The 55,847-nt window shown below is 65.9% G+C and carries 56 protein-coding genes and 2 tRNA genes (1 of these 58 running past the window's edge); 36 read left to right on the plus strand and 22 right to left on the minus strand.

The features are described 5' to 3' along the window. The first annotated feature begins 238 nt into the window (after nt 1–238). The 5 genes from moaA (at nt 239) to HDG32_RS33055 (ending at nt 3,973) form a co-directional block, all read left to right on the plus strand. The gene (gene moaA / locus HDG32_RS33035) at nt 239–1,348 is read left to right on the plus strand and encodes a GTP 3',8-cyclase MoaA (protein WP_184073756.1); all 1,110 of its coding nucleotides are present in this window, start codon (nt 239–241) and stop codon (nt 1,346–1,348) included. Nucleotides 1,349–1,359: 11 nt separating this feature from the next. Then, the gene (gene mobA, locus HDG32_RS33040; protein WP_184073758.1) at nt 1,360–1,986 is read left to right on the plus strand and encodes a molybdenum cofactor guanylyltransferase MobA; all 627 of its coding nucleotides are present in this window, start codon (nt 1,360–1,362) and stop codon (nt 1,984–1,986) included. 61 nt (nt 1,987–2,047) lie between these two features. Next, on the plus strand, nt 2,048–3,364 hold the full coding sequence (glp, locus tag HDG32_RS33045) for a gephyrin-like molybdotransferase Glp (RefSeq protein WP_184073760.1): 1,317 nt from the start codon (nt 2,048–2,050) through the stop codon (nt 3,362–3,364). A 100-nt stretch (nt 3,365–3,464) separates the two neighbouring features. Continuing rightward, nucleotides 3,465–3,740 (plus strand): hypothetical protein, encoded by a 276-nt coding sequence (locus HDG32_RS33050; RefSeq protein ID WP_008923126.1) that lies wholly within the window; start codon nt 3,465–3,467, stop codon nt 3,738–3,740. Beyond that, the gene (locus HDG32_RS33055) at nt 3,740–3,973 is read left to right on the plus strand and encodes a hypothetical protein (RefSeq protein WP_184073762.1); all 234 of its coding nucleotides are present in this window, start codon (nt 3,740–3,742) and stop codon (nt 3,971–3,973) included. The genes HDG32_RS33050 and HDG32_RS33055 overlap by 1 nt, the downstream gene beginning before the upstream one ends. Nucleotides 3,974–3,991: 18 nt before the next feature. Here the strand turns inward: HDG32_RS33055 and HDG32_RS33060 are convergent, their stop codons facing one another. From HDG32_RS33060 to pncB, 5 genes are all read right to left on the minus strand, one after another. Next, nucleotides 3,992–5,440 carry a DNA recombination protein RmuC gene (locus tag HDG32_RS33060; protein ID WP_184073764.1) on the minus strand — a complete coding sequence of 483 codons (1,449 nt, stop codon included), beginning with the start codon at nt 5,438–5,440 and terminating at the stop codon, nt 3,992–3,994. Then, on the minus strand, nt 5,437–6,426 hold the full coding sequence (locus HDG32_RS33065) for a D-glycerate dehydrogenase (protein ID WP_090801203.1): 990 nt from the start codon (nt 6,424–6,426) through the stop codon (nt 5,437–5,439). The genes HDG32_RS33060 and HDG32_RS33065 overlap by 4 nt, the downstream gene beginning before the upstream one ends. A gap of 48 nt (nt 6,427–6,474) precedes the next feature. Further along, nucleotides 6,475–7,863: a sodium:proton antiporter gene (locus tag HDG32_RS33070; RefSeq protein ID WP_260336685.1), complete on the minus strand. Its 1,389-nt coding sequence runs from the start codon at nt 7,861–7,863 to the stop codon at nt 6,475–6,477. Nucleotides 7,864–8,002: 139 nt separating this feature from the next. Further along, a complete protein-coding gene (locus HDG32_RS33075) occupies nt 8,003–8,665 on the minus strand; it encodes a lactate utilization protein C (protein ID WP_184073768.1) in 663 nt (220 codons plus the stop codon). A gap of 188 nt (nt 8,666–8,853) precedes the next feature. Continuing rightward, nucleotides 8,854–10,050 carry a nicotinate phosphoribosyltransferase gene (gene pncB, locus HDG32_RS33080; protein WP_184073770.1) on the minus strand — a complete coding sequence of 399 codons (1,197 nt, stop codon included), beginning with the start codon at nt 10,048–10,050 and terminating at the stop codon, nt 8,854–8,856. Between the two features lie 291 nt (nt 10,051–10,341). On the opposite strand from pncB, the gene fdxA reads away from it, so the two are divergent. From fdxA to HDG32_RS33120, 8 genes are all read left to right on the plus strand, one after another. After that, nucleotides 10,342–10,665 (plus strand): ferredoxin FdxA, encoded by a 324-nt coding sequence (fdxA, locus tag HDG32_RS33085; RefSeq protein WP_184027901.1) that lies wholly within the window; start codon nt 10,342–10,344, stop codon nt 10,663–10,665. A gap of 118 nt (nt 10,666–10,783) precedes the next feature. Beyond that, a tRNA-Asn gene (locus tag HDG32_RS33090) sits at nt 10,784–10,859 on the plus strand. 62 nt (nt 10,860–10,921) lie between these two features. After that, nucleotides 10,922–10,997: transfer RNA gene (locus HDG32_RS33095), tRNA-Asn, on the plus strand. 159 nt (nt 10,998–11,156) lie between these two features. Then, the gene (locus tag HDG32_RS33100; protein WP_184027898.1) at nt 11,157–11,633 is read left to right on the plus strand and encodes a CreA family protein; all 477 of its coding nucleotides are present in this window, start codon (nt 11,157–11,159) and stop codon (nt 11,631–11,633) included. A gap of 121 nt (nt 11,634–11,754) precedes the next feature. Beyond that, nucleotides 11,755–12,597: an AraC family transcriptional regulator gene (locus HDG32_RS33105; RefSeq protein ID WP_090801211.1), complete on the plus strand. Its 843-nt coding sequence runs from the start codon at nt 11,755–11,757 to the stop codon at nt 12,595–12,597. 177 nt (nt 12,598–12,774) lie between these two features. Next, nucleotides 12,775–13,536, plus strand: a complete 762-nt coding sequence (locus HDG32_RS33110; RefSeq protein WP_184073772.1) for an AzlC family ABC transporter permease — start codon at nt 12,775–12,777, stop codon at nt 13,534–13,536. Next, a complete protein-coding gene (locus tag HDG32_RS33115) occupies nt 13,533–13,856 on the plus strand; it encodes an AzlD domain-containing protein (protein ID WP_184073774.1) in 324 nt (107 codons plus the stop codon). Before HDG32_RS33110 ends, HDG32_RS33115 begins: the two co-directional genes overlap by 4 nt. A gap of 334 nt (nt 13,857–14,190) precedes the next feature. Then, nucleotides 14,191–14,958 carry a DUF4088 family protein gene (locus HDG32_RS33120; RefSeq protein ID WP_090801217.1) on the plus strand — a complete coding sequence of 256 codons (768 nt, stop codon included), beginning with the start codon at nt 14,191–14,193 and terminating at the stop codon, nt 14,956–14,958. 88 nt (nt 14,959–15,046) lie between these two features. Here HDG32_RS33120 and HDG32_RS33125 read toward each other — a convergent pair whose 3' ends face one another. The 3 genes from HDG32_RS33125 to HDG32_RS33135 form a co-directional block, all read right to left on the minus strand. Continuing rightward, nucleotides 15,047–17,242, minus strand: a complete 2,196-nt coding sequence (locus HDG32_RS33125) for an ATP-dependent helicase (RefSeq protein WP_184073776.1) — start codon at nt 17,240–17,242, stop codon at nt 15,047–15,049. Nucleotides 17,243–17,303: 61 nt separating this feature from the next. Continuing rightward, nucleotides 17,304–17,486, minus strand: a complete 183-nt coding sequence (locus HDG32_RS33130; RefSeq protein ID WP_184073778.1) for a hypothetical protein — start codon at nt 17,484–17,486, stop codon at nt 17,304–17,306. Between the two features lie 61 nt (nt 17,487–17,547). After that, nucleotides 17,548–18,066, minus strand: a complete 519-nt coding sequence (locus HDG32_RS33135; protein ID WP_184073780.1) for a hypothetical protein — start codon at nt 18,064–18,066, stop codon at nt 17,548–17,550. 336 nt (nt 18,067–18,402) lie between these two features. Here HDG32_RS33135 and HDG32_RS33140 point away from each other — a divergent pair, with 336 nt between their 5' ends. From HDG32_RS33140 to fumC, 5 genes are all read left to right on the plus strand, one after another. Further along, complete coding sequence (locus tag HDG32_RS33140) at nt 18,403–18,621, plus strand: RNA-binding S4 domain-containing protein (RefSeq protein WP_013090085.1); 219 nt, start codon at nt 18,403–18,405, stop codon at nt 18,619–18,621. A gap of 308 nt (nt 18,622–18,929) precedes the next feature. After that, the gene (locus HDG32_RS33145) at nt 18,930–20,354 is read left to right on the plus strand and encodes an MATE family efflux transporter (RefSeq protein WP_184073782.1); all 1,425 of its coding nucleotides are present in this window, start codon (nt 18,930–18,932) and stop codon (nt 20,352–20,354) included. 328 nt (nt 20,355–20,682) lie between these two features. Further along, complete coding sequence (locus tag HDG32_RS33150) at nt 20,683–21,642, plus strand: bile acid:sodium symporter family protein (RefSeq protein WP_184073784.1); 960 nt, start codon at nt 20,683–20,685, stop codon at nt 21,640–21,642. A gap of 249 nt (nt 21,643–21,891) precedes the next feature. Then, nucleotides 21,892–23,493 (plus strand): phospholipase D family protein, encoded by a 1,602-nt coding sequence (locus tag HDG32_RS33155; RefSeq protein WP_184073837.1) that lies wholly within the window; start codon nt 21,892–21,894, stop codon nt 23,491–23,493. Between the two features lie 15 nt (nt 23,494–23,508). Next, nucleotides 23,509–24,906 carry a class II fumarate hydratase gene (gene fumC / locus HDG32_RS33160; protein WP_184073786.1) on the plus strand — a complete coding sequence of 466 codons (1,398 nt, stop codon included), beginning with the start codon at nt 23,509–23,511 and terminating at the stop codon, nt 24,904–24,906. Nucleotides 24,907–24,919: 13 nt separating this feature from the next. Here fumC and HDG32_RS33165 read toward each other — a convergent pair whose 3' ends face one another. Both HDG32_RS33165 and HDG32_RS33170 read right to left on the minus strand, forming a co-directional pair. Then, entirely contained in the window at nt 24,920–25,426 is a 507-nt protein-coding gene (locus HDG32_RS33165; RefSeq protein ID WP_184073788.1) for an acyl-CoA thioesterase, read from the minus strand. 118 nt (nt 25,427–25,544) lie between these two features. Continuing rightward, entirely contained in the window at nt 25,545–25,685 is a 141-nt protein-coding gene (locus tag HDG32_RS33170) for a hypothetical protein (protein ID WP_167368602.1), read from the minus strand. Nucleotides 25,686–25,895: 210 nt separating this feature from the next. On the opposite strand from HDG32_RS33170, the gene HDG32_RS33175 reads away from it, so the two are divergent. Both HDG32_RS33175 and HDG32_RS33180 read left to right on the plus strand, forming a co-directional pair. Continuing rightward, on the plus strand, nt 25,896–26,609 hold the full coding sequence (locus tag HDG32_RS33175) for a helix-turn-helix transcriptional regulator (protein ID WP_184073790.1): 714 nt from the start codon (nt 25,896–25,898) through the stop codon (nt 26,607–26,609). 149 nt (nt 26,610–26,758) lie between these two features. After that, complete coding sequence (locus HDG32_RS33180; protein WP_184073792.1) at nt 26,759–29,341, plus strand: DUF6600 domain-containing protein; 2,583 nt, start codon at nt 26,759–26,761, stop codon at nt 29,339–29,341. A 122-nt stretch (nt 29,342–29,463) separates the two neighbouring features. Here the strand turns inward: HDG32_RS33180 and HDG32_RS33185 are convergent, their stop codons facing one another. Together HDG32_RS33185 and HDG32_RS33190 are read right to left on the minus strand one after the other, a co-directional pair. Further along, nucleotides 29,464–30,435: a thymidylate synthase gene (locus HDG32_RS33185; RefSeq protein WP_184073794.1), complete on the minus strand. Its 972-nt coding sequence runs from the start codon at nt 30,433–30,435 to the stop codon at nt 29,464–29,466. A gap of 337 nt (nt 30,436–30,772) precedes the next feature. After that, the gene (locus HDG32_RS33190) at nt 30,773–32,167 is read right to left on the minus strand and encodes a sigma-54 dependent transcriptional regulator (RefSeq protein WP_184073796.1); all 1,395 of its coding nucleotides are present in this window, start codon (nt 32,165–32,167) and stop codon (nt 30,773–30,775) included. Nucleotides 32,168–32,705: 538 nt separating this feature from the next. On the opposite strand from HDG32_RS33190, the gene HDG32_RS33195 reads away from it, so the two are divergent. The 9 genes from HDG32_RS33195 to HDG32_RS33235 all read left to right on the plus strand — a co-directional run bounded on the left by HDG32_RS33195 (nt 32,706) and on the right by HDG32_RS33235 (nt 41,272). Further along, entirely contained in the window at nt 32,706–33,182 is a 477-nt protein-coding gene (locus HDG32_RS33195; RefSeq protein ID WP_184073839.1) for a hypothetical protein, read from the plus strand. Between the two features lie 119 nt (nt 33,183–33,301). Beyond that, on the plus strand, nt 33,302–33,853 hold the full coding sequence (locus HDG32_RS33200; RefSeq protein WP_184073798.1) for a hypothetical protein: 552 nt from the start codon (nt 33,302–33,304) through the stop codon (nt 33,851–33,853). Next, a complete protein-coding gene (locus HDG32_RS33205; protein ID WP_184073800.1) occupies nt 33,850–34,518 on the plus strand; it encodes a hypothetical protein in 669 nt (222 codons plus the stop codon). Before HDG32_RS33200 ends, HDG32_RS33205 begins: the two co-directional genes overlap by 4 nt. A 25-nt stretch (nt 34,519–34,543) precedes the next feature. Then, the gene (locus HDG32_RS33210) at nt 34,544–35,935 is read left to right on the plus strand and encodes a hypothetical protein (protein ID WP_184073802.1); all 1,392 of its coding nucleotides are present in this window, start codon (nt 34,544–34,546) and stop codon (nt 35,933–35,935) included. Nucleotides 35,936–36,040: 105 nt separating this feature from the next. Beyond that, a complete protein-coding gene (locus HDG32_RS33215) occupies nt 36,041–36,754 on the plus strand; it encodes a C39 family peptidase (protein WP_184073804.1) in 714 nt (237 codons plus the stop codon). A gap of 7 nt (nt 36,755–36,761) precedes the next feature. Further along, complete coding sequence (locus tag HDG32_RS33220) at nt 36,762–37,571, plus strand: peptidase C39 (RefSeq protein WP_184073806.1); 810 nt, start codon at nt 36,762–36,764, stop codon at nt 37,569–37,571. Between the two features lie 126 nt (nt 37,572–37,697). Next, on the plus strand, nt 37,698–39,116 hold the full coding sequence (locus HDG32_RS33225) for a hypothetical protein (RefSeq protein ID WP_260336684.1): 1,419 nt from the start codon (nt 37,698–37,700) through the stop codon (nt 39,114–39,116). 24 nt (nt 39,117–39,140) lie between these two features. After that, nucleotides 39,141–40,700: a sigma-54 dependent transcriptional regulator gene (locus HDG32_RS33230; protein WP_184073810.1), complete on the plus strand. Its 1,560-nt coding sequence runs from the start codon at nt 39,141–39,143 to the stop codon at nt 40,698–40,700. Between the two features lie 71 nt (nt 40,701–40,771). Further along, entirely contained in the window at nt 40,772–41,272 is a 501-nt protein-coding gene (locus tag HDG32_RS33235) for a dihydrofolate reductase (RefSeq protein WP_018421333.1), read from the plus strand. Nucleotides 41,273–41,369: 97 nt separating this feature from the next. Here HDG32_RS33235 and pmbA read toward each other — a convergent pair whose 3' ends face one another. After that, nucleotides 41,370–42,740, minus strand: coding sequence for a metalloprotease PmbA (gene pmbA, locus HDG32_RS33240; protein ID WP_184073812.1), 1,371 nt, complete (start codon nt 42,738–42,740; stop codon nt 41,370–41,372). 149 nt (nt 42,741–42,889) lie between these two features. Between pmbA and yjgA the strand changes: the two genes are divergently transcribed. Next, nucleotides 42,890–43,507: a ribosome biogenesis factor YjgA gene (gene yjgA / locus HDG32_RS33245; RefSeq protein WP_184073814.1), complete on the plus strand. Its 618-nt coding sequence runs from the start codon at nt 42,890–42,892 to the stop codon at nt 43,505–43,507. After that, the gene (gene mog / locus HDG32_RS33250) at nt 43,488–44,129 is read left to right on the plus strand and encodes a molybdopterin adenylyltransferase (protein WP_184073816.1); all 642 of its coding nucleotides are present in this window, start codon (nt 43,488–43,490) and stop codon (nt 44,127–44,129) included. Before yjgA ends, mog begins: the two co-directional genes overlap by 20 nt. 38 nt (nt 44,130–44,167) lie before the next feature. Here the strand turns inward: mog and orn are convergent, their stop codons facing one another. Continuing rightward, nucleotides 44,168–44,779, minus strand: a complete 612-nt coding sequence (gene orn / locus HDG32_RS33255; protein ID WP_184073818.1) for an oligoribonuclease — start codon at nt 44,777–44,779, stop codon at nt 44,168–44,170. A gap of 227 nt (nt 44,780–45,006) precedes the next feature. Here orn and HDG32_RS33260 point away from each other — a divergent pair, with 227 nt between their 5' ends. From HDG32_RS33260 to HDG32_RS33270, 3 genes are read left to right on the plus strand one after another with little or no spacing between them, the layout of a single operon-like run. Then, complete coding sequence (locus HDG32_RS33260; RefSeq protein ID WP_090801268.1) at nt 45,007–46,266, plus strand: M48 family metallopeptidase; 1,260 nt, start codon at nt 45,007–45,009, stop codon at nt 46,264–46,266. Continuing rightward, nucleotides 46,263–47,261, plus strand: a complete 999-nt coding sequence (gene rsgA / locus HDG32_RS33265; protein ID WP_184073820.1) for a ribosome small subunit-dependent GTPase A — start codon at nt 46,263–46,265, stop codon at nt 47,259–47,261. The genes HDG32_RS33260 and rsgA overlap by 4 nt, the downstream gene beginning before the upstream one ends. Before the next feature lies 1 nt (nt 47,262). After that, nucleotides 47,263–47,583, plus strand: coding sequence for a DUF2007 domain-containing protein (locus HDG32_RS33270; protein ID WP_184073841.1), 321 nt, complete (start codon nt 47,263–47,265; stop codon nt 47,581–47,583). 72 nt (nt 47,584–47,655) lie between these two features. Here HDG32_RS33270 and HDG32_RS33275 read toward each other — a convergent pair whose 3' ends face one another. The 6 genes from HDG32_RS33275 to rpsP all read right to left on the minus strand — a co-directional run bounded on the left by HDG32_RS33275 (nt 47,656) and on the right by rpsP (nt 52,042). Continuing rightward, complete coding sequence (locus HDG32_RS33275; RefSeq protein WP_184073822.1) at nt 47,656–48,594, minus strand: CobD/CbiB family protein; 939 nt, start codon at nt 48,592–48,594, stop codon at nt 47,656–47,658. A 150-nt stretch (nt 48,595–48,744) separates the two neighbouring features. Continuing rightward, complete coding sequence (locus HDG32_RS33280; RefSeq protein ID WP_184073824.1) at nt 48,745–49,503, minus strand: CoA pyrophosphatase; 759 nt, start codon at nt 49,501–49,503, stop codon at nt 48,745–48,747. Nucleotides 49,504–49,590: 87 nt separating this feature from the next. Further along, nucleotides 49,591–49,977: a 50S ribosomal protein L19 gene (gene rplS / locus HDG32_RS33285; protein WP_013090115.1), complete on the minus strand. Its 387-nt coding sequence runs from the start codon at nt 49,975–49,977 to the stop codon at nt 49,591–49,593. A 148-nt stretch (nt 49,978–50,125) separates the two neighbouring features. After that, entirely contained in the window at nt 50,126–50,893 is a 768-nt protein-coding gene (gene trmD, locus HDG32_RS33290; RefSeq protein ID WP_184073826.1) for a tRNA (guanosine(37)-N1)-methyltransferase TrmD, read from the minus strand. 25 nt (nt 50,894–50,918) lie between these two features. Further along, entirely contained in the window at nt 50,919–51,653 is a 735-nt protein-coding gene (gene rimM, locus HDG32_RS33295) for a ribosome maturation factor RimM (RefSeq protein WP_184073827.1), read from the minus strand. Nucleotides 51,654–51,787: 134 nt separating this feature from the next. Continuing rightward, nucleotides 51,788–52,042 carry a 30S ribosomal protein S16 gene (gene rpsP, locus HDG32_RS33300; protein ID WP_013090118.1) on the minus strand — a complete coding sequence of 85 codons (255 nt, stop codon included), beginning with the start codon at nt 52,040–52,042 and terminating at the stop codon, nt 51,788–51,790. A gap of 171 nt (nt 52,043–52,213) precedes the next feature. On the opposite strand from rpsP, the gene HDG32_RS33305 reads away from it, so the two are divergent. Both HDG32_RS33305 and HDG32_RS33310 read left to right on the plus strand, forming a co-directional pair. Continuing rightward, the gene (locus tag HDG32_RS33305; RefSeq protein ID WP_184073829.1) at nt 52,214–53,398 is read left to right on the plus strand and encodes a sorbosone dehydrogenase family protein; all 1,185 of its coding nucleotides are present in this window, start codon (nt 52,214–52,216) and stop codon (nt 53,396–53,398) included. 198 nt (nt 53,399–53,596) lie between these two features. Continuing rightward, nucleotides 53,597–54,064 carry an NINE protein gene (locus HDG32_RS33310; protein ID WP_184073831.1) on the plus strand — a complete coding sequence of 156 codons (468 nt, stop codon included), beginning with the start codon at nt 53,597–53,599 and terminating at the stop codon, nt 54,062–54,064. Nucleotides 54,065–54,100: 36 nt separating this feature from the next. Here HDG32_RS33310 and HDG32_RS33315 read toward each other — a convergent pair whose 3' ends face one another. Both HDG32_RS33315 and HDG32_RS33320 read right to left on the minus strand, forming a co-directional pair. After that, nucleotides 54,101–55,252 carry a PA0069 family radical SAM protein gene (locus tag HDG32_RS33315; RefSeq protein WP_184027770.1) on the minus strand — a complete coding sequence of 384 codons (1,152 nt, stop codon included), beginning with the start codon at nt 55,250–55,252 and terminating at the stop codon, nt 54,101–54,103. Nucleotides 55,253–55,397: 145 nt separating this feature from the next. Continuing rightward, nucleotides 55,398–55,847, minus strand: the 3' portion of a protein-coding gene (locus HDG32_RS33320) for an Lrp/AsnC ligand binding domain-containing protein (RefSeq protein ID WP_090801287.1). The gene runs 39 nt beyond the window's last position; the window shows 450 of its 489 coding nt (coding positions 40–489); the start codon falls outside the window, past its right edge; it ends in the stop codon at nt 55,398–55,400.

Here is a 55,847-nt window from a genome sequence, read left to right on the forward strand (position 1 = left end):
GGAACCTGTTCCCACAACGACCCCGGATAGATTTGCGCAAGCCCAATTTACGTCAACACCACCTCGCTTGCAAAAGTCAGGCTGACCATAGATTTCTTTAGGCGGTCATTTGTCGCCGCGAGCCGCGCCGCTCCGCTCCCCGTATACCCCGACAACGTCCGTCGCGCATCTGCCGGCACCGGCATTTCCGATAGAATCAAATCATCCCCGTCCGTTAAAGCACCTGACGAAGCATTTCATGTCACGACGCATCATCCCTGTTGCCGATCTCAGCGCGGCGCCGGTCATCACCGGCCCAGTGCAGACACCTAGCGGCGTGCTGCACGATGCGCTCGCGCGTCCGCTGCACGATCTGCGCATCTCGGTGACGGACCGCTGCAACTTCCGCTGCGTGTATTGCATGCCGCGCGCAGTGTTCGACAAGGACTATGCTTTCCTGCCGCACAGCGCGTTGTTGAGTTTCGAGGAGATCGAGCGGCTCGCGCAGTTGTTCGTCGCGCATGGCGTCGAGAAAATTCGCCTGACCGGCGGCGAGCCGCTACTGCGCAAAAACCTCGAATTCCTGGTCGAACGGCTCGCCCGGTTGACCACGCCTGCGGGCCGTCCGCTCGATCTCACGCTGACCACCAACGGCTCGCTGCTCGCGCGCAAGGCGCGCAGCCTGAAAGACGCCGGCCTCACCCGCGTGACCGTCAGCCTCGATGCGCTCGACGACGCGCTGTTCCGCCGCATGAACGACGCCGACTTCGCGGTCGCCGACGTGCTCGATGGCATCGCCGCCGCGCAAGCGGCCGGGCTCGCGCCGGTCAAAGTCAACATGGTCGTCAAACGCGGTACCAACGACGGCGAAATCGTCCCCATGGCGCGTCATTTCAAAGGCACGGGCGCGGTGCTGCGCTTCATCGAGTACATGGACGTCGGCACCTCGAACGGCTGGAACATGACCGAAGTGCTGCCTTCCGCCGACGTCGTCACGCGCATCGCCGAGCATTTCCCGCTGGTGCCGCTCGAAGCGCACAGCGCCGCCGAAACTGCGCAACGCTGGGGTTATGTCGACGACGGCGGCGAGATCGGCGTCATTTCGAGCGTCACCCGCGCGTTCTGCGGCAATTGCACGCGCGCGCGTTTGTCGACCGAGGGCAAGCTATACCTGTGCCTGTTCGCATCGACCGGACATGACCTGCGCGCGCTGTTGCGCGGCGGTGCGAGCGATGCCGGGATCGCCACCGCCATCGCCGAAATCTGGCAGGGCCGCGGCGACCGCTACTCGCAGCTGCGCGGCAGCCAGCCGGCCGATCAGGGCGAGCCGGCCAAGCGTCGCGTCGAAATGTCCTACATCGGCGGCTGAGCGGCCGACGCATGTCCATCCCCCGCGAACAGATCACTGGGCTCGTGCTCGCGGGCGGGCGCGGCACGCGCATGGGCGGCGTCGACAAGGGCTTGCAGCCGCTGCACGGCGAACCGCTCGCCGCTCACGTGCTGCGGCGCCTCGCGCCGCAGACCGGCCCGCTGATGATCAGCGCGAACCGCCATCCCGACACCTATGCGACGCTCGGCGCGCCATATCGCGCGACGCTCGTCGCCGACACGCTCCCCGACTTTCCCGGCCCGCTCGCCGGCATGCTCGCCGGACTGCGCGCCGCCGGCACGGCGTACCTGCTGAGCGCGCCCTGCGATTCGCCGTGGCTACCGGCCGACCTCGCCGCGCGCCTCGCGGATGCGCTCGACGCGAACCACGCCGACATCGCAACGGTCACCACCGTCGACACCGGTGGAGAAACCTCCCTGCACCCGGTATTCGCGCTGATGCGCACAGTCGTCGCGGACGACCTGGCCGCGTTTCTGGCCTCCGGCGAGCGCAAGGTCCGCGCGTGGTACGCGCGCCACAAGACGGTCGAAGTCGTCTTTGCCGACGAGCGCGCGTTCTACAATGCCAACTCGTTACAAGAACTCGCCGACCTCGAACGCAATCGGGGCCCCGGCTGACATCCGCTCCGGCCGCACGGCAACAGCCGCGCCCGTCACCGGTCGCGACGCCCAGCCATTCATGACCACGCTCAACGACTTTTCCCGCTGCGTCGCGCAGTACGATCCTCATGCGCTACCCGTCCCGGCCGCTCAGGCGATCGTCCGGCAGTGGGCGACGCCGGTCGCGGCCGTCGAACGCCTGGCGTTGCGCGATGCACTCGACCGCGTGCTGGCCGCCGACATCGTGTCGCCGATCGACGTGCCCGCGCACGACAACTCCGCGATGGACGGCTACGCGTTCAATCACGCGGCGCTCGCGGCCGCTATGCGAGGCGGCGCGGACAGCGTCGAGCTGACGGTCGCCGGCAAGGCGCTCGCCGGTCATCCGTTCGCGGGCCGCGTCGCGGCGAACCAGTGCGTGCGCGTGATGACGGGCGCCTGCATGCCTGCCGGTTGCGACACCGTCGTGCCGCAGGAACAGGCGCAGCGCGACGGTGCGGATTCCACGTCGATCCGCGTCGCCGCCAGCGCGGTGGCGGCGGGTGCGAACCGCCGCCGCGCCGGCGAAGATCTCGCGCGCGGCCACGTCGCGCTGCATGCCGGCCGCATCGTGCGCGCCTCGGACCTCGGCCTGCTCGCGTCGCTCGGCATTGGCGAAGTCAGCGTGCGGCGGCGTTTGCGCGTCGCGTTCTTTTCGACCGGCGACGAACTGCGCTCGCTCGGCGAGCCGCTCGACGCGGGCTCGGTCTACGACAGCAACCGCTACACGCTGTTTGCGATGCTGCGGCACCTGAACATCGACGCGCTCGATCTCGGCGTCGTGCGTGACGAGCCGGCGGCGCTCGAAGCCGCGCTGCGCAGTGCCGCGGCCAACGCCGACGTGGTGCTGACTTCGGGCGGCGTGTCGGTGGGCGAAGCGGACTTCACGAAGCAGCTGCTACAGACCTTCGGCGACGTCGCCTTCTGGAGTCTCGCGATGCGTCCCGGCCGGCCGCTCGCGTTCGGCCGCCTGTGGTCTGGCGCACAGCCCGGGCTCGGCAAACCTGCGCTATTCTTCGGCCTGCCCGGCAATCCGGTCGCCGTGATGGTGACGTTCTATCAGATCGTGCGCGAAGCCCTGCTGCTGATGGCCGGCGCGACGCCGCGGCCGCTGCCGGTGATTCACGCGACGAGCCGCGTGGCGGTGGGCAAGCGCGCAGGCCGCACCGAATTCCAGCGCGGCATCGCCGAACAGGACGCGCACGGACACTGGCACGTGAGCCCGACCGGGTCGCAAAGCTCAGGCGTGCTGAGCTCGATGAGCGAAGCGAACTGCTTCATTGTGCTCGGCCACGACGAGGGCGACATCGCCGTCGGCGATCGCGTGTCGATCATGCTGTTCGACGGTCTCATCTGACGTTCCAGGCGGCGCATCGATCGCACGACATCGGCACCACAGCAGCACTTCATCGACACTCCACCCACTATCGCTACTACGACATACGGGTTTGACTTACATGAAAAAACAGATCTCGTTCATCGCACCAGGACAGACGGCCAAAGCGCTGATCCTCGTGTATCTGACGTTCTCGGTGCCGATCGTGCTGCTCGGCGTGGTGGTCGCGTTTGTGCGCTATGGCTCGGTCGAGCTGAGCACGGTGTTCAGCGCGCTGCTGCTGAACGCGATCCTCGGCTTCGTGCTGTTGTGGATCGCGTGCCACGCCTACAACTGGGTCGCGTCGCGCTTCGGTGGTATCGAAATCCATCTGGCCGACGCACCGGAAGAAGCGTAATGCCCGCGACGATCCGCGTCGCCAAGCCCGCGGATACCGGCGCGATCTTCGCGCTCACCTACGAACTCGCGCAGTTCGAGAACCTCACGCACATCTTCGTCGCGACGGAAGATAGCCTGCGCGACGCGCTGTTCGGCAGCTTCTATCAGAAGATGGGGGCGACGGTGTTGCCGGACTGGCGCGTCGTGCGCGTGACGGGCGATGCGCTGGCGCGGCTGGCTGCAAGGGCCTGAATTCCAGCGCCTCGCCCCTCATTGCTCATCAGGCTCCGCATTCGACAGCGCATCGCCGAGCAACCCGCTCGCCTCGTCGCCCGGTAACGCCTCGACGTCGCGCAGCTTGCGGTTCATCATGCGCGTGCGCGTTTCCGCTGCCTCGATCGAACGCGTGACGGTTTCGAGCTGCGCCTTGGTCTTCGCGAGCACGTCGCCGAATTTGCCGAACTCCGTCTTCACCGCGCCGAGTACCTGCCACACCTCGCTCGAACGCTTTTCGATCGCGAGCGTGCGGAAACCCATCTGCAGACTATTGAGCAACGCGGTCAGCGTGGTCGGCCCCGCAATCGTCACGCGATAGTCCCGCTGCAGCAGATCCGTGAGTCCCGGTCGGCGCAGCACTTCCGCGTACAGGCCTTCGGTCGGCAGGAACAGCAGCGCGAAGTCGGTCGTATGCGGCGGCGCCACGTACTTCTCCGCGATCGTGCGCGCCTCCGCGCGAATTCGCACTTCGAGCGCGCGCGATGCTTCCTCGACCGCGACCGGATCGGCGCGCTCCTGCGCTTCGATCAGCCGCTCGTAGTCCTCGCGCGGGAATTTGGCGTCGATCGGCAGCCATACCGGCGTATTCGCGCCGCCGGGCTCCGGCCGCCCCGGCAGACGAATCGCGAACTCCACGCGATCGGCGCTCTTCGGCACCGTCGCGACGTTCTTCGCGTATTGATCGACGGTCAGCAGTTGTTCGAGCAAGGCTTCGAGCTGCACTTCACCCCACGTGCCGCGCGTCTTCACGTTGGTCAGCACGCGCTTCAGATCGCCGACGCCGGCCGCCAGCGTCTGCATTTCACCGAGGCCGCGATGCACCTGTTCGAGCCGGTCAGACACGAGCTTGAACGACTCGCCGAGACGCTGCTCAAGCGTTGCGTGCAGTTTTTCGTCCACGGTGCGGCGCATTTCCTCGAGCCGCGTCGCGTTGTTCGCCTCGATGTCCTTCAGACGCTGCTCGATCGTCGCGCGCACTTCGGCGAAGCGCCGGTCGTTCGCCTCGGTTAGTTGCCCGAGTTGCAGGCTCAGCGTGTCGCCGAACTGCTTCAGCGAGCGGCCCTGCTCGTCGCGCGCCTGCTGCGCCTGCGCCTGCAGGCTGTGACGCACGGCGTCGAGCTGTTGCGCGAAGCCGTCGATCTTGCCGCCCTGCACCGTCGTCATGCTGCTGAACTGCGCGGCGAGCGTCTGCTGAAAATGCGCGAAGCCGCTGCTTTGCTCGGTGCGCGACACGCGCGCGGTCTCGGCGATGTCGTTGCGCAGTTGCCGCTCGAGCCGCTCGGCGGTATGCGCCTGCGCGTCGACGACGGCATCGACGCGTTCGTTCAGCATCTCGAACTGTTCGCGCTGCTCCGTGCGGTCGTGACCGCGTAGCAGCAAGGCGAGTGCGATCACGAGGGCAACCGCCAGCACCGCGACGGCCGCCACCAGAACCATTGTCATGAACGCGCCTTGCCGATCACGTCGGGGTTGATCGGATTCGGCGGCTGACCGGCGCGCGGTCCTGCGCCGAGGCCGGCGATCAGGTTGTCCGCGGCAAGATTCGCCATGGCGCGGCGCGTGGTTTCGGTCGCGCTCGCGATGTGCGGCGTCAGCACGACGTTCGGCACGTTCAGCAGCGCCGGGTGCAGCTGCGGCTCGCCTTCGAACACGTCCAGACCGGCCGCCGCGATGCGCCTGTCACGCAGCGCGTCGGCCAACGCCGCATCGTCGACGATGCCGCCGCGCGCGATGTTGGTGAGCGTCGCGCTCGGCTTCATCAGCGCCAGTTCGGCCGCGCCGATCGTGTGGTGGTTGCCTTTGTTGTACGGCAGCACCAGCACGACGTGGTCGGCGCGCCGCAGCAGATCCTCTTTCGACACGTACTCCGCGTTCAGCTCGGCCTCGATTTGCGGCGCGACGCGCGAGCGATTGTGATAGATGACCCGCATGTTGAAGCCCTGCGCGCGCCGCGCGAGCGCCTGGCCGATGCGGCCCATGCCGATCACGCCGAGCGTCGAACCGTATAGGTCGCTGCCGAGGAAGCCATCGTAGCTCCACTTCTGCCAATGTCCGGCGCGCAGCCAGTGCTCCGATTCGGCGATGCGGCGCGCGGCGGCCATCATCAGCGCCCAGCCGAAATCGGCGGTCGATTCGTTCAGCACGTCCGGCGTGTTGGTGCCGAGTACGTTCGCCGCGTTGAACGCGGCCATGTCGAAGTTGTTGTAGCCGACCGCCATGTTCGACACGACGCGCAGACGCGGCGCCGCGGCGAGCACGCCCGCGTCGATCATCTCGCCGGCCGTCAGCGCGCCGTCCTTGTCCGCGAGACGGCGCTTCAGTTCATCGGCGGGCAACACGTCGCCCTCGTTCCAGTCGACGTCGAAGTACTGCTTGAGCCGGTCGATCACGTCGGGAAAAATCGAACGGGCAACGAGGATTTTCTGCAATGCAAGTCTCCGTATCGCACGTCGAGGGATAGTCTCGGCGTTGCAGAGTCAGCGTTCAAAAAAGAGCCAGCCGGTCAGCGCGAACAACGGCACCAGCACCGCGCCGGACCAGCCCAGATACGCAAAAAAGCTCGGCATGCGCACACCGCGCGATTGCGCGATCGCCTTCACCATGAAGTTCGGCGCGTTGCCGATGTAGGTGTTCGCGCCCATGAACACGGCGCCGGCCGAAATCGCCGCGAGCGTGGTCGCGCCGGCGGTCATCAAGGTCTGCGCATCGCCGCCGGCCAGGTTGAAGAACACGAGGTAGGTCGGCGCGTTGTCGAGAAACGAAGATAGCAGGCCGGTCGCCCAGAAGTACATGATGTCGCGCGGCTCGCCTGACGGATCATTGACCAGATGGACGATGCCCGCGAACGCGCCGGCTTCTCCCGCGCGCAGGATCATGATGACCGGCACGATCGTCACGAAGATGCCGGCGAACAGTTTGGCGACTTCCTCGATCGGCGCCCACTTGAAGTCGTTGCCCGCGCGGGCCGCGCGCGGTGTCCACGCGAGCGATAGCAGCGTGACCACGATCAGCGCGGCGTCGCGCACGATGTTTTGCAACGCGACGTGCGTGCCGAGCACGTCGAATGTGATTTGCGGGCGCCACAGTCCGCTCATCAACACGAGCGCGATCACCGCGGCGAGCAGCACGAAATTGATCTTGCCGTCGATGCCGAGCGGCGCGCCGTCGGGCGTCGGATCGAGGAAAGCCGAACGCACTTCCTCGCGCTGGTGAAAGTAGTACGAGTCGAGTGCATAGAAAACGGCAAGTAGCATGCCGCTCACGAACAGCATCGGGAGCGCGAGATGCGTAGTGGTCCAGAAAAAGCTCACGCCTTCGAGAAAACCGAGGAACAGCGGCGGGTCGCCGAGCGGCGACAGCGAGCCACCGACGTTCGCGACGAGGAAGATGAAGAACACGACCACGTGGGTCACGTGGCGGCGATTGTCGTTTGCGCGCAGCAACGGGCGGATCAGCAGCATCGCCGCGCCGGTCGTACCCATCACGCTCGCGAGCGAGGTGCCGAGCGCGAGGATCGCGGTGTTCAGCCGCGGTGTGCCATGCAGGTTGCCGCGCACGCAGATGCCGCCCGCGACGGTATAGAGCGCGCTCAGCAGGATGATGAACGGGATGTACTCGTCGAGCATGGCATGCGCGAGCGCGCCGAGCGCCGCGCTCGCGCCGAAGCTCACGGCAAACGGCACGATGAACGCGAGCGCCCACGCCGCGGCGATCTTGCCGAAGTGGTGATGCCAGAGGGCTGGCGCGATCAGCGGAACGATCGCGATCGACAGCAGCACACCCGCGAAGGGCAAGCCCCACAACGCCGACAAGCGCGCGCCGTCGAGCGTCTCAGCCTGCACGGACGGCGAGCACAGCGCAAGCATCGACGCAACGGCGAGCCACCGGCCCGCGCCGCCGGCCTGCGAATTCATGCCGATACAGGCCGCGCGACGGCTTGCAACCGCACGCACGACAGATAACGCGTGTGTCGCGTATGCGCTGGCACGCCGCCGCGCGACGCGTTCAAGCATCCTGCACGACGATCGCATGCACCCGGTAGGGGCCGTGCGCGCCCAGCACGATGGTCTGCTCGATGTCGCCGGTGCGCGATGGTCCCGACACGAAATTGACCGCGCGCGGCAGCTCGCCGCGTTCCTTGCGGATCAGGTCGAACGCCTCTTCATGACCCGCGACGATCCGCGAGCCCGGCACGATCGCGATGTGCGTCTCCGGCAGCAGCCCGGCCGACGCATACGTCTCGGGACCGGACAGCAACACGAGCGTGCCGGTCTCCGCGGTCGCGCAGAAACAGCCGGTGAGACCGACCACGTCATTGTCTTGCGGTTTGCGATATTCGACGGCGAGGCCGGCTGCGGCCCACGGCAGATCGCGCAGCGTTTGCCACGCGATGGCCTGCAACGGCAAACCGTGTTGCGTCAGATAGCGATGCGCGGCGGCGGGTACATCGGCGAAGGTTTGAACGGTGTCGACAGTACTCGCCATTTTCTGCGCTTCCTCGATGAAGCGCGCGCGCAGATCGGTGGGCATGTCCGGACGCGGACCGGCCGGATGACGCGCGAGATAGTCCGCCGCGGCTTCGCGCTCGGCGGCGCTCGGTTCGGGCTCGCGCCCTTGCGCGGCGCGGATGCGCGCCAGGATGTTGCGGCGGGCAATCGATGTGTCCATGGGCGAAAATCCTCGTGTCGACGGCCGTGCGATATGGCGAGGATTATACCGGCCGCGCTCCGCGCGAACACCCTGGCCGAACGGCATATTGCCGCCAGTCGATAGCGCGGCGACACGGTTCGCCGTGCCCCCCGAACGCGAGCAGATCATGGTCAGGCGATGAACCGAAAAGCAGTCCGCAAAGCGCGCTACCTGGCCGCCTCTTCTTCCGGCTGCGCGATGCCGAACACCTGGCGCAGATACGCGAGATACGCCTTGTCCTCGCACATGTTCTTGCCCGGCGAGTCCGACAATTTCGCGACCGGCTGACCGTTGCAACGAACCATCTTGATCACGATCTGCAGCGGGTTGTAGCCGAGGTCGTTGGTCAGATTGGTGCCCACGCCGAACGCGAGTTTGCAGCGGCCGCGGAAGCGCTCGTATAGCTGCAGCACCTTCGGGATGTCGAGCGCGTCGGAGAACACGAGCACCTTGGTGCGCGGGTCGCAACGGTTCGCCTCGTAGTGTTTGAGCAGGCGCTCGCCCCAGTCGAATGGGTCGCCGGAATCGTGGCGAGCACCGTCGAACAGCTTGCAGAAGTACATGTCGAAATCGCGCAAGAACGCCTGCATGCCGTACACGTCGGAGAGCGCGATCCCGAGGTCGCCGCGATATTCCTTCGCCCACATCTCGAAGCCGAAGATCTGCGAGTCGCGCAGCCGCGGACCGAGCGCCTGGCAAGCCTGCAGGTACTCGTGCGCCATCGTGCCGAGCGGTGTCAGGCTGTGCTTCATCGCGTAGAAGACGTTGCTCGTGCCGGCGAACTGCTCGCCGAGACCGTCCTTCAGCGTGAGGATCACTTCCTCGTGCCACTGCTTCGAGAAGCGGCGGCGCGTGCCGTAATCGGCGATCTTGCAGTCGGCGAACTCCGGACGAGCGCCGAGCAGTTGAATCTTGTCGAGCAGACGGCCACGGCCTACGTGATAGTCGGGCGTTTGCTGGGTGTTGCGGAAATAGACTTCGTTGACGATCGCGAGCACCGGAATTTCGAAGAGGATCGTATGCAGCCACGGCCCCTTGATGTCGATGTCGATTTCGCCATTGCCCTTCGGCGACGGCGTGATCGAAATGTACTTCTCGTTCAGATGGAACAACGCGAGGAACTCGATGAAGTCGCCCTTGATGAAGCGCATGCGGCGCAGGTAGTCGAGTTCGTCGTCGGTGAAACGCAGTTCGCAGAGCTTGCGCACTTCGTCGCGAATCTCGTCGATGTACGGCACCAGATCGACTTTCGGCGTGCGGCAGCGGAAGCGGTACTCCACGTTGGCGGCGGGGAAGTGATGCAACACCACCTGCATCATCGTGAACTTGTACAGATCGGTATCGAGCAGCGAAGTAATAATCATGATGGTACGAACTGGACCGCTGAAAAAACGAAAAGGGCTCACTGCACCCTTGCAACGGACGCGCTGAGCCGAGCGGCGCGCCAACCTGATGCATGTTACCCGAATGCGTCCGCATCCAGCGTGCCACCGGGCCTTCGCCGCCATTGCGCGGCCGCTCGAGGCACCCCATAAACTAATCACAAAAACATATAAGACGCACGGCCCGATGCTTTATGCGCCTGTTGACGTTACGTTACAATAGTTCTTTTGGCGTCCGCGCCCTCCCCGATTCCGCATGCAGGAGCTGCCTGAATGACTCACGTTGTGACCGAAAGCTGCATCAAGTGCCGCTATACCGACTGCGTCGATGTGTGCCCGGTGGACTGCTTTCGCGAAGGTCCCAACTTCCTCGCGATCGATCCCGATGAATGCATCGACTGCGCCGTGTGCGTGGCCGAGTGCCCGGTGAACGCCATCTATGCCGAAGAAGACGTGCCGGGCGACCAGCAGGACTTCATCGCGCTGAACGCCGACCTGGCGAAAGCGTGGCCGAGCATCACGAAGACCAAGGCACCGCTGCCGGAAGCCGAGGAATTCAAGGATGTGAAGGAAAAGCTCGCGCTGCTCACGCGCTGAGCGCGGCCGCCTGTCACCTGCCTTGGCCGTTCAGATTCAGTATCAGGATGAACGCCGAGGTATTGACAGACGTTTCAGCTGCCTCTACAATTTCGCTTCTCTGCTGTTGTTGTTCTGTTCCTCGATAGCTCAGTCGGTAGAGCGCCGGACTGTTAATCCGTAGGTCCCTGGTTCGAGCCCAGGTCGAGGAGCCAAGAATTGCAAAAGCCCGTTAATCAAGACGGGTTTTTTTATGTAGATCAAGTTGTACTGCTGTTCCTCGATAGCTCAGTCGGTAGAGCGCCGGACTGTTAATCCGTAGGTCCCTGGTTCGAGCCCAGGTCGAGGAGCCAAAAATTTTGAAAGGCCCGCATCCATGCGGGCCTTTTTGTTTTTGTGCCACTATGGACAGCCTCACGCGCGCCGCGCGCCGTTATACGATGGCGACTTCACGGCGCACGTTTCGCCCCGCTCTGGCGCCGGCCCACTCCAGACACTCAACCGGCACGCTCATGAAATCCACCTCGCTACGCATCGCGCTCGCGGCCGCCGGCACCCTGCTGCTTTCTTCGGCGCGGGGCGAAGAAATCGCCAGCGTCAATACGAATTTTCACGTTACCGGCTCCGACCGCGTGGTCGTGGAGGCCTATGACGATCCCATCGTGCAAGGCGTCACCTGCTACGTGTCGCGGGCGCGGACGGGCGGCATCAAAGGCACGCTCGGCATCGCCGAAGATCCGACCGAGGCGTCGATCGCGTGCCGCCAGGTCGGGGAGTTGCATTTCACCGGCCCCGTCAAGCAGAAGGACGACGTGTTCTCGGTCAGCATGTCGCTGATCTTCAAGTCGCTGCACGTGGTGCGCGTGGTCGACACGAAGCGCAACGCCCTGGTCTATCTGACCTACAGCGACCGCGTCGTCAGCGGCAGCGCGAAAAACAGCGTGAGCGCCGTGCCGATGCCCACTGGCACGACGATTCCGGTCAAGTAAGGGCAAGTCAGGACAAGTACCGGCAATTGACGGCACCAGCGGCACGCGGCGCGGCGCTGCACACCCGCCGCCGTCCCCGACAACGACGCGTTAAACTGACCGGTCCAGCCAGACTTTCGTCATGACCGCCACCCCTCGTTTCCGCGATTCCGCCCGCTACTGGCGCACGCCGCTACTGCCCGGCGCGGATCTGCTCACCGCCGAATATCACGATCACGAGTTCGCGCCGCATTGGCACGACGCCTACACGATCCCGGTGATCGTCGCGGGTGCGGAATGCTATCGGTATAGCGGCGAGCACCATGTCGCCGAAGCGGGCAGCGTGCCGGTCATCAACCCGGGCGAGTTGCATACGGGGTCGAAGGCGGTCGAGGCGGGCTGGCGTTATCGCGTGATGTATGCGCCGGTCGGGTTCCTCTGCGCGCTGGCCGACGAAGTCGCCGGCAAGCCGCAGGCCTTACCGTGGTTCGCGCCCGGCGTGATCCGCGATTCCGATCTCGCGACGCGGCTCGCGCACGCCCACCGTCTGCTCGAAGCCGGCGACGACGCGCTCGCCGCCGAAACCGCGATGCTCGACGCGCTGTCCACGTTGCTGGTCCGCTATGCGCGGACGCGCCCCGCCGCCGCTCGCGTCGCCACCGACGACACTCGCGTCGCACTGATGCAGGAGCGTCTGACCGGCGACCTCGTCGAACCGGTGACGCTCGCCGAGGTCGCGAAGGCAGCGGGTCTGTCGCCGTTCCACGCGGCGCGGCTATTCACCCAATCGACCGGCCTGCCGCCCCACGCGTGGCGCAATCAGGTGCGCCTGCAGCGCGCGCTCGCGCCGTTGCGCGCCGGCGTCCCGGTGACCGACGTCGCCGCCGCGAGCGGCTTCACCGATCAGAGCCATTTCACGCGGCATTTCCGACGCATGTTCGGCGTGCCGCCGGGCCAATGGCAAGGAACGCAGCGCGGTTCGTAACGCGATGCGGCACCGCCGGCGCCTGCACCGCGCGCCGTGAGCGTGCCGCCGCAATCCGTCAGCCCGTCATCAGCCATCCCCCGCTACACCGTTGCACCCCATCAGCAATCCGCCGCAAGAACGTACAAGTCCGAACGCCGGTCAGCCGCTATGCTTCCGACATCAAGGAGGCTTAGATTGACCGATTCCACCCAAGGCCAGCCCACCCGGGGCGGCCATCTCAAAGAATTCGCCGCCGGCGCGCGCGACATCATCCCGATGATGGTCGGCGCCGCGCCGTTCGGCGTCATTTTCGGCACGCTCGTGACCTCCAGCCCGCTGCATCTGTGGCACGGCCAGTTGATGTCGCTCGTCGTTTTCGCGGGCTCCGCGCAGTTCATCGCGCTCGGCCTGATCGCCGGGCATGCGAGCTTCGCCGTGATCTGGGCGACCACGCTCGTCGTCAATTTGCGTCACGTGCTGTATAGCGCGACGCTCGCACCGCACGTCGCGCATCTGCCGAAGCGCTGGCGTTGGGCGCTCGGCGCGCTGCTCACCGACGAAGTCTTCGCGGTCGCGTGGGAGCATTACCGGCATCGCGAGCCGGGCACGGTCGGCCCGTACTACTTCTGCGGCGCCGGCGTCGCGATGTATCTGAACTGGCAGCTATGGACCGTCGCCGGCCTGCTGTTCGGCTCGGCCTTCCCCGGCCTGCAGTCGCTCGGTCTCGACTTTGCGATGGTTGCGACGTTCATTGCGATCGTCGTGCCGCAACTGGTCGCGCTGCGCTATATCGCGGCGGCCGTCACCGCCGGCACGCTGGCGTTTTTCTGGCAGGCGTGGCCGTATAAGCTCGGCCTGCTCGGCGCGGTGTTCGCGGGAGTCGCGGTCGGCGTGCTGCTGTCGATGTCGCGTCTGAACCTGCGTGGCGCGCGCCGTCCCGTGGAGGCCACGCGATGAACTACGTCGTTCTGATCGTCGGCATGGCCGCGATTACGTGGTTGATCCGCGCGGCCGTGTTCGTGCTCGGCGACCGGCTCGTGTTCCCGCCGCTTCTGCGCGCCGCGCTTAGCTTCGTGCCGGTCACCGTGCTGACCGCGATCATCGTCCCGATGGCCGTGTCACCGCACGGCAACAACGCCGAGCTGAACTGGCGCAATCCGCAGCTGGTCGGCGCGCTCGCCGCGATCGTCGTTAGCGCGCTGACGCGCCGGCCGCTGCTGACGATCGCAGTCGGTCTAGGCGTGTTCTTCGTCTGGCAGTGCGTGGTGCTGAAGTAAGCGCGCCCTGTCTCTACGCTCATCGACTCATCAGCGGTCCGTCGACACCTCGCCGCGTCGCGGGCCGCGCACTCCCGTTCAAGCGACTCCCAAGCGGGCCATTGCCCGAAGCTTCCCTCCAAAGCGTCCGCGCGTCGCCGGGCCGCCCTCAAGTTTCCCGCTACCCCGCCGATATGCAGTCGAGGTCCGCTCATCGGGAGTCGTCCCGCTGGTTACGCGGCAACAGGCTGGAATCAAGCGCGTCGGCAACCGGCGTCGCGTCGCCTCGGTGCGCAAGCGGCCGGGCGATCTTGCGACGGCGCGCCGCGCGCAGCCGCATTAAACGGGATAACACATGGGTCAAATCACCCTGAAGCTCAAGGACGAGACCGTCGCGTCGCTGCGCAAGGACTTCGAGGCCTTTTTACGGGTCTCGCTGAAGCTCGATCCGCAGTTCGCGACGCCGTCGTTCGAGGATTTCTTACGCGCCAAGCTGCTCGACAACATGGTGCCGCTCACCGAGCACGCGGTACAGCGGATGCTGCAAGGCGGCCAGTACGCGTGGGCCAAACGCACGCTCGACAAGGAATTCCCGGACGTCGTGTCGATCCTGATGCGGCAGGCGGGCGAGTTCGGGTTCGGTTTCGCGGCGCGCTCGGAATGGACGCCCGAGGAGCTCACCAAGCAATGCCGCGACTGGGCCGCCGCAATCGTCAAGGAAGCGGAAGGCGACGCGACGCTGGTCGACCCCCTCGCCTCGCAGATCAAGAGCACCGTGCAGGACATTCAGGCACTCGAGGAAGTGATGCAGACGCCGGCATGGCGGCTCGTCGAATCGCTGCGCCAGCGCGTCTACGAGGCGAAGGTCGCGTGCGAGACGAGCGTGGGCAGCACCGCGCGCGAGAAGCTCGGCGAACTGCGTGGGCTGTTGCGGCTAGGCATTTCGCACGGCACGTTCCAGAAGCAGGAAGCGCAGCAGATCATGGAGTATCTGCGGCTCTTGAAGCCGGAGATTTTCGTCGAGGAGCCGTATGACGTGTTCTCGCGGCTCGCGGCATGGCTGCGCAATTTCTTCGTGCCGCCGCCTCCGGTCGCGCAGCAACAGCAGCGGCAGTCGCGCTGAGCTTCCACTGACCCGCGCGGCGCGCGTCCCTTCGTCGGATAAACGCGCCCCTGCCCGCGCGTCGATCCCAACGCGCGGTGCTAGCCGCTCAATCCCACATCTTCCTGAGCTTCGTCGCGATCTCGATCTTCGCCTGCGCGGCCGCGGCGAGCCCAGCCGCGCTCGGCGCGCTCGCCACCGCAATGCGCGGCCATGCATAGGCGTCGAACAGCGGCAGCATCGGCGTGGCGATGAAGCGCGTGCGCGACGCCCACACATGGCGGTCGCCCAGATGCGTCTGGTTGTGCACGTAAAAGCGCTGCGGCACGACGATGTGCAGGTCTTCCTTCGCGCGCGTCATCGCCACGTAGAGCAGGCGCCGCTCCTCGTCGATTTCCTCGTCGCTGCCGGTGCCGAGATCAGAAGGAATGCAGCCGTCGACGCCGTTCAGCACGAACACGTTGCGCCACTCCTGACCCTTCGCCGAATGGATCGTCGACAGGATCAGGTAGTCCTCGTCGATCAGCGGCACGCCGGATTCGTCGCTGGTCGCGTCGGGCGGATCGAGCGTCAATTCGGTCAGGAAGCGTTCACGCGACGGATACGTACCCGCGATGCTTTCCATCTGCAGCAGGTCCGCGTGACGGATCGCGGCGTCCTCGTGATTGCGCTCCAGATGCGGCTCGTACCAGCGCCGCACCATCTCGAACTCGGCGGGCCACGGCGTTTGCCGGCCGTACACGCCCGACATCAGCTTGACGAACGGATGCCAGTCTTCCTGCGTGCGCGCGGGCGCCGCAAACGCGGCCAGCACACCGCCCGCGCTCGCGACCGGATCGCCGCCGTCCGCGCGCGCGACGATGTCGTCGAGCACCTTCGCCGCGGTGGCCGGGCCGACGCCCGGCAGCAGTTGCACGACGCGAAAGCCGGCGACGCGATCGCGCGGATTCTCGGCCCAGCGCAGCACCGCGAGCACGTCCTTCACATGCACCGAGTCGAGAAATTTGAGCCCGCCGAACTTGACGAATGGAATGTTGCGGCGCGTGAGCTCGATCTCGAGCGCGGCGCTGTGATGCGCGGCGCGAAACAATACCGCCTGCGACTTCAGCTTCACGCCCTGCTCGCGCGCCTCGAGCACCTGCTCGACGACGTAGCGAGCTTGCGCGGCATCGTCGGCGACCGTGACGAGGCGCGGGCGCTGCGCCGACGCCTTGTCGGTCCACAGATTCTTGGTGTAGCGCTCGCTCGCGAGTTCGATCACCGCGTTCGACGCGGCGAGAATCGGCTCGGTCGAGCGATAGTTGCGCTCGAGCGTGACCTGCCTGGCGGGCGGCTCGAACTGGGTGGGAAAGTCGAGGATATTGCGCACCGTCGCGCCGCGAAACGAATAGATCGACTGCGCGTCGTCGCCAACCACGGTCAGGCCGCGGCCGTCCGGCTTCATTGCGAGCAGGATCGACGCCTGCAGGCGGTTGGTGTCCTGGTATTCGTCGACCAGAACATGATCGAAACGCGCCGACAGATCGGCCGCGATGCTCGGCTCGGCGGCCATGTGCGACCAGTAGAGCAGCAGATCGTCGTAGTCGAGCACGCTCTGCTTCTGTTTGGCGTCGACGTATGCGGCGAACAGCCGGCGCAGATCGTCCTCCCACTCGCGACACCACGGAAACGCGCGGTCCAATACCTGGCCGAGCGATGCGCCGGTGTTGACGACACGCGAGTAGATCGCGAAGCAGGTGCCCTTCGCCGGAAAGCGCCGCTCCTTCGCGGACAGTCCAAGCTCGTGGCGCACGAGGTTCATCAGGTCGGCGGAGTCTTCGCGGTCGTTGATCGTGAACGCGGGCGCGAGGCCGATCAGATCCGCGTATTCGCGCAACAGCCGCGCGCCGACACTATGGAAGGTACCTGCCCACGTGAGCCCTTGCGCGAGCGCGGCGCGTGGGCCGACGGTAGCGGCCGCGGCGCCCGCGATGCGGGTCACGCGGCGGGTCATTTCGAGCGCCGCGCGGCGCGAGAAGGTCAACAGCAGGATGCGCTGCGGATCGGCACCCTTCACCACCAGATTGGCGACGCGGTGCGCAAGCGTGTTGGTCTTGCCGGAGCCGGCGCCCGCGATCACGAGCAGCGCGCCGGGCAGCGCATCTGGCGTGTCGGTCCCGTATTCGACGGCTTCGCGTTGGGCGTCGTTGAGCTTCGCTAGCCAGGCGGCGGTATCGAACGACGGAGCGGATTCGGCGACGGTGGACACTGATCGGTTTCGCGGGTTGGATGGATCTTCAGGATGCGACGCACACTGTATATCCATACAACCTCATGCGACAAGCGCCCCTTTTTTCGGGCGCCTATCCGCCGGTCTACGCCGCGCACTACTGTTTCTTCGCGTCCTTCAGGTTGGCAGCAGCGCTGGCCTTGTCGGCGTCGGCCTGCGCGTCGGCTTTGGTCTTGTCCGCTTTCGCCTGGGCGAGCGCGGCTTTCTTGTCGGCCTTCGCCTGTGCTTTCGCGGTCTTTTTGTCCGCATGCGTGGGGGGCGCCGCGGCCGGGTGGGTCAAGCGACCGACGCCCGCGGCGCGCGCGCCTCGCAGACCCACGCGCCGCGGCATCCGGCAGGGCTTAGTGCTTGACGTCCGCGCCGTCGCCCTGCGCGGCAGCCTGCCCTTCCATATTCATCTTCATTTCGTTATTGGCGGTCTGTTTGTCCGCCTTCTGGTTCAGCTTCGCGCCGCGCACCTGCTCCTTGTACTGGTCCTTCGCGGCCTTCTGCTCCGCCTTCAATTCCGCTTTCGAGGACTTCCTGGCCGCGCGATACTCGGCGTTGGCCTTCGCGTCGGCGTCGCGCTTCTGCACGAGCGGGTCGGCGGAGCCCGAAGCCGTCAAACGGGCCGGCGGCGGCGCCTCGACGCCTTGCGCGGCGGGTGCGCCCGGGACTTGCTGCATGCCTTGCGTCGAAGGCGGCACCTGCATGCGCTGGGCGCCAGCCGCGGACGGCGGCGCCATGCCGGCGGCGCCCTGGCTCTGGATCTGCGCCTGAGCGCCGATGCCTGCTGCCGGCTGCGCGGTCTGCGCAACGGCGGCCGTCGCGGCAAAAGCAGTGAGGGCGGTACCGATCAGGAGCGAACGAATCTGGGTCATGGCTATCCTCTCTGGAGTTGTTGTGACACGGGCGGACTCTCTGGCGTCGTGATGACGGAACGTCGCGCGCGCCTCGTCCGGTCTGGGCGTCGCTGGTTGGACGGCCGGGGAGCGATCCCGGAAGCCAGCGGGCTTTGCTGCTGAACTGCACTCTAGGAGTGAAATCCGTCCGGTGCGACCAGCGTTACGGAACGTTTCACTTTCCGACAACTGAATAACATCTACTTTCATTTGCTTGCGCGAAGGGCTCGCTGGATGGCCGCGCCGCCGCTCCGGGTGCGCTTGCTTTATGATGCGAACCCCCAACGCGACCCCGTGCCCAAAGGTGCAAACGCCATGCCCAACCTCAATTTCACGCTGACCGGCGAATACGTCGAACTCCACAATCTGCTGAAGATCACGGGCCTCGCGGATAGTGGCGGCTCCGCGAAAATGATGGTCGCCGACGGCGCCGTGATGGTCGATGGCCGGGTCGAGACGCGTAAGACCTGCAAGATCCGCGCGGGCCAGGTCGTGCTGCTCGGCGATACGCGGATCGCGGTCCACGAAGGCTGACGGCAGTCCGGAAAATCGCAGGACGGCACGCACCAGAATTGTGCGTCGTCCATCGACAGCGGCCGGGGGAGGCAATAAGCTGTCGGTTTCGACAGGTAAACGACGGACCGCGCCACGGGCGAGGAGTCGGCTGACCGGCTCGGCGCCGCGTCGCGGTTTTTCCCGTCCGCTGCCCGGCCGCTCCAACGCCCGTCGGAGCGCGCGGCGAGATGCAATGCGGCGCCGCTTGCGCCCGCCTTTCGCTGTTACCACCGCTATTGCCGCCGCTGTTGCCACCGCTCTTACCACTTTTCGCCGTCAGACATTCGATGACTCAACCCAGCTTCGCCCGCGCGGCCAGCCGGCCGCCGACCCTATCCCGCCACGCGGCCGACACCGCGCGGCTCGCCGCGCCGCTCGCGATCGCGCAACTGTCGCAAATGGCGATGAGCGTCACCGACACGATCCTGCTCGGCTCGCTCGGCCCCGATGCGCTCGCCGCCGGCGGCCTTGGCGCGAACCTCTTTTTCGTCGTCGTCACGCTGCTGCAGGGCGTGCTGACCTCGGTCAGCGTCAGCGTCGCGCACGCGCGCGGCGCGCAGGACGACGGCCGGGTGCCGCATATTTACTGGACCGGTTTCGTGCTGTCGGTGCTGCTGTCGGTGCCGGCGTTCATCCTGCTGTCGTTCGCGTCGAGGATCCTGCTCGCGGTCGGCGAGCCGGGCCTGCTCGCGCACAACGTCGGCCGATACGCGGCGGTGTTGCGCTGGGGCGCACCCGCGAGCCTGATCGGCGTCGGCCTGATGCGCTCGTTTCTGCCGGCGATCGGCGCGGCACGGCGCCTGTTGTGGGTGTCGATCGCGAGCGTCGGCGTGAACGGCTTCCTGAACTACGGGCTCATCCACGGCGCGTACGGGCTGCCGCGGCTGGGTTTTCTCGGCTCGGCGGCCGCGACCACGATCACCGTGTGGCTGACCGCGCTCGTGCTGATGGCGCTGCTGCATCTGCGGCCGCGCTTCCGCCATTTCGTCGTCGCGACGCGGCCGAAGCTGCCGTTGATGGGCGAATTGTTCGGCATCGGCTGGCCGGTCGCGATCACCTACGGCGTCGAGTCGACGCTGTTCCTCGCCACTGGCCTGATGGTCGGCCTGCTCGGCGAATCGCAACTGGCCGCGCATCAGATCGCGCTGAACGTCGCGTCGGTCGCGTTCATGGTGCCGCTGTCGATCGGCCAGGCGGCCAACGTGCGGGTCGGCTACTGGGCCGGCGCCGGTCAGCCGCTCGCCGCGCGCCACGCGGGCTTCGTCGCGCTCGCCCTCGGCGTCGGCTTCATGTCGATGTCGGGCCTCGTGCTGATCACCGCGCCGCACTGGATCGTCGGGCTGTATCTGCATCTGGACGACCCGGCCAACGCGCCGACCATCGCGCTCGCCAGTTCGCTGCTCGGCGTGGCGGCGATTTTCCAGATCGTCGACGGGATGCAGGCGGTGGGCTCCGGTTGTCTGCGCGGCCTGAAGGACACGCGCGTGCCGATGATCGCCGCCGCGTTCGGCTACTGGGTGATCGGTTTTCCGACCGGCTATCTGCTCGCGTTTCACGCCGGCCTCGGCGCGCGCGGCTTGTGGTGGGGGCTCGCCGCAGGTCTCGCGAGCGTCGCGCTGCTGATGACGCTGCGTTTTCACAGGCTGAGCCGGCGGCAGGCGCCGACGGCGGCATCTGCCACGCCGCCCGCGCGCTCGGTTCGAGCAAGGTAGCCGTACGCTCCACTCCTGAAGCACTCCCTGTAAAAGGTAAAATGGCCGCCGCGGCCCGCGAGCGCCAACCCGCGCTCACGCGCCACGAACCGCACGACGGCGCGCCTCACGAAGGCAGGCGCCGGACTGGCGCCGCTCGCGCACTCACCATTGCCCGCTTCGCGTGCGGCTTCAATTGGCCGCCCGTTTTTGCCGCGCTTTCGCCACGGCGCTTGGCCGTAGCCGCCTCACCCGCTTTGGCGCGGCAAACGCCGCAACGCCAGCCGACACCCGGCCGCGCCGCAGCCCCCGCTTTCCCGCGATACAACATAACCAGGGACCACCCGCCATGCTTGCCCGCGTCACCCGCCTATTCCCGCTCTGGGCCGTGCTCGTCTCGGTCGCCGCGTACTTCTCGCCGGCCTCGTTTTCCGGCGTTGCGCCGCACGTCACCACGCTCCTCACGATCATCATGCTGGCGATGGGCGTCACGCTGTCGGCCGGCGATTTCCTGCGCGTGTTTTCGCGGCCCGCGCCGGTGATCGCCGGCATCGTGCTGCACTACCTCGTGATGCCGCTCGCCGCGTGGGTCATCGCCAGGGCGCTGCGCATGCCGCCCGACCTGACCGCCGGCATGGTGCTGGTCGGCAGCGTCGCGAGCGGCACCGCGTCGAACGTGATGATTTATCTCGCGCGCGGCGACGTCGCGCTGTCGGTGACGATCAGCGCGACGTCGACGCTCGTCGGCGTGTTCGCGACCCCGCTGCTCACGCGCCTTTACGTCGACGCGTCGATCGTCGTCGACGTGCACGGCATGCTGATGAGCATCCTGCAGATAGTCGCGCTGCCGATCGTCGTCGGTCTCGTCGTCAATCATCTGTTCGGCAAGCTCGTGCGCAAGATCGAACCGATCCTGCCGCTCGTGTCGATGGTCGCGATCGTGCTGATCATCGGCGCGGTGGTGGGCGGCACGCAGAAGAGCATCGCGTCGGTGGGCCTCGTCGTGATGGTCGGCGTCATCCTGCACAACGGCATCGGCCTGCTCGGCGGCTACTGGGGCGGCCGTCTGCTCGGTTTCGACGAAGCCGTCTGCCGTACGCTCGCGATCGAAGTGGGCATGCAGAACTCCGGTCTCGCCGCGACGCTCGGCAAGCTCTACTTCACGCCGCTCGCCGCGCTGCCGGGTGCGCTGTTCTCGGTCTGGCACAACCTGTCGGGCTCGCTGCTCGCGGGAGTGTGGGCGGGTCGCCCGGCGACAGGCTCGACCCATCCCGACGGCGAGCGCGCGCTGCACGCCGGGCGCGTCTGATAGAGCGGCGGCGCGCCGCGGTTCGCATCAGGTGATGGATCACCGAACCGCGGCGCCCTCCGACCGACGCGCGGCACTCTGCTGCGTTTGCAGACGAACGACGAACACGCGCCCCAATTCCCTTAGAATGGTTTTCTCGACAGCGTGCGCAGGCCTTCGCTGTCGCCACGCGAAAAGCTTGCAAAACAAGGGGAAAACAGCGTGCAGGGCCAATTCGAACAACATCGGCGGGCCGCGCGCCGCCACTCGATAGTCAGCACGACGAGGCAATTTTTCCTGCTCTGTTGCGCGGCGGCATGTGTGACCGCCTGCGCGACGAAGCCGCCCGCCACCGCGTTCGACCGCCAGCTCACGCACGCACTCCCGGCCACCGCGGATACGCCGCTGCGCGAAGCGCTCGCGCCGTTCGAGGCGAAGCATCCGGAGCAGTCGGGCTTTCGCGTGCTGGCGAACGGCACCGACGCGCTGCAGATGCGCATCGCGCTCGCGCGCGCGGCGACCAAAACCCTCGACATGCAGTACTACATTGCCAACGAGGACACCACCGGCAAGCTGCTGCTCGGCGCCGCGCTGTATGCGGCCGATCACGGCGTGCGCGTGCGCATGCTGGTCGACGATCTGAACTTCAAGGACATCGACCGCATCATGGCGGGGCTGAACTCGCACGACAACATCGAGATTCGCGTCTTCAATCCGTTCGGCAGCGCCCAGCAAGGCATGTTCGAGCGCACCACGAACGTATTCACGCAGATCGGCCACTTCACGCGCCGCATGCACAACAAGGCGATGATCGCGGACAACCAGCTCGCGATCGTCGGCGGGCGCAATCTTGGCGACGAGTACTTCAGCGCCAGCGAAACGCTGCAGTTCCGCGACATGGACGTGCTCGCGGCGGGCCCGATCGTCGCCGACGTCTCAGCGAGTTTCGACGACTACTGGAACAGCGACCTCGCCTATCCGCTGCGTGCGCTGAACAGGCAGAAATTCGACCAGAAAGAACTCGACCAGACGCGCGACGACCTGCGCCACCACTGGCGCACCCATGCCGATCCGTACAACGCGAAACCGCTGAACGCGACGCCGCTCGCCGCGCAGATTACGAGCGAGCAGCTCGGCCTCACGTGGGCGGGTGCGGAATTCAGGGCGGACCTGCCGGAGAAGATCGCGCATCCGTCGCCGGACTACGTGAGCCCGCCGCTCGCGCGGCTGCGCGAACTGATGCGCGACGCGCAGCACGACTTCCTGATCGTGTCGCCCTACTTCGTGCCGCACGCGTCGGGCGTGCAGGCGGCCGGCGAGCTCACGCGCCGCGGCATCCGCATCGCAGTGCTGACCAACTCGCTCGCGGCTACCGACGCGGTCGCCGTGCAGGCCGGCTACAGCCCGTTCCGGGTGCCGCTGCTAAAGGCAGGCGTCGAACTGTACGAATTCAGGTCATACCAGGAGACGCCGAACGTGGGGCTGGTCGGCTCGCGTTCGCGCGCGAGTTTGCATGCGAAGACTTATGTGATCGACCACCAGATTCTCGTCATCGGCTCGATGAACCTCGACCCGCGCTCGGCCAATCTGAACACCGAGCTCGCACTCGTGATCCACAGCCCCGAACTCGCCAATCAGGTCGCCGGCATCTTCGAGCGTGCCATCCAGCCCGATCACAGCTACCACGTGACGCTCGCCGACGCGGCCCAGCTCGCCTATCTGCGCTCGATCGGCGCGCCCCTGTCGCCGCTCGTCTGGACCGACGTCGAGAACGGCCAGACACGCACCTACATTTTCGATCCGCAGGCCGGTTTTTACCGGAATGCGCTAACGGGTCTATTCTCGTTATTGCCTGTCAACTCGGAACTTTGAGAAGCGGAGTCAACCATGACTGAAGACGTACGGATGGAGCGCGACACGTTCGGCGAAATCGCAGTGCCGAACGCCCGCCTGTGGGGCGCGCAGACGCAGCGCTCGCTGCAGAACTTCAAGATTTCGACGGAAAAGCAGTCGCCCGAGCTGATCACCGCGCTCGCGGTGATCAAGCGCGCGGCCGCCGAGGTCAACCTCGGCCTCGGTGTGCTCGACGAGCAGAAGGCCCGCGCGATCATGCAGGCGGCCGACGAGATCATCGACGGCAAGCATCCGGACGAATTTCCGCTGGCGGTCTGGCAGACCGGCTCGGGCACGCAGACCAACATGAACCTGAACGAGGTGATCGCGAACCGCGCGAGCGAGCTGCTCGGCGGCGAGCGCGGCGAAGCGCGCAAGGTGCATCCGAACGATGACGTGAATCGCGGGCAGTCGTCGAACGACGTGTTTCCGACCGCGATGCACGTGGCTGCCGCGGATGCCATCGTCAAGCATCTGCTGCCCGCGCTGAAGACGTTGCGCGACACGCTCGACGGCAAGGCGAAAGCGTTCACCGACGTCGTCAAGATCGGCCGCACGCACCTGCAGGACGCGACGCCGCTCACGCTCGGCCAGGAATTCTCGGGCTATGTCGCGCAGCTCGAGCACGGCATCCGGCACGTCGAGTCGGCGTTGCCGCATCTGTACGAGCTTGCGCAGGGCGGCACCGCGGTCGGCACGGGACTGAACGCGCACCCGAAGTTCGCCGACGGCGTCGCCGCCGCGATCGGCAAGCTGACCGGTCTGCCGTTCGTGTCGGCGCCGAACAAGTTCGAGGTGATGGCAGCCGCCGACGCGCTGGTATTCGCGCACGGCGCGCTCAAAACGGTGGCCGCGAGCCTGAACAAGATCGCCAACGACATCCGCTGGCTCGCGAGCGGCCCACGCTGCGGTCTCGGCGAGCTGTCGATCCCCGAAAACGAGCCGGGCAGCTCGATCATGCCGGGCAAGGTCAATCCGACCCAGTCCGAAGCATTGACGATGCTGTGCGCGCAGGTGTTCGGCAACGACGTCGCCGTGAACATCGGCGGCGCGAGCGGCAACTTCGAGCTCAATGTGTTCCGTCCGATGATCGCGCACAACGTGCTGCAGTCGGTGCGCCTGCTCGCCGACGGCGCGCACAGCTTCAACGACAACTGCGCGGCCGGCATCGAGCCGAATCACGAGCGCATCGATACCTTGCTCAACGAATCGCTGATGCTGGTGACGGCGCTCAATCCGCACATCGGCTACGACAAGGCCGCGCAGATCGCGAAAAAGGCGCACAAGGAAGGCACGACGCTGAAGGCGTCGGCGCTGGCGCTCGGCTATGTCACCGAGCAGCAGTTCGACGAGTGGGTGCGACCGAAGGATATGGTCGGACGCACCGCATGATGATGCGCTGCGCTTAGATCTTTCCCTGCGCGACTTCTTCCGGCTTCAGCTCGACGATCGCGTCGAGCGCTTCCTTCACGTCCATCGCGTACCTGGCGAGGCGTTTCTGCTCCTCGGTCTCGGGCAGGAAGGCGGACACCGGCACCGGATGGCCGTTCTCGTTGACGGCGACCATGACGACGAGACAGTCGGTGGTCTGCAGCAGTTCGCCGCCCTTCGGGTCGCCCGCGTGCACCGACACGTGGATGTGCATGCTGGTGCGGCCCGTCGCGACGACGCGCGCGCGCAGCTCGACCAGATTGCCGACGAGGATCGGCCGACGGAAACGGATATTGCCGACGCTGACCGTCACGCAATAGCGCCCAGACCATACCGCCGCGCATGCGTAGGCGGTTTCGTCGATCCACTTCATCAGCGCGCCGCCATGCACCTTGCCGCCGAAGTTGACCGAGGTCGGCTCGGCGAGAAAGCGGAAGGTGGTTTCCGAACGGTCCAGCGGTGCGGTGGGAACAGTGCTCATCTTGACTCCGGTCAATCGGATGCATTGAAAGGAGACGATTATACGAGCGCAATATTGCGCGCGGCGCGGCGTCGATTGGGGACGCAGCGCGAAGCGCGCCGATGGGCCGAGGGTGGGCCTAGTTGTGGACGCTGATCCCTGTGTCGACGGTACCGTACATGTTGATGCTGCCGCTGCCGGCCGACCCCGAGCCGGCTCCGCCCCCCGCGCAGGCGCTGGACAGCAGAACCGCCGCGGCGACGGCGAGAAGAGTTTTCATCACATCGATTTCCTGCAAGGACAGGCTTCGATTCTAGCCTGGTGGCTCGCGACGACGCGCAAACGCGGACCGAGCCGGACACGTCCGTCGCATCGATTGTTCACGCGAAGCTGAAACATCGAATACCCGATGCGCGTAGAGTAGGAATCGTGGCGGCGGGCTTTGCGATTGGACCGCGCTGCCCTGTGCCGCCCATTCAGGAGACGCGCCATGACCGCCCCCCTCTTAGACGACCAGAACCACTTCCCCGGCCTGAGCCGCATCGGCGCGCTACTCGCCGATCCCGGCCGCGCCGCGATGCTGTGGGCGCTAATGGACGGTAGCGCCCGCCCAGCCGGCGAACTGACGATGATCGCGGGGCTGTCGCCATCGGCGGCGAGCGCCCATCTCGGACGGCTCACCGACGGCGGGCTGCTCGCGCTCGAAGTGCGCGGCCGACATCGCTATTTCCGTATCGCGTCGGCGGACATCGCTGCATCGATCGAAGCACTCGCCAACGTCGCGCAGGTCAGCGCGCCACAGCGCTCCGTGCCGCGTCCGGCACGCACCGTGCCGCTAGAAATGCGCTATGCGCGCACCTGTTACGACCACATGGCAGGCGAGCTGTCGGTGCGCATGTTCGAGCGCATGCTCGAGTGCGGACTGCTGACGCAAGACGGCGCATCGCTCGAAGCGACCGAGCAGGGCGTCGCACGCTTCGCCGACTGGGGCATCGACATGGCCGCGCAGAAGACCCGACGGCGGCGCTTCGCTTGCACCTGCCTCGACTGGAGCATGCGCCGACCGCATCTGGGCGGCGCGCTCGGCGCGGCGTTGCTCGATGCGTGGTCGGCGCAGGGCTGGGTCGAGCGGACCGAGCGGCCGCGCGTGCTGCGCGTCACGCCGGCCGGCCATCAACAATTCGATGCGTTTCTGGCCGGATAGACCGTTCACCTGCCGGCGGCCCGACGTGGCGAGACCTTTTGTTACACGCCAGTGAATCCACCTTACAAATGAGCGATTCTTGAAACATAGGCGGCAAGTACAGTGACTGAACGGACCCGGCCCATTGCCACGTCCGTCGGAGATCAGTCATGACACACGCCAAGCAGCCCGTGCAGCATGCCGGGATCCGACGCCGGATGAGCGGCTATACGCTGATCGCGGCCGCCGTCGTCGCGCTTGCGACGCAGAGCGCCCTGGCGCAGCAAGCGACACCCGCGCCACAAGCCGCGGCGGCCGTCGGGCCGGGCGGCGATCCGTCGGGCGGCGATCCGCCGGGCGGCGATCCGTCGGGCGGCGATCCGTCGGGCGGCGATCCGTCGGGCGGCGATCCGCCGGGGCGCATCGCCCGGCTGAACTACACGGCCGGCGCCGTGACCACCGAGCCCGCCGGCGCGACCGACTGGTCGTACGCGCAGATCAACCGGCCGCTGACGACCGGCGACCAGCTATGGAACGACCAGAACGCACGCTCCGAGCTGCACATCGGCTCGACCGCGGTGCGCCTCGGCCAGAACACGAGCCTCGACGTGCTCAATCTCGACGACACGACCGCGCAACTGAAAGTCGCGCAAGGCACGCTATCGACGCGCGTGCGCGAGCTCGCGCCGGGCTCGTCGTATGAAATCGACACGCCGAACCTTGCGCTCGGCGTAAATGGTCCCGGCGACTACCGCGTCGACGTCGCGCCGGACGGCAGCAGCACGACCGTCACCGTGCGCAGCGGCAGCGCGATCGCGTACGGCGACGGCGGCCAGGTGCCGGTCGCGGCGGGTCAGCAGATCCGCTTTGCCGGCACCAGCCTGCAGCAGCTCGCCGACAACCGCGCGCCCGCTGTCGACGAACTCGACCAGTGGGCCGCCAGCCGCGACGCCACCGAAGACCGCTCGCTGTCGGCGCGCTACGTGTCGCGCGACATCCCCGGCTACGAGGACCTCGATGCCAACGGCACATGGCGCGAGACGCCGCAGTACGGCGAAGTGTGGGTGCCGAACGCGACGCCGGCCGGCTGGGCGCCGTATCACGACGGCCACTGGGTCTGGCAGGCGCCGTGGGGCTGGACCTGGGTCGACGACCAACCTTGGGGCTTCGCGCCGTACCACTACGGCCGCTGGGCCGAGGTCGACGGCACGTGGGCCTGGGTGCCAGGTCCGCTCGAAGCGGACGCGGCGCCGGTCTATGCGCCGGCGCTGGTCGCATTCGTCGGCGACGACGACGGCGGTGTCGACTGGGGTGTGAACCTGGCGGTCGGCGGGGTCATCGCGGCGGGCGTCGCGTGGTTTCCGCTCGGGCCGGGCGAGCGGTGGCATCCGCATTGGGGCGCTCACGACCGCTGGAGCGCTGGGTACTACAACCGCGTGAACCGCACGACGATCGTCAACGACTACCGCCGCAACGTGAACATCCACAACACATACGTGAACTATCGCGTGCCGGGCGGTGTGACAGCCGTGCCGGCGACAGCGTTCGTGCACGGTCAGCCAGTCCGACGCTTTTCGCAGAAGGTCGATCCGGCGCAGTGGCGCAACGCGCGGATCAACCCGGGCGCACCGGGGATCGCGCCGGTGCGAGAAAGCTTCGGGTCGGATCTGCGGCGCGCGAACTACCGGCCACCGGCGAGCGTCGTCGGCCGGCCGGTCGTCGCGACTCGCAATCCCGTCATGCCGGCCGCTTATCACGACGAACTCGCGCAGCGCTTCGCGCAAAGCGGCGGTCGGGTGCCCGGCGGCGGCCAGCCGGTCGTGCGCACCGCGGTGCCGGCGCATATGACCGGCGCACCGAGCGCGCTGCCGATGGCGAATGTGCGGGTCGTGCAATCGCATGTGCCGGGACGTCCGCCGGGGATGGCCGCGGGTGCGCCTGGCGCCCCCGGCGCAATGGGCGGTAACGGCCCGCATGGCGTCGAGCAGGCTGGCCAGCGGCCCGGCGAAGCCGGCGTCGTGGGGCCGCATGGCGAAGCGCCGCAAGCGCGTCAGGGCATGCCGCCGCAGATGGTCGGCAAGCCGCGTCCGCCGCAGCCTGGCGAGAGTGGGCTCGCGGGCAATATGGGCCATCCGTCGAATGGTGTGCCGCGGCCGCCGCAAGCAGCCGGTAGGAATTCAGCCAACCCGGCGGCGTACGCACGGCAGCGCGGCGCGCCGCAGGAATGGGGCGCGGTCGGCAGGTCTCAGCCGGCATGGACGCAGCCGCATACCCCGATGGCGCAGCAGGCACCGCGCATGGCGCAACCGGGCGGCCCGCAACAGCCGAGCTTCGCGCAACAGGCCGGTATGTCCCACCCGCCGGACAACCCGGCCGCGCAGCAACAGGCGCGTCTGCCAAACCGGCATCCGCCTGTGACGCAACAGGCGCCGCGCGCCGTCCCGCCGCAGCAACCGCGTCCCGAACCACAAATGCAGCAGGCGCAACAGCCGCGTGTCGAACCGCGTCCGCAGCCGATGCCGCAAGCCTCTCGGCCCGAACCGCAGTTCCAGCAGGCGCAGCAGCCGCATTTCGAACCGCGTTCACAGCCGATGCCGCAAGCCCGGCCCGAGCCGCGTCCGCAGATGCAGCAGCCACGCCCCGAACCGCGGCCCCAGCAGGTGCAGCAGCCACGTCCGCAACCCCAGCCGCAACCGCAACATGCCGAGCAGCACCAGGGCGGCGGCAATCGCGACGAGCATCACAAGAGCTGAGCAGAGCTGAGCAGGACGCCTGCCGTCCCGGCAACAATAAAGCCCCGCGATGCAAACCATCGCGGGGCTTCTGTTATTCGACGACGACGAGAGCGAGCGCTACCGCCCCGCTCCCACCGACATCAGATCGCCATCGGCGCCGTCAGCGGCTCGTGATGCCGATAGCCGACCAGAGAGAAATCCGCAGGCTCGATCGTCTCGAGCCATTCCGGCTCGTACACGCCGGTCTTCGCGTAGTCGGGCACGCGATCGGAAATCGCGAGCCGCGGACTCTCGTACGGCTCGCGCTCGAGCTGCTGGTGCAGCATATCGAGCTGATTCTCGTAAATATGCGCATCGCCGATGAAATAGCTGAACCAGCGCGGCGTATAGCCCGTCAGCCGTCCGACCAGATGCAGCAGCGCCGCGCCCTCGGTCAGATTAAAGGGCGTGCCAAGCCCGACGTCGTTGCTGCGGATATACAGGCACAGCGAAATTTCGCGGCGCGTAACGTTCGGCAGAAACTGGTACAGCAGATGGCAAGCCGGTAGAGCGATCTGGTCGAGCATGGCTGGGTTCCAGGCATGGAACAGAATGCGTCGATCGGCGGGATTCTGCATGATCGTGTCGAGACACTGGCGCAGCTGGTCGATCGCCTTGTAAAGCAGCACCTTCGAGCGGCCTTCTTCGTCGAACTGCGTGATCACGCGAAAACCGCGCGCCTGCGCGTCCGCGAGTTGCGCACTCGCGCTGGCGTCGAGCACCTTGTACGCCGGCCACTTGCGCCATTGCACGCCGTAGACATCACCGAGATCATCCGGGCCCTCGCGATACGGATTGGCGAGCCACTGTGCGTTCTGATTCGCGTTCCCGTCCCACACCTTGCAGCCGAGCTCGCGGAAATCCGCGGCGCTGCGCGAAGCACGCAGAAACCCGACCAGCTCGCCGATCGCCGACTTGAACGCGAGCTTCTTCGTCGTGACCGCTGGAAAGCCTTGTTGCAGATCAAAGCGCAGCATCGCGCCGGGCATGCTGATGGTGCGGATGCCGGTGCGGTTCTCCTGCCACGTGCCGGTGTCGAGAATCGTACGGACGAGGTCCAGGTATTGTTTCATGCAGTTTCCTTCGGCGCGGCGCGAACCCGATCAGGCGCGCACACGGAATTGAGCAAAACCCGATTCTAACAAGCGCGACCGCACGCCGCCGGGGCATGGCGCGCCGCATGGGGAATATCGAGGGAAATATCAGACGGAAAGGAAAACACCGCGGTACGCGATATACGGGCGGCAAACACGCGCATGCAAAAGTGCTTCGACGCGACGCTTGGCCGATGGGCGTCGCTGCGCCCGGAAGGCACAGTCAATCCGTCCGAACCGGCACAGCCCGAGACCCCCGGCGACGCGCCAGACCTTCACATGCCACGTCGCCCGTCTCGCCGCTCGCCCGCGCCGCCTACAGATGCTGCACCGACGCCGGCAAATCGCCGTGCGGCGGCGCCATCGGCTCGGCTTCCATATGACGCATGCCGTGCGAGCACAGCAGCCGGTACAGCGTTACTCGCGAGATGCCAAGTTCCTGCGCCGCGTCTCCGAGCCGCCCGCGATGCCGCAGCAACGCAAGCTCGATCGCCTGACGCTCGGCCGCTTCGCGCGCCTGCGCGAGCGACACCGGCACGATCTCGACGTATTCGGCAAGTTCGAGGTCGCGCGCGGTGATCGCGCGTCCCTCCGACATCACGATCGCGCGCCGCACCCGATTGATCAGTTCGCGCACGTTGCCGGGCCAGCCGTAGTTATGCAGCGCGGCGATCGCGTCGGGCGCGAAGCCACGCAGGCGGCGGCTCGCATCCTTCTTGAAACGTTCGAGCATGTGCCGCGCGAGCAGTTCGATGTCCTTGCCGCGCGCGCGCAGCGGCGGCTCGTCGATCTGCAGCACGCAGAGGCGGTGATAGAGGTCGGAACGGAAGCGCCCTTCGATCATCGCCGCGGTCATGTCCACGTGCGTGGCCGAAATGATGCGCACGTCGACGTCGATCGCGCCATGGCCGCCGAGCCGCTCGACCTTGCGCTCCTGCAGGAAGCGCAACAGGCTCGCCTGGCTTTCGAGCGGCAGATCACCGATTTCGTCGAGAAACAGCGTGCCGCCGTTGGCCGCCTCAACCCGGCCGATCTTGCGCTGGTTCGCGCCGGTGAACGCACCGCGCTCATAGCCGAACAGCTCCGATTGCAGAAGATGCGGCGGGATCGCACCGCAATTGATCGGCACGAACGGCGCGTTGCGCCGCGCCGAGCGTTCATGAATGGCGACTGCCGTCAGCTCCTTGCCGGTACCCGATTCGCCGGAGATAAACACCGGCGCGTCGGTCATCGCGACCTTGCGGATCGAGCGGAACAGCGCGAGCATCGCGTCGCACGAGCCGACCATCTCGCCCTCGGCGCCTTGCGAGCCGTCGTGCGACGCCGTTTCGCTCAGCGAGATCATGCCGTACGCATGACCGACCGAGTCGACAATACGGTCGCCAGAAGACGGCACCGTCACGTAATCAAAACAGTAGTCGCGCACGAGCCGGCGCAACGCGGCGTCCTGGAGTTGGCCAGGCGTAGTGGCAGCGACCCAGCCGACGTTCGGCATGGTCAAACAGGATTCAAAAGCAGCGATTTCGTGCGGCTGGAAATCACTGGACAGATCGAGCAGGCCACCAGCAGCCGAGCCGGTGCGCACTGCCCGGCGCGCATCGCGCGCCGATCCCACGACTTCGACATGCCAGCCACGCTGCATAAAACGCGTATTCAGTTCCGCGCTCGGGTCACGCGAAACGTAAATCAGTTGCCGCGTTGCGGGTTCCATTATTCAGATCCTCTCGCCAACGAACGTTAAGGACGACGCATGCACCTGAAATTGCGGTTCAGACACGCTGACTCGTCCAGGATTCGCGAATCGCAAAACCCGAACGGCCATTCCATTCCGTGCGGACAGCTGATCCCCAAGAAAGCGGCGTGTGTGTTCGAGACGGCCCGATATGGGCCTTTTTTAAATCTGAAGCTGTTTTCGAGAGCTTACTATACGCGCGCCGCTTCGAAAACAATTATGCGAATTTAATCGATTGACCCGTTGCCCATCAAGGCTTAGCGGCCGATCGCGATTTATTCAGCCGACAAATAAAACATTAGTGGAAGCGCTTTTCGTGGCGTTCTCGCGACAGTATTTCGTACGTCGCGGATTAACGAATTACAGGTATTTTCTGCTGATCCGTTTCAGGGCTGCAACGTTTTTTCCCGATTTGGAACGCATTAGTCGTGTTTGCGCTGGTTGGCGCCAGACGTATCAATGGATTGCGAGCGATGGCACACGTTTCGCTAATTGGCGTGCACCAGGGAGACACATCATGCGACTCGCATTCCGCATCGATCTGATAAGCCGCCGCGCACCATACTTCGCGATCTGCGCAGCTCTCGCGTTCAGCGCCCTGCCGGCGAGTGCCGGCACTCCGACAGCGCAAGCCGCCCCGGCGCGATTCGCCACGCTGACGGATTCCAGCGATGCCGCCGACCCCGCCTCCGCCAGCCTGCAAGCCACCGCGCCGGTTGCCGCGGAGGACGACAGCCAGATTGCCGCCAACCCGTCGAGCCCGGCTGCCGATGCTGCATCCATGAACGATATTTCGCTCGACGACCAGATGCTGTCGCGGCAACGCGGCGGCGCGGTCGGCATGTTGATGGTCGCCGCGACGCCCCGTTTGATGCAAAGCGGCGGCAACCAGGTGACCTTGTGGGACGAGATCGCGCCACCCTCGCCGCTGCCGGTGCCCGTCGATGCCGCGCGCGCCGCCCAGGGCAACGTCGCGACGTACCAGCGCAAGTAAGCAGGACGAAGCCACGAACAGACGGCAAATAACCAGGCAATGCAGGACCGGTGGCCGCGCGAGCAGTGACGCGCCCCACGACGGCGGGACACAGGCAACAAGAGAGAAGGGACCGGGACATGAGTACGAACCAACAGACGCCGCACGCCCTCGGGCTGCCGGCAGCGTCGTTCAGCAACGCTCCCGTCTTGCCGCGCGCCGCTTCGGCCGGCACCGCCCTTCTCGCCAGCGTCCTCGTCACCGCCTGCTTCACGAGCCATGCCTATGCCGAGCAGGTTGCCAATCCGGGCGACCTCGTCGTCGAGCGCAGCGTCACGCCGCGCGACGCGTTCGTCCCCGTGCCGCACGACCAGGACCCGGTCGCCGTGCGCGCCACCACGTTCCCCGCCAACTCGTTCGATCCGACGATCGCGACGCTCGTGGGCGACACCGATCTGACGAACGCGCACGGCTCGAACGGCGTCGCCGCCGGCGGCGTACTCGGCGGCACCGGCATGCAGGCCGTCACGCAGATCCTCTCCGGCAAGGCGACCGGCAACACGATCCCGCTGAACTCGGGCGGCATCGGCGGACCGGCGACGGGCGTAGGCGGCACGATCAGCTCGTCGGTGACGGGCGCGCTCGCGCCGCTATCGAACGTCCTCGGCGGCACGCTCGGAGGTCTGAAATGAGCACACGTCTGCGCCCCTCGCTGCGCTCGCGGCAAATCGCTGCGGCACGCCCGGCCCTGCGCGTCTGCGCGTGCCTGTGCATGGGCGTCGCTGCGTTCGTCGCCGGCGCGGCTCACGCGCAGGCGCAAGCGGTGCCCATCGTCGGCGCCATCGCGACGATCGGCACCGGCGCGGGCATGGGCGCGACGGGCGCGCTCACGGTCAACGAAACGGCTGGCCTCGACAACGCGCAGGCCAACCAGATCACGGTGACGAACGGCGCCGCGGTCGGCAACGCGAACGCGAGCGTGCAAAGCGCGTCGGTGGCCGCGAACGTGCCGCGCGCGCAAGCGTCGATCGAAGCCAATGCGTTTTCGAACACATCCGGCGCGGTGCTGGTGAACCAGTCGGCCGGAGCAGGGAATCTGCAGCGCAACAGCACCCAGATCGGGACTGCGGCGCTCGGAGTCGAGACCGTCTCGGATGGGGAGCTATCCGCGACGGCCCCGAAAAACGGCAGTCCGGGGCAGTCGAATGCGATTCACGGCGTGCGCGAGGCAAGCATTTCCAGCGATGCATTGCGCAACGCGAACGGAATCGTGCAAATCAACCAGGCAGCCGGCGCCGGTAATGCCACGGCAAACAGTTTTGTGCTCCGTCCCCCGGCGGGCACTTTTTTTAACTGACCACACTTAAGTATCGGAGCGAATCATGAAGCGCACTTTTATTGCCACGGCCGTTCTCGTTGCCGCGTCCGGCAGCGTGCTTGCCGCGCCGCAGAAGGCCTACCTGTTCAATACGACGGTCGTCGGCGAGATGGTCGGCGTCGAAGGTCTGGTCGGACTGTTTGGCTGCGTGCATGTCTCCAGCACGGCTAACGCGGTGATCAACAACAATCAGACCGTCAACGTGAATGCGACGCTCGATCCACAGGCGCAGACCTACACCAGCGGCAACGTGACCACGACCCTGAACAACAGCAGAACGTCGGTCAGGGGCGGCGGCTCGGCATTCGCGTTCACGACGCAAAACCATACGTCGTCGAGCTCGGGCTCGCAGGGCTTCGAAGCCTCCGGCGGCTATGCGTACGGCAGCCAGAGCGCGAGCGTGACGAGCGGCGGCTATGAAACCAGCCAGCAGGCAGCCGGCATCGCGGGCAGCTTCTCGCACACAAGTCAGAACTCGGGCGGCCATCTGTCGGCCGGCGGCTCGATCGGCGGCAGCTACAGCTATCAGGACCACAACACGTTCTCGCACGGCAGCGGCTCGTTCAGCGCCCGCGGCGGCCTGCAGGCCGGTTATCGCGAATCGAGCTACGCGAACTCGTCGGGCGTCGCCGGCGGCTTCGAAGCGAGCGAAGCGTCCGGGCAAAGCCGTTCATGGGGCTTCAGGACGAGCGAAGGCTCCGGCTATGCGATGGTCGGCGAGCAATCGTCGGGCTACTCGCGCAGCCGCTCGTCGTCGAGCGACTCGTATGGCGCCGCCTGGGGCATCGACGCAGGCATGTCGACGACCGACGTGACGACGCGCGGCTCGATCACGCAGCACATCAACAACGAAGCGGCCGCCACGCTGAATGCAACCACCGGCACCAACGCAGCCAGCAACGTGTCGGGCAACCTCGGCATCAACATCGCGGAAGGCATCGACAACGCGCAGAGCAACGACGTGTCGCTCGCCTCGGTCGACGTCGGCAACGTGTTCGGCAACGCGCAGGCCTTCAACGTGCAGTCCTCGGGCGGCAGCGCAACGATCCACAACTTCAATCTGAACGCGTCGGTCGGCAACGGGTCGCTGTCGGGTGTGACGGGCAACGTCGGTGTGAACATCGCTTCCGGTATCGGCAACGCGCAGGACAACGCGCTTGCCGGCGCCGTGACGACGACCTCGCCGGGCAAGGCGCTGACCACCGCGATGGATGCGACGGACGACAACTCGCAATCCGCGACGATGGCCGTCCACGGGCAATTCCAGGGCACCGCGAGTCTGGGTGCCGATACGCTGAAAGGCGCCTCCGGAAACATCGGCGTGAACATCGCCGGCGGCGCGGGCAACTTGCAGCACAACGGCCTTGCCATCGCGGCGCTGAACAGCGGCAAATAAGCCGACGACGCGGCGAGCGCGGGCAAGCAGAAGAAGCACTAAGCAGTCGGAGGGGCGCGCCGGCAGCCATCGAAGCTGCCGGCGCGGATCGGGCAGGAGACCAGCATGACCGGGTTCAAGGGGTTCCGGGCGCTACCGTTCGCCGTAGCGCTGGCAGGGTGCGTGCTGTGCGCGGATCACGCCGCCGCACAGTCGAGCATCGACACGTCCACGTTCGCCGGCGTGCCGTTGACGAAGACGGTCCGTTCGATGAAGGACCTGCGCTACAACCACATCGTCAATCAGCAATTCGATTACAGCTGCGGCGCGGCGGCGCTCGCCACCCTCCTCAAGTACGGCTACGGCATCGATATTCCGGAAACCGAACTGATTCGCCGGATGATGGTCTTTTCAACCCCCGAAGTCGTCGTCAAGAACGGCTTCTCGATGCTCGACATGAAGCACTTCGTCGAGACCATCGGACTGCGCGGCCGCGGCTTTCGCGTCAACGTCGAAGCGCTCCACCATCTTCAGATCCCCGTGATGGTCCTGATGAACATCGACGGCTACGAGCATTTCGTGATCGTCAAGCATGCGCAGGACGGTCGCGTGTTCATCGCGGACCCGGCGCTCGGCAATCGCATCGTGCTCGAAGAGGACTTCGCGAAGACCTGGAACGGTCTCGTGTTCGCGGTCCTCGGCAAACCCTTCAGGGAGGATTCACCACTGTTGCAGGACAACGAGTCGCTCGCGCTGAAGCTGCGCGCCGCTGCGCTGGCAGCCGGCACCGCCGCGACTCCCTTTTTCGAGTACGGCTTGAACAAGGCAGACATGTTCTGATCCCGCCATGAAGTCACACTTCACACAGCTTGGGTTCGTGCTCTGCGCCGTCGCCTGCGGCGCAGGCGGCCTCGCCCACGCTTCGGAGGGCGCCGCCTCGCCACCGGCTCCCGAACTTTCGATACCGCCCGAGCCAGGCGCCGCGCCCCTGCGGGTGCAACTCGTCGGCGACGACGTGCTCGCGACCCAGACCGGCAAATACGCCGGCGCGACGATGATCTCCGGCTTCGTGCTGAACGTCATTTCGCAATGGCAGTTGCCCAACGGCGCGAGCGCGCTCGCCCAGGGATCGCTGAGCGCGGTGCAGAACGGCGGCGGCCAGCTCACGAGCTCCGTCAGCACGTTCGCCAGCGTGAGCGGCGGCGCGCACGGCCAACCAGGCGATTCGGGCGCCAACCCGAATGCCCAGGCGCGCGGCGGCCAGAGCGTCGGCGTCAACGGTGTGTCGCAGATCACCCAGGTCGCGGGCGATCGAAACAGCGGCACCAACGCCGCGCTAATCGACTTCAACAACAGCGCCGTGACGCTGACGGGCTCCGCCAACGCGCCGTCGGCATCGGCCAGCAATTCGACCGGCTCCGTGAAAGCCGGCATTTCGTTCGGCAGCAACGGCGTGAACGTGGCGCTGCAGACACCCGCTGGGCTCGCCACCCAGACCATCGCGCCGAGCAACGGGCAGATCGCCCAGTTGCTGCAGATTGCAGGCAATAACCAGCAAGTCGCCAACGCCCTGCAACTGCATCTGCAAACCCAGCAGATGTCGGCTTCGATGCTTCGTCAGTTAGGCGTACTGCAGGCACTGCAAAACAGGAGATGACGAAGCGGGCCGCCACCCGCCAGTTGCAGCAAAAGCAGTAAAGAAACGGCCGCGCAGTCAGCACCGCGCGGCCGGACCACCGGGGGAGCAAAAATGAAAAAAGTGTCATCTACCAGGGCACCGCGCATGGCTCTCGCGGCCATTCCGGCCGCCGTCATGCTGTGGGCTCTTTCTCAGTCGGCGAGCGCGCAGGCGCTCGCCGGTCAATCCGTGGAGGACCGTCTGAACACGCTGATGCGCGTCGTCGACGAGCAGCAGCGGCAGATCCATTCGCTCGAACGGCAGGTCACCGAACTCGAGATGGCGCAACGCGGACGCGGCGTGCCGGGCGCCGACGCCCCGGCGGGCAGCGACACGGTGGCCGAGCAGCCCGGCGCCGACGGCTTGCCGGTGCCGCTGCCGCCGCTCGCGCAGATCGCGCCCGGCGCGCCCGCGCCGGCGGGCACCACCGGCACCGCGACCGGCGTGCCGGTCAATCCGCCGACGCCGGACGGCAGCAATGCAGGCAACGCCAGCGCCGGCGGCCTGCCCGCCGCCACGGACGGCAGCGGCGCGGTCGGCCGGACCCAGCGCGCGAACGAACCGGTGCGCACCCAGGCCGAGCAGGCGGTCGTGCAACGCGAGCATGCGCCGCTCTTCGACCACAAGCTGACGATGGACTTCGGCATCAGCGACACCTACTACGACCGTCGCCAGTTGCAGTTGTCGGGCTTCCTCGCGCTCGACGCGATTTTCCTCGGCAACATCAACCTCGGCCAGACCAAGTCGCACCAGGTAATGGCGGACCTCGACACGCGCTACGGCGTGTCCGACCGCATCAATGTCGACGTCGACGTGCCGTACCTGTATCGGCGCAGCACCTTCATCGTCGGCGGCGCGGGCGGCGCGGCGAGCACGCTGTCGGACGCGACGGTGTCGAGTCACGACATCGGCGACGTGAACTTCGGCCTCTACTACCAGTTCGTCAGGGAAACCAATGCCTTGCCGGACGTGGTCGGCAGTCTGCGCGTGAAGGCGCCGACCGGCAGTTCGCCGTTCGGCGAAAAAGTCGTGCAGGTCGACGCGGACAACACCAACCTCGTCGCGCCGACCAGACTGCCGACCGGCACCGGCTTCTGGAACATCACGGCGGGTCTGTCGGTGCTGAAGACCTACGACCCGGTCGTGCTGTTCGGCAGCGTTTCCTATACCTACAACCTCGCGCGTTCGTTCGCGGACATCTCGTCGGTGCAGGGACAAACCGAACCGGCGACGGTCAAGCTCGGCGACATCGTGCAGTTCGGCGGAGGCGTCGCGCTCGCGTTCTCCGACAAGGATTCGGCCAGCGTGTCGTTCACGATGGCGCTCGAACCCGCGTCGCAGACCAAATCGCCGGGCGGCAGCTATCAGAAGGTGCCGGGCAGCGAAACCACGGCCGCGGCGATGAATTTTGGCCTGAACCACGTCGTGAACAAGCATCTGACCATCAACGGCTCGGTATCGATCGGACTCACACCCGACGCGCCGAACTTCGTGGTCGGCATGCGCTTTCCGTACACCTTCTGACGTGCCAACGATACGAGGTCGAACGTGCGTGAATCACCTCATCTGAACAGTGTGGCTTCCGTCGCGGCAGCGGGATCGCATCTGTCGCTCGCGGTGCCGAAGCAGCGCGCCGCCGTGTCGTCCGCTGGGTCCGCGGCGGCGCCGGGCGTTCTCCCACCGGCAAGCAACGAAGCCGGCGGCCCGGCGAGCGCCGCGGTGCGCGGCGTCGAGCGACAGTTGCTGTACGTCGCGCGCACGCCCGACGAAACGCTGATCGCGCATCTGCAAAGCCGCGGCTGGCAGGTCGCGGCGGCGCGCTCGGCGCACGAACTCGGGCGGCTCGTGAAACCTGACATCGCATGCGCGGGGATCGTCGATCTGGCGAGCTTCGCGCCGCGCGACATCGGCGGGCTCGAGGCGAGCCTGCGTCAGCAGCAGATCGGCTGGATCGCGCTGGCGACCAACGAGCGGCTCGACGATCCGCTCGTGCGACGCCTCGTGCGCCACTACTGCTTCGACTTCGTGAAGCTGCCCGTCGCGCACGCGACGATCGACTATCTGGCCGGCCACGCGTTCGGCATGGTCGCGCTGTGCGACCCGGAACTTCCGCCGCCCGTCAGCGAAGCGGGCGACGAGGAAATGGTCGGCACCTGCGAGGCGATGCAACAGCTTTTTCGCACGATCCGCAAGGTCGCGAACACCGACGCGAGCGTGTTCATCGCGGGCGAATCGGGCACTGGCAAGGAGCTGACCGCGCTCGCGATCCACGAGCGCTCGCCGCGCCGCAAGGCGCCCTTCACGCCGATCAACTGCGGCGCGATCCCGCATCATCTTCTTCAATCCGAACTGTTCGGCTACGAGCGCGGCGCCTTTACCGGCGCGAATCAGCGCAAGATCGGCCGCGTCGAGGCGGCAGACGGCGGCACGCTGTTTCTCGACGAGATCGGCGATCTGCCGCTCGAAAGCCAGGCGAGCCTGCTGCGCTTTCTGCAGGAAGGCAAGATCGAGCGGCTCGGCGGACGCGAATCGATTCCGGTCGACGTGCGCATCATCTCGGCGACCCACGTCGATCTCGACGGCGCGATGCGCGAGGGCCAGTTCCGTGCGGATCTGTTTCATCGCCTGTGCGTGCTGCGCGTCGATGAGCCGCCGCTGCGCGCGCGGGGGCGGGACATCGAGATTCTCGCGTACCACATGCTGCACAAGTTCAAGACCGACAACGCGCGCAAGATTCGCGGCTTCACGCCGTCGGCGATCGAGGCGCTCTACAACTACAACTGGCCCGGCAACGTGCGCGAGCTGATCAACCGCGTGCGCCGCGCGATCGTGATGGCCGAGAACAAGCTGATCTCGGCCGACGACCTCGACCTCGCGGGCTACACCGAGCAGGAAAGCATGACGCTCACGCAGGCGCGCGAGGCTGCCGAGAAGCGCGCGATCGAGGCCGCGCTGCTGCGCCATCGGCACCGGTTGAACGAGGCGGCGGTGGATCTGAACATTTCCCGCGTGACGCTGTATCGGCTGATGGGCGTGCACGGCTTGCGCGAACCGGGCAGCGCCGACGACAAGGGAGCGCTCCCCGCGGACGGGCCGGCGCGGGCGTGAGCGGCGGGTACGCGTCGGTGTGGATCGACGGCTCGGGTAGAATCGCCCGGTTACCCTCCTCTTTCCATTCGATGACGACGCTCACCCTGATCGTCGCTCGCGCCAGCAACGGCGTGATCGGCCGAGACAACCAGTTACCCTGGCGACTGCCCGAAGACCTCAAATTCTTCAAGCGCACGACGATGGGCGCGCCCATCATCATGGGCCGCAAAACGCATGAATCGATCGGCCGGCCACTGCCGGGACGCCGCAACATAGTCGTCACGCGCGATGCCTCGCGGCGCTTTCAGGGCTGCGACACCGCGACCAATCTCGACGAAGCGCTCGCGCTCGCCGCGCAGGACCAGGCGCCGCAGGCGTTTCTGATCGGCGGCGCAGAGCTCTACGACGAAGGGCTGCGCCATGCGGACAAGCTGATCGTCACCGAAATCGCCGCCGACTTCGACGGCGACGCGACCTTCCCCGCGATCGACCCGCAGGTGTGGGAAGAAATCGCGCGCGAAGCGCATCACTCGAATGCGCCCAACGACTTCGATTACGCATTCGTCACGTATCAGCGCAAGGACGTCTGACGGCGCGCGCCGCGCAAGCGATAAAAAACGCCACGCAACGTTCAGTTGCGTGGCGTTTTCGTTTGATACGGGGCTGCGTTGGAACGCGCCGTCCGGCTTACTGCCCCGCGATCGTCATCCGCTCGATCAGCACCGAGCCGGTCTGCTTGGTGCCGCGCGTGATCGTATCCGCGCCGACCGCGACGATATGGCGGAACATCTCCTGCAGCGTGCTCGCGACCGTGATTTCCTCGACCGGATACTGGATCTTGCCGTTCTCGACCCAGAAACCCGACGCGCCGCGCGAGTAGTCGCCGGTCACGTAATTGACGCCCTGCCCCATCAGTTCGGTCAGCAGCAGACCCGTGCCGAGCTTCTCCAGCATCGCCTCGAAGTCGTCCTCGGGGCGCGTGTTCGAACTGAGCAGCGACAGGTTGTGCGAGCCGCCCGCGTTGCCGGTGGTCTTCATGCCGAGCTTGCGCGCCGAGTAGGTGGACAGGAAGTAGCCCTCGACGACGCCGTCCTTCACGACCGGGCGCTGGCGCGTGCGCACGCCTTCCTCGTCGAACGGCGCGCTGCCCATCGCGCGCGCGACGTGCGGGTCTTCGACCACCTGCACGTGCGGCGCGAACACCGGCTTGCCGAGGCTGTCGACCAGAAACGAAGTCTTGCGATACAGCGCGCCGCCGCTCGTCGCCTGCACGAATGCGCCGAGCAGGCCCGCCGCGAGCGGCGCCTCGAACAGCACCGGCACCTTGCGCGTGTCGAGGCCGCGCGCGCCGATGCGCGCGAGCGCGCGCTGCGCCGCGTAACGACCGACCGCTTCGGGATCGGCGAGTTCGTCGGCGCTGCGCGTCGACGTGTACCAGTCGTCGCGCTGCATGTTGCGGCCGCTGCCGGCGATCGGCGCGCACGCGACGTAGTGGCGCGAATACGGATAGCCGGCGAGGAAGCCGCGCGAGGTCGCCAGCACGAACTGCGAGTGCTGTGCCGACACGCTCGCGCCTTCCGAGTTCTTGATCTGCGGATCGGTCGCGAACGCGGCGTCTTCGGCGCGGCGCGCGATTTCGACCGCTTCGTCGGCGGACAGATTCCACGGGTGGTACAGATCGAGGTCGCGCGGCGCGGTTTCGAGCAGCTCCGCTTCGGCGAGGCCCGCGCAATTGTCTTCGGCGGTGAAGCGCGCGATGTTGTAGGCGGCCGCGACCGTGTCCTTCAATGCCTGCGGCGAGAAGTCCGAGGTGCTCGCGTTACCGCGTTTGTTGCCGATGAACACCGTCACACCGACCATCTTGTCGCGGTTGTGCTCGATCGTCTCGACTTCGCCGCGCCGTACCGAGACGGACAGGCCGTCGCCTTCGGAGATTTCGGTCGCGGCGTCGGTGCCGCCGAGCGCCTTCGCGTGACGAAGGATGTCCGAGGCGATTTCCTTCAGCTCATCCTGGGTATGCGGAAAAAAGCGCTGCTTGACGTCCATGTCTGCTGCCATTGTGGTTGCCGTCCTGTTGGGGCCGCGCGGCCCGGATATGCGCACCGTATTCGGCGCGGGCGCGCGGGTGCGGGATAAATGCATCCCGCGATCATAGCAAGGTACGCGCCGCCGCGGGTCGGGCCGGCGCGGCAAGTTACAATACCGGCATGACACGCAAAACCCGCATTCAACCGATCGAATCCGTCGTCACGGAAGTCGACGAAAACGGCTACGATCGTCCGAGCAAGTCCCAGGTCAAACGCGAAATGCAGGCGTTGCAGGATCTTGGCTTGGAACTCGTCGCGCTGCCGAAAGACGCGCTCAAGCGCATGCCGATGCCCGAAAAGCTCGACGAAGCCGTGCGCGAAGCGCGCCGCATCACCGACCACGAAGGCAAGCGCCGCCAGATCCAGTACGTCGGCCGCGTGATGCGCTCGCTGCTCGACACCGAAACCGCCGCGCTGCGCACCGCGCTCGACACCTACAAGGGCATCAACAAGTCGGAGACGGCGAAGCTCCATTGGATCGAGCGCACCCGCGAAAAGCTGCTGGCCGACGACGCCGCGCTGACCGAGTTCATCCGCCAGCACCCGAGCGCCGACCCGCAGCAGGGCCGCACGCTGATCCGCAACGCGCGCAAGGAAGCGGAGCAGAGCAAGCCGCCGCGCTACTTCCGCGAGTTGTTCCAGTGGATCAAGAGCGCGGCCGGCACCGACGACGAAGCGCAAGACGCGCACGACCCCAACCTCGCCGCGGAAGACGACGATGACGACCGCGACGCCTGATCAACGTAAGCAACGTCGGCACCCCGACGAAATCGTGATCGGCCTCGTGTCGATCAGCGACCGCGCGTCGACGGGCGTATACGAGGACAAGGGCATTCCGGGGCTGCAGGAGTGGCTCGGCGCGGCCTTGAGCTCGCCATGGCAGGTGGTCACGCGGCTGATCGCCGACGACGCGCCGACCATCTCGGCGACGCTGATCGAGCTGGTCGACGAAGTGGGCTGCGATCTGGTGCTGACGACCGGGGGCACCGGACCGTCGCGCCGCGACGTGACGCCGGAGGCGACGCTCGCTGTCGCGACCAGGGAGATGCCCGGCTTCGGCGAGCAGATGCGGCAGATCAGCCTGAATTTCGTGCCGACCGCGATCCTGTCGCGCCAGGTCGCGGTGATCCGCGAAACCGAACGACACGCCGCGCTGATCATCAACCTGCCCGGCCAGCCGAAATCGATCAGGGAAACGCTGGAAGGCCTGCGCGATGACGGCATGGTCAAGGTGCCAGGGATTTTCGCGGCGGTGCCGTACTGCATCGACCTGATCGGCGGCCCTTACGTAGAAACGAACGTCGACGTGGTCAAGGCGTTCCGGCCGAAAAGCGCGCAACGCGCGCCGCGGCAAGACTGAGGTTCGAGGTTCGGGGCCGGCCCGTGCAGGCCCGCGCTTTACTGAGCGCTCGCGGCGGCGTCCGGCGCCGACGGCACGAGGAAATGCTCGCGGTAGTACTTCAGCTCGTCGATCGACTCGTGGATATCGGCCAGCGCCGTATGCATCGCGCGCTTCTGGAAGCCCTTGTAGATGACCGGCTGCCAGCGCCGGCACAGCTCCTTCAGCGTGCTCACGTCGAGGTTGCGGTAGTGGAAGAAGCTCTCCAGATCCGGCATCCAGCGCGCCATGAAGCGGCGGTCCTGGCAGATCGAGTTGCCGCACATCGGCGACTTGCCGGGCGGCACGTACTGGCCGAGGAACTCGCGGATTTGCGCGGTCGCGTCGGCCTCGCTGACAGTCGACGCCTTCACGCGATCGATCAGCCCCGAGCGGCCATGCGTGTTCTGGTTCCACTCGTCCATCTTCGCGAGCGATTCATCGCTCTGATGAATCGCGAGCACCGGACCTTCGACCATCCTGTCGAGCGTCGAATTCGTCACCACCACCGCGATCTCGATGATGCGGTCGGTGTCGGGCTCGAGCCCGGTCATTTCCATGTCCAGCCAGACGAGATTCATGTCGCTGCGCACGAGCGGCGGCTGTTCGGTGGATGCGAGGATGTCAGTCATGAAGGCAACCCTGAGGGCCGCGCGGCGGGCTTAGCTGGAAACCCGCGCGGCGCGGCATGTGTTCGTTTGAAATCGATTCGCGCGGTTCGAGCCGGGCCGGCCGCGCCAAAGCGCCGCCCTGAACTGCTACCCGGAGCTCTTGCGTTGAACCGTCACGTTAAACCGTATCTCCGCCGCGAGGCGGGAAGAAACATATAATTCTCGCATAGATACCACGGAATCCCCGGATGCCTACCCTGTACTTCACCGCCCTGTTCGTCGTCGCCGTCGTCGCGATGGTCGGCACCAAACTCTGGCTCGCGTCGCGGCAGATCCGCTTCGTCGTCGCGCATCGCGAACAGGTGCCGAGCCAGTTCGCGAACACCATCGCGCTCACCGCGCATCAGCGCGCGGCCGACTACACGGTCGAGCGCACGCGGCTCGCGATGGTCGAGATCGTCGTCGGCGCGGCCGTGCTGATCTGGCTCACGCTGCTCGGCGGCGTGCAGATGCTCGATCTCGCGATCTCCGACTGGCTCGGCCGCGGCTACGTCGGTCAGATCGCGCTGGTTGCCGCTGTGATCGCGATCACGAGCGCGATCGACCTGCCGTTCGATTACTACCGGCAGTTCGTCGTCGAGCAACGCTTCGGCTTCAATCGCATGAGCAAAAGCCTGTTCTTTTTCGACCGTCTGAAGGGCGCGCTGCTCGGCATCGCGTTCGGCCTGCCGTTGTTGTTCGTCGTGCTGTGGCTGATGAACCGCGCGGGCAACCTGTGGTGGCTGTGGGCATGGGTCGTGTGGGTCGCGTTCCAGATGTTCGGCCTGCTGATTTTCCCGACCTTCATCGCGCCGCTCTTCAACAAGTTCGAGCCGCTGAAGGATGAAGCGCTCGTGACCCGCATCGAGGCGCTGATGAAGCGCTGCGGCTTTGCCGCGAAGGGCCTGTTCGTGATGGACGGCAGCCGCCGTTCGGCGCACGGCAACGCGTACTTCACCGGCTTCGGCGCGAGCAAGCGCATCGTGTTTTTCGACACGCTGCTCGCGCGCCTGTCGGGCCGCGAGATCGAAGCGGTGCTCGCGCACGAGCTCGGCCACTTCAAGCGTCGTCACGTGATGAAGCGCATGCTGGTCACGTTCGCGATCAGCCTCGCGATGCTCGCGCTGCTCGGCTGGCTGACGCAATGCGTGTGGTTCTACGAAGGGCTCGGCGTGCGGCCGTCGCTCGTCGGCGGCAATAGCGGACTCGCGCTCGTGCTGTTCTTCCTCGCGCTGCCCGTGTTCATGTTCTTCGTCACGCCGCTTGGCAGTCTCAGCTCGCGCAAGCACGAGTTCGAAGCCGACGCGTTCGCGGCGACGCAAACCGACGCGCACGATCTCGTCAACGCGCTCGTCAAGCTGTACGAGGACAACGCGTCGACGCTGACGCCCGATCCGATCTACACCGCGTTCTACTATTCGCATCCGCCGGCCTCGCAGCGGATCGACCGACTGCTGCAGCACGCATGAGCGGCCGCGCTCCGAAGAAGGCGGCGCGCGGCGCGTCGGCCACCGCATCCGGCATGCACGGCGCGCGCACGGGCGGCCTCGTGGTGGCCGCGCACGGCCGCCACTATCTGGTCGCTCCTGAAGACGGCGGCGCGTTGCTGCAATGTTTCCCACGCGGCAAGCGCAGCGAGGTCGCGGTCGGCGATCGCGTGATCTATGAGCCGACCTCGGCGGATCAAGGCGTGATCGTCGAGATCGGCGAGCGGCGCAATCTGCTGTATCGCTCGGATCAGTACAAGTCGAAGCTGTTCGCCGCGAACCTCGACCAGTTGCTGATCGTGCTCGCCACCGAGCCGCATTTCAGCGAGGATCTGCTCGGCCGCGCGCTCGTCGCCGCCGAGGCGAACGAATTGAAGCCGCTGATCGTGCTGAACAAGATCGACGTCACCGATGCTCTGGACGGCGCGCGCAAGCGGCTCGAGCCGTATCGCGCGCTCGGCTATCCGGTGCTCGAAGCGTCGATCCGGATGCAGCCCGAGGCGGCACGCGCCACGCTGACCGAACATCTGGATGGTCACGCGACGCTGCTGCTCGGCCAGTCCGGCATGGGCAAATCGACACTCGTGAACCTGCTGATTCCCGATGCCGAAGTCGCGACGCGCGAGATCTCGACCGCGCTGAACAGCGGGCGCCATACCACGACGTTCACGCGTCTTTATCCGCTGCCGCGGTCGGAGGGCACGACCGGCGTGAATGGCGTCAACGGCGCGGCCGGCGCGCTGATCGACTCGCCGGGCTTTCAGGAATTCGGCCTGCATCACCTGACCGAAGGCCGGCTCGAACGCGCGTTCCCCGAGTTCCGGCCGCTACTGCCAAACTGCCGTTTCTATAACTGCCATCATTTGCACGAGCCTGGCTGCGCGATCCTCGAAGCGGTCGCCGACGGGCGCATCCGCCGCGAACGGCATGCGCTTTATGCGCAGCTCGTGCACGAGGCGAGCCAGATTGTCCGCTGACATGAAGCTGATGCGCGCGCCGAACCTGATCATCGGACAGCATTGGGTCAACGTGCTGGAGACCGCGGGCATCGCTTGCGAGCTGCACAACCGCTATCTAAACGGTGCGCTCGGCGAGATTCCGGCCGACCAGTGCGCGCCGGAGCTGTGGCTCGTCGATGAACGCGATGAGGCGATCGCGCGGCGGCTGATCGAAGCGGCCTCGCGAGGACCGGCGCCGGGCGCGCCTCCATGGCATTGTCAGCAGTGCGGCGAGGTGCTCGAGGCGCAGTTCACCGTGTGCTGGCAATGCGGGACTGTGCGCGATCCGTTGAAGGGGTGAAGTGGAGTCGGGAATTGAAGAAGCCGGGCATTGCCCGGCTTCTTCTTGTGCTGCGCGCGTGGCCTGGCCGCTTCAGGCGAGCCACACCGCGATGGTCAGCATCAACAGCAGGATCATCCACAGTACGACTGCACGCCACACCAGCCCCACTGCCGATTGCAGCGTGCGCGGCGTGCAGTCGTCGCCGACCTGCATCGGACCGCCGTCGCCCGTGGCGAGCGCGTCGAGGCTCGACGGCTCCGCGAGTGGCCCGGCCAGACGCGCGCCGAGCGCCCCGCTGCCCGCGGCGAGCAACACGCCGTCGTTCGTATCGGGCCACTGCCGCGCATGATTGCGCCACGCGTAAATCGCATCCTCGAAATTGCCGACGATCGCAAAGCCCAGCGACGTCAGCCGCGCCGGCACCCAGTCGATCACGAAGAACGCGCGCTGCGCGAAGCTCGAAAACGCGACGGTGCGGTCGTCGGCCGGCCGCGCCCATGCGCGCGCGAGATATTCCGCGCAACGGTACAGCACCGCGCCAGCGGGACCGACCGGAATCAGAAACCAGAAGAACACGCCGAACACATGGCGATGCGACGCGACCACCGCGTGGATCAGCGTGTGACGCACGATCTCGCTGACCGGCATGTCGACGGTCTCGAGCCCCGTCCATTCGTTGAGAATTTCGCGCGCGCGTGGCACGTCGTCGTTGTTCAACGCGAGATGGATGTCGGTGAAGTAATGGCTGAACTGCCGGAAGCCTAGCGTGAAGTACAGCACCACGACGTTCCACAGGAACGCGAGCATGAAGTGAATGTGATACAGCACGTAGTAGACGAGCGCGACCGCGAGCGTCCAGGGCACCACCACGACGAGCCACGCGAGCAGACCGTGACGTTGCTTGCCAGCATCGAATCCTTGCGCCGCCGACTCCGCATGGTATTGAAGCAACGCGGACAACGGATTGTTCGGCGACAGCGCGCGTACCTGTTCAATGATCAGAGCCAGCAATACGGAGAAAAAAGTCATGCGATGCGCCGTGCTTTTTAAGTTTTTACGATTGTTTTATAACGATAGCACAGGGTCGGATGAGTCTGAACGCGGATGCTGACAAAGCGCCGACAAGTGCGTCGTTCGCGCAACTGTGCATCGTCGACGCGGCGATGCGAGTCACGTAATTTATGCGGCGAGGAACCGATACAGGTTGCGCAGCATCGCCGCCGTCGCGCCCCAGATGAAATGATGGCCGCCTTGCACGGCTGCTGGCGTGACCGTCTGCGCGTGGTGCGCGCCGCGCTGCTCGGCGGCCTCCGGAGCCACCGTCAATTCGCCGCGCGGATACGGCATCGCGAAGAAGCGGCGCTCTCCGCCCTCGTAGCGGAACAGGCGCTCTTCGTGGTTGGACGGGTCCATCAGGAACGCGAGCGGCACTTCGAAGACCTCGGCCACTTCGAGCGTATCGATCTCCAGCGAGAACGGCGGGTGCACAAGAGCGATGACCGGCGACACGCGAAAGCCGGTGCCAGTGAGATAGTCGGGCAACGCGCCGAGAACTTCGACGCGCGACGCGTCGAGGCCCACCTCTTCGCGCGCTTCGCGCAGAGCCGTGGCAGTCGCATCAGCGTCGAACGGTTCCTGGCGGCCGCCGGGAAAACTCACCTGACCGGCGTGATCGTTCAGATGGTCCGCGCGCTGCGTGAGCAACACGGTAAGACCACGCGCGCGCACGACGAGCGGCACCAGCACCGCGGCCACGCGCGGATCGAGGTCGGTATTGCGCCACGGCGCATCGGCAATTTTCTCGGGTGTCCAGGCAAGCTGCCGATCAAAGCGCGCCCGCAGTGCATCGGGCGTCAGACGCTCGCGCGCGACCGGTGGCAGATCGGCGCCTGTCGCGATGACAGGCAGAGTTTCGGGCTCAAAGACGGGGCGGATCAACGGGTCTCTCTGATGAGCGTGGACATGCCGCTATTTTGACCTGGCCAACAAAAAAGCACCCGCGAGGGGTGCTTTTTCTTACAGCATTTACGCTTGGGAAGCAGCGCGGTCTTTCGAGACCAGCTTTTCCTTGATTCGAGCCGACTTGCCCGAACGCTCGCGCAGATAGTACAGCTTCGCACGACGCACATCGCCGCGACGCTTGACGACGATGCTAGCCAGCAGCGGCGAATACGTCTGGAACGTACGCTCGACGCCTTCGCCCGACGAAATCTTACGGACGATGAACGACGAATTCAGACCACGGTTACGCTTGGCGATCACGACGCCTTCGTAAGCCTGCACACGCTTACGCGTGCCTTCAACCACGTTCACGCTGACGATGACCGTATCGCCCGGACCAAAATCCGGAATGGTCTTTTCGCCGAGAACGCGCGCGATTTCTTCCTGCTCGAGTTTTGCAATCAGATTCATCACTGACTCCTAGATCCATCTTGTCGGCGTTCGTACCTGCCTCACGCGCTTACTGCGTTGGGCTACGGCCCCGATAGAGGATGGGTTCACATCTGGCACCGCACACGCATGCACGGCACCACCTTGTGTCCGCTTGAAAGACCGGGCCTCAGGCCTTCGGCTCTTCCTTCGCGAGACTCGCGAGCCACGCCTCGTCGGCACGGCTCAGCATTCTGTTCTTTCTGGCCTTCAGGATCAGATCGGGCCGCTTGTTCAACGTGTTGCGCAATGCTTCGCGCCGCCGCCACGCTTCGATTTCCGCATGATGGCCGCCGAGCAGCACATCAGGCACCCGCACGCCCTCGTATTCCTCGGGACGCGTGTAGTGCGGACAATCGAGCAGCACATCGACGAAGCTATCCTGCACCGCCGACTGTGAGTCGTTCAGCACGCCAGGCAACTGACGCACGACCGCATCCATCAACGCCATCGCGGGCAACTCGCCGCCCGACAGCACGAAGTCGCCAAGGCTTACTTCTTCGTCGACGACACGGTCCAGCAGACGCTGGTCGATCGCTTCGTAGCGCCCGCACAACAGGATCAGACCGGGTTCGGCCGCGAACTTCATCACGCGCTCGTGATTCAGTGTGGCGCCTTGCGGCGACATCATCACGACGCGCGCCGCGCCGATGCCCTGCTCCGACTGCGCCGCTTTCGCGGCACTGATCGCCTCTTCGAGCGGCCGGGCCAGCATAACCATGCCGGGGCCGCCGCCGTATGGGCGATCGTCGATCGTGCGGTAGTTGTCGGTCGTGAAATCGCGCGGATTCCACGTACGCAACCCATAGCGCTGCTGCTTCGCGGCCCGGCTGGTGATACCCCAGTCAGTCAGCGCGCGGAACATTTCTGGAAAGAGCGTCACGACATCGAACTGCATCGCTCTCCCCGCTCAACGATAGATTTCAATAGTCAGCTTCCCAGTCGACGACGATATGCTTTGCCGCCTGGTCCACCGTTTTGACAAAGACGCCGACGAACGGGATCAAACGCTCGCCTGCGACCGGCTTGCCGTTTTTGTCGGTAGCCGGATATTCGATGCGCAGCACCGACTGCGCGCCGTTGTCGATCATGCTGGCGACTTTGCCGAGGTTGAGCCCGGCGAGATTCACCACGTCCAGGCCGATCAGATCGACCCAGTAGAATTCGTCGGCTTCGAGCGCCGGAAATTCGCTACGGCCGATGTATACGCGAGAACCGCGCAAAGCCAACGCCGTATCGCGGTCAGCGACGCCACCCAGACGGGCGACCACGCTGTCGCTATGTGTTTTGGCCTGCAAGGACGGCGCCGATTTGCGCTCCTGGCCTTTCAGCAGCCACCAGCGCTTCGCGCTCAGCAAGACGTCGCCGCCTTGCCCGGCATCCGCATGCGCGGCTACCTTGACCCAGCCTTTGAGACCATAGGCGTCGACGATTGCGCCGACTTCGACCGCATCGGCCGGCCAGCTTGCGGCCGTTTCGATGCGCATTTCTGCAGCTTCGAAATCGGCGTTCGCAGCACTGGCTTGCGCCTCTTTCGCCTTGCCGTCGGTTCGTTCGACCGGCTTGCGGACGAATGCACCGAACGACGCCTGACCAGACGCCTTTGCGCGCGAAGCTGCCTTGACGCTACCAGAACTGCCGGAATCACGCACAGACATCGAATAACCTCGACAACAACTTCGCAGCCTGCTTTGGCGTCTGCTTCAGTAAAACAAATTGCGCATCGGACTGCTCACGCGAGTTGCGCGAGCCGCCGGCCGAACCGACGACGATACGCCTGCGGGCCGCCATATCAAGCAGCCGGCTGCGCCTTTTGCGCTTCCTTCACGAGACGTTCGACGGTCGGCGACAGTTGCGCGCCAACACCTTGCCAGTACGTCAGGCGATCCTGAGCGATACGCAGGGACTCGCCCTTCGTAGCGACCGGGTTGTAGAAACCGACGCGCTCGATGAAGCGGCCGTCACGACGGCTGCGCGAGTCGGTGGCGACGATGTTGTAGAACGGGCGCTTCTTGGAGCCGCCACGAGCCAAGCGGATGATGACCATACTAGAATCCTTGAAAACCGGGGTTCGGAACGACTGAAACACGCGATTATAGCGGGAAACCAACGCCATAACAAACACTTACCGGGATAAACTGCGGAACCGGGCTGCACCCACCTTCTACAAGAGGTGCGAGAACCGGTTCAAACGCCCGAATTACCTGAAGGAGCGCCTGTGCAACGCCAGCCGAAACTCCCGTTTCCGTTCGCCTTTTGTGCCTTTTTCGTACGCTTTGCTGGACTTTCGCGCACCTCGTGCAGCCGGATTCTACGTGCGGTAGCGGCCGCGGTTATCGCCGCGCAGGCGTTGACGGCAATCGCCGCGCTGCCCATCGAGAAAATCAAGCTGCCGCCGGGCTTTCACATCGAAGTGTTGTCGGACGAGGTGCCGAGCGCGCGCGCGATGACGTTGTCGCCCAAGGGCATTCTCTACGTGGGCAGCGACGATGGCCATGTGTATGCGCTCGAGCTGCGGAACGGCCGCGTGACGGGTCACCACGTGATCGCGTCCGGGCTGCAGATGCCCGCCGGCGTCGCGTGGCGCGACGGCGCGCTGTATGTGTCGGCCGTGTCGAAAATCGTGCGCTTCGATGCGATCGACTCGCACCTGAACGATCCGCCGAAACCCGTCGTTGTCACCGACAAGCTGCCGACGGACACGCATCACGGCTGGAAATTCATCGCGTTCGGCCCGGATGGCAAGCTGTACGTGCCGCAAGGCGCGCCGTGCAATATTTGCCAGAGAGATCCGGACCGCTTTGCGATGATTGGCCGCATGAACCCGGACGGCAGCCACTACGAGGTCGTCGCGCGCGGCATCCGCAATTCGGTCGGCTTCGCGTGGCATCCGGTCACCCACGAACTTTGGTTCACCGACAACGGTCGCGACCTGCTCGGCGACGATATTCCGAGCGACAAGCTCAACCGCGCGCCGCTAGTCGGCATGAACTTCGGCTTTCCGTACTGTCACGGCGGCGACACGCCCGACCCCGAGTTCGGCAAGGATCATCCGTGCAGCGAATTCACGCCGCCAGTGGTCAAGCTTGGCGCGCACGTGGCGGCGCTTGGCATGCGCTTCTACGACGGCCCGATGTTTCCAGCCGACTACCGCAACAATATCTTCATCGCCGAGCACGGCTCGTGGAACCGCAGCAAGAAGGTCGGCTACCGCGTCGTGCGCGTGATCACCGACCCTGACGGCAGCCACGCACGCCAGCAGGTCTTTGCCGAAGGCTGGCTGCAACCCGGCGAATCGGTCTGGGGCCGCCCCGCCGACGTGTTGCCGCTGCCAGACGGTTCGCTACTGATCAGCGACGATACCGCCGGCGCGATCTATCGCGTCACGTATTCAGCGCCGTAATACGCGGATGCACGCATGTCCGGCTGAACGGCTGCACTCACCTTGAGCCAGGTCCGGCGCATCCCGCCACCCCGCTTTCAGCCTGGGCGATCGTCCTCCACGTGACCACCCGCGCGCCGCAGGCGTAGAATGCGCGTCGGCCCGCGCCCCCGCGGCGCGCCGCTCCTTTCGACCGCCCGTCACTCTGCCCACGCGTTCATGCCCACCGCTGCCTCGACTTCCCCGCGCTTCAGATCCAAGACGCTCACCGCCGCGTTGGCGTTCCTGTTCGGCAGCCTCGGCGCCCACCGCTTCTATCTGTACGGCACCCGAGACATCTACGGCTGGGCGCATCTACTCGGCACGCTGGTCGGCATTCCCGGCGTGATGCTGCTGGTCGCGACCGAGCGCGCGTCGATCCTGGGCTGGGCGCTCGCGCCGATCGGCGCGGTTTCGCTGTTTGCCGCGTTTCTGGCGGCGCTCGTCTACGGGCTGCGTCCTGATCAGAAATGGGATGCGCAATTCAACACCCACACGCAACGCAAAAGCCGCTCCGGCTGGACGGTCATTTTCGTCGTGATCTTTTCGCTGCTGATCGGTGCGTTTCTGCTGATGACCGGTCTCGCGCTCGCGTTCCAGACCTACTTCGAAAGTCAGGTCGAAGCGGCCAAAGCGATTTCGCAGTAATGCCCCAGTGGCGGGACCCGCAGACGTTCCTGCGCGCTAGAAAAGCCTCAGTTGCGGATTGTCGCGCGCCGGTGCGCTCACCTGCTCGGCGCGCGGCGGCTCGATCCGGCGGAAATGCGACATGTCGAGAATGCCGCGGTCGCGCCCGTTCAACCCTAACCGGCGCACGGCCTTGTGAAAGCGCTGCCTGAGCAGATCCGCCCATAAGCCCTCTCCCTTCATGCGGGTCGAGAACGAAGAATCGTAATCTTTGCCGCCTCGCATGTCGCGCACACGGCTCATCACGCGCTCGGCCCGATCCGGGAAATGTGCGCCCAGCCAATCCTTGAACAGCGGCGCGACCTCCCACGGCAGCCGCAGCACGATATAGCTCGCATTGCTGGCGCCCGCTTCGGCGCATGCTTCGAGCACGCGCTCCATATCCGGTTCGGTGACGAACGGGATCACCGGCGCGATGCTGACGCCGACCGGAATGCCCGCCTCGCTGAGCGTACGGATCGTGCGCAGCCGGCGCGACGGCGTGGCCGCGCGCGGTTCGAGCGTGCGCGCGATGTCGGCGTCCAGCGTCGTGATGGTGATCGCCGCCATGAATTGCCCGCGCCCGGCCATCGGCGCAAGCAGGTCGATGTCGCGCTCGATCAGCGATGATTTGGTGATCGCCGCGAACGGGTGGTTGCGCTCGCTGAGCACCTCGATCACACGACGCGTAAGACGCAAGTCACGTTCGGCCGGCTGCCATGCATCGGTGGCGACGCCGAGCGCGATCGGCTCGGGTACATAGGATTTCTTCGACAGTTCCCGCTCGAGCAGTTCGGGCGCGTTGATCTTCGCGTAGATGCGGCTTTCGAAATCGAGCCCGGGCGACAAGCCCAGGTAGCTGTGCGTGGGCCGCGCGAAGCAATAGATGCAGCCGTGTTCGCAGCCCCGGTAAGGATTCAGCGACACATTGAACGGAATGTCCGGCGACGCATTGCGTGTGAGGATGGTTTTTGCGCGCTCCTCGAACACCTGCGTGCGCAGGACCTTCGGCTCCCCGTCTTCGTCGGCCGTCTGCCAGCCGTCGTGGACGGCTTCGCGCTGGTCGACTTCGTAGCGGCCTTGCAGGTTCGTGACCGCGCCGCGCCCCTTGCGAGGCGCCGGCGGCGCGATCGGAAATTCGGGAATGTCAGGGGTGTCGGGGTCATCCACGGCGGGCCACGCAAAGCAAACGCAAACAGGAAGCGCCAAAGGAAAGCGGCGCAAAACACCTGTATAAATATACAGTGTTTACGCCGTTTGTCGAGCACTTCGTTGGTCGCTTGATGCGCGTCCAACCCCTCAGTGAACCGGCAACCTACTCGCCCACCGCGATCGTCAGCGTCTCCTTGATTTCCTCCATCACCACATAGCTCTTCGACTGCACCGCGCCCGGCAGCTGCAGCAGGATGTCGCCGAGCAACTTGCGGTAATCGGCCATTTCGCCGATGCGCGCCTTGATCAGATAGTCGAAATCGCCCGACACGAGGTGGCACTCGAGCACCTCGGGGATCTTCTGCACCTCGCGCCGGAACAGATCGAACATGTTGCCACTCTTGTGATCGAGCGTGATCTCGACGAACACGAGCAGCGCCGCGCCCAGCTCGGCCGGGTTCACGCGGGCGTAGTAGCCGGTGATCACGCCGTCGCGCTCCATCCGCTTGACGCGCTCGATGCACGGCGTCACCGACAGACCGACCTGCTCCGCCAGGTCCTTCATCGCCATACGGCCGTCCTGCTGCAGGAGCCGCAGGATCTTGTGATCGAG

Source organism: Paraburkholderia sp. CI2 (assembly GCF_014201055.1).
GTDB classification, from domain to species: Bacteria; Pseudomonadota; Gammaproteobacteria; order Burkholderiales; family Burkholderiaceae; genus Paraburkholderia; species Paraburkholderia tuberum.

What these genes read in the sequence shown, in the direction of transcription:
- moaA (WP_184073756.1), top strand. Translation starts at nt 239, where the DNA reads ATGTCACGACGCATCATCCCTGTTGCCGATCTCAGCGCGGCGCCGGTC.
- mobA (WP_184073758.1), top strand. Translation starts at nt 1,360, where the DNA reads ATGTCCATCCCCCGCGAACAGATCACTGGGCTCGTGCTCGCGGGCGGG.
- glp (WP_184073760.1), top strand. Translation starts at nt 2,048, where the DNA reads ATGACCACGCTCAACGACTTTTCCCGCTGCGTCGCGCAGTACGATCCT.
- HDG32_RS33050 (WP_008923126.1), top strand. Translation starts at nt 3,465, where the DNA reads ATGAAAAAACAGATCTCGTTCATCGCACCAGGACAGACGGCCAAAGCG.
- HDG32_RS33055 (WP_184073762.1), top strand. Translation starts at nt 3,740, where the DNA reads ATGCCCGCGACGATCCGCGTCGCCAAGCCCGCGGATACCGGCGCGATC.
- HDG32_RS33060 (WP_184073764.1), bottom strand. Translation starts at nt 5,440, where the DNA reads ATGACAATGGTTCTGGTGGCGGCCGTCGCGGTGCTGGCGGTTGCCCTC.
- HDG32_RS33070 (WP_260336685.1), bottom strand. Translation starts at nt 7,863, where the DNA reads ATGCTTGCGCTGTGCTCGCCGTCCGTGCAGGCTGAGACGCTCGACGGC.
- HDG32_RS33075 (WP_184073768.1), bottom strand. Translation starts at nt 8,665, where the DNA reads ATGGACACATCGATTGCCCGCCGCAACATCCTGGCGCGCATCCGCGCC.
- pncB (WP_184073770.1), bottom strand. Translation starts at nt 10,050, where the DNA reads ATGATTATTACTTCGCTGCTCGATACCGATCTGTACAAGTTCACGATG.
- fdxA (WP_184027901.1), top strand. Translation starts at nt 10,342, where the DNA reads ATGACTCACGTTGTGACCGAAAGCTGCATCAAGTGCCGCTATACCGAC.
- HDG32_RS33100 (WP_184027898.1), top strand. Translation starts at nt 11,157, where the DNA reads ATGAAATCCACCTCGCTACGCATCGCGCTCGCGGCCGCCGGCACCCTG.
- HDG32_RS33105 (WP_090801211.1), top strand. Translation starts at nt 11,755, where the DNA reads ATGACCGCCACCCCTCGTTTCCGCGATTCCGCCCGCTACTGGCGCACG.
- HDG32_RS33115 (WP_184073774.1), top strand. Translation starts at nt 13,533, where the DNA reads ATGAACTACGTCGTTCTGATCGTCGGCATGGCCGCGATTACGTGGTTG.
- HDG32_RS33120 (WP_090801217.1), top strand. Translation starts at nt 14,191, where the DNA reads ATGGGTCAAATCACCCTGAAGCTCAAGGACGAGACCGTCGCGTCGCTG.
- HDG32_RS33125 (WP_184073776.1), bottom strand. Translation starts at nt 17,242, where the DNA reads ATGGATATACAGTGTGCGTCGCATCCTGAAGATCCATCCAACCCGCGA.
- HDG32_RS33135 (WP_184073780.1), bottom strand. Translation starts at nt 18,066, where the DNA reads ATGACCCAGATTCGTTCGCTCCTGATCGGTACCGCCCTCACTGCTTTT.
- HDG32_RS33140 (WP_013090085.1), top strand. Translation starts at nt 18,403, where the DNA reads ATGCCCAACCTCAATTTCACGCTGACCGGCGAATACGTCGAACTCCAC.
- HDG32_RS33145 (WP_184073782.1), top strand. Translation starts at nt 18,930, where the DNA reads ATGACTCAACCCAGCTTCGCCCGCGCGGCCAGCCGGCCGCCGACCCTA.
- HDG32_RS33150 (WP_184073784.1), top strand. Translation starts at nt 20,683, where the DNA reads ATGCTTGCCCGCGTCACCCGCCTATTCCCGCTCTGGGCCGTGCTCGTC.
- fumC (WP_184073786.1), top strand. Translation starts at nt 23,509, where the DNA reads ATGACTGAAGACGTACGGATGGAGCGCGACACGTTCGGCGAAATCGCA.
- HDG32_RS33165 (WP_184073788.1), bottom strand. Translation starts at nt 25,426, where the DNA reads ATGAGCACTGTTCCCACCGCACCGCTGGACCGTTCGGAAACCACCTTC.
- HDG32_RS33170 (WP_167368602.1), bottom strand. Translation starts at nt 25,685, where the DNA reads ATGAAAACTCTTCTCGCCGTCGCCGCGGCGGTTCTGCTGTCCAGCGCC.
- HDG32_RS33175 (WP_184073790.1), top strand. Translation starts at nt 25,896, where the DNA reads ATGACCGCCCCCCTCTTAGACGACCAGAACCACTTCCCCGGCCTGAGC.
- HDG32_RS33180 (WP_184073792.1), top strand. Translation starts at nt 26,759, where the DNA reads ATGACACACGCCAAGCAGCCCGTGCAGCATGCCGGGATCCGACGCCGG.
- HDG32_RS33185 (WP_184073794.1), bottom strand. Translation starts at nt 30,435, where the DNA reads ATGAAACAATACCTGGACCTCGTCCGTACGATTCTCGACACCGGCACG.
- HDG32_RS33190 (WP_184073796.1), bottom strand. Translation starts at nt 32,167, where the DNA reads ATGGAACCCGCAACGCGGCAACTGATTTACGTTTCGCGTGACCCGAGC.
- HDG32_RS33195 (WP_184073839.1), top strand. Translation starts at nt 32,706, where the DNA reads ATGCGACTCGCATTCCGCATCGATCTGATAAGCCGCCGCGCACCATAC.
- HDG32_RS33200 (WP_184073798.1), top strand. Translation starts at nt 33,302, where the DNA reads ATGAGTACGAACCAACAGACGCCGCACGCCCTCGGGCTGCCGGCAGCG.
- HDG32_RS33205 (WP_184073800.1), top strand. Translation starts at nt 33,850, where the DNA reads ATGAGCACACGTCTGCGCCCCTCGCTGCGCTCGCGGCAAATCGCTGCG.
- HDG32_RS33210 (WP_184073802.1), top strand. Translation starts at nt 34,544, where the DNA reads ATGAAGCGCACTTTTATTGCCACGGCCGTTCTCGTTGCCGCGTCCGGC.
- HDG32_RS33215 (WP_184073804.1), top strand. Translation starts at nt 36,041, where the DNA reads ATGACCGGGTTCAAGGGGTTCCGGGCGCTACCGTTCGCCGTAGCGCTG.
- HDG32_RS33220 (WP_184073806.1), top strand. Translation starts at nt 36,762, where the DNA reads ATGAAGTCACACTTCACACAGCTTGGGTTCGTGCTCTGCGCCGTCGCC.
- HDG32_RS33225 (WP_260336684.1), top strand. Translation starts at nt 37,698, where the DNA reads ATGGCTCTCGCGGCCATTCCGGCCGCCGTCATGCTGTGGGCTCTTTCT.
- HDG32_RS33235 (WP_018421333.1), top strand. Translation starts at nt 40,772, where the DNA reads ATGACGACGCTCACCCTGATCGTCGCTCGCGCCAGCAACGGCGTGATC.
- pmbA (WP_184073812.1), bottom strand. Translation starts at nt 42,740, where the DNA reads ATGGCAGCAGACATGGACGTCAAGCAGCGCTTTTTTCCGCATACCCAG.
- yjgA (WP_184073814.1), top strand. Translation starts at nt 42,890, where the DNA reads ATGACACGCAAAACCCGCATTCAACCGATCGAATCCGTCGTCACGGAA.
- mog (WP_184073816.1), top strand. Translation starts at nt 43,488, where the DNA reads ATGACGACCGCGACGCCTGATCAACGTAAGCAACGTCGGCACCCCGAC.
- orn (WP_184073818.1), bottom strand. Translation starts at nt 44,779, where the DNA reads ATGACTGACATCCTCGCATCCACCGAACAGCCGCCGCTCGTGCGCAGC.
- HDG32_RS33260 (WP_090801268.1), top strand. Translation starts at nt 45,007, where the DNA reads ATGCCTACCCTGTACTTCACCGCCCTGTTCGTCGTCGCCGTCGTCGCG.
- rsgA (WP_184073820.1), top strand. Translation starts at nt 46,263, where the DNA reads ATGAGCGGCCGCGCTCCGAAGAAGGCGGCGCGCGGCGCGTCGGCCACC.
- HDG32_RS33270 (WP_184073841.1), top strand. Translation starts at nt 47,263, where the DNA reads ATGAAGCTGATGCGCGCGCCGAACCTGATCATCGGACAGCATTGGGTC.
- HDG32_RS33275 (WP_184073822.1), bottom strand. Translation starts at nt 48,594, where the DNA reads ATGACTTTTTTCTCCGTATTGCTGGCTCTGATCATTGAACAGGTACGC.
- rplS (WP_013090115.1), bottom strand. Translation starts at nt 49,977, where the DNA reads ATGAATCTGATTGCAAAACTCGAGCAGGAAGAAATCGCGCGCGTTCTC.
- trmD (WP_184073826.1), bottom strand. Translation starts at nt 50,893, where the DNA reads ATGCAGTTCGATGTCGTGACGCTCTTTCCAGAAATGTTCCGCGCGCTG.
- rimM (WP_184073827.1), bottom strand. Translation starts at nt 51,653, where the DNA reads ATGTCTGTGCGTGATTCCGGCAGTTCTGGTAGCGTCAAGGCAGCTTCG.
- rpsP (WP_013090118.1), bottom strand. Translation starts at nt 52,042, where the DNA reads ATGGTCATCATCCGCTTGGCTCGTGGCGGCTCCAAGAAGCGCCCGTTC.
- HDG32_RS33310 (WP_184073831.1), top strand. Translation starts at nt 53,597, where the DNA reads ATGCCCACCGCTGCCTCGACTTCCCCGCGCTTCAGATCCAAGACGCTC.